This window comes from Microbispora sp. H10830 (genome assembly GCF_014161375.1).
Classification (GTDB): domain Bacteria; phylum Actinomycetota; class Actinomycetes; order Streptosporangiales; family Streptosporangiaceae; genus Microbispora; species Microbispora catharanthi.
In genome coordinates, this window is sequence record NZ_JABBWX010000001.1 from 399,310 (window position 1) to 455,658 (window position 56,349).

Annotated in this window: 53 protein-coding genes and 1 riboswitch (1 of these 54 only partly in view); of the genes, 23 read left to right on the forward strand and 30 right to left on the reverse strand. The window is 71.7% G+C overall.

Features of this window, described 5'->3' with window-relative positions; all coding sequences use genetic code 11:
• Positions 1-236 carry the 5' portion of a MacS family sensor histidine kinase gene (macS, locus tag HHX35_RS01840; RefSeq protein ID WP_182897276.1) on the reverse strand. Its footprint begins 1,015 nt before the window's first position, so 236 of the gene's 1,251 nt are visible here — the first part of the coding sequence; the start codon lies at positions 234-236; the stop codon falls past the left edge of the window.
• Positions 237-420: 184 nt separating this feature from the next.
• The gene (locus HHX35_RS01845) at positions 421-1,446 is read right to left on the reverse strand and encodes a 6-phosphofructokinase (RefSeq protein ID WP_139574511.1); all 1,026 of its coding nucleotides are present in this window, start codon (positions 1,444-1,446) and stop codon (positions 421-423) included.
• 263 nt (positions 1,447-1,709) lie between these two features.
• On the opposite strand from HHX35_RS01845, the gene HHX35_RS01850 reads away from it, so the two are divergent.
• Both HHX35_RS01850 and HHX35_RS01855 read left to right on the forward strand, forming a co-directional pair.
• Positions 1,710-2,618 (forward strand): helix-turn-helix domain-containing GNAT family N-acetyltransferase, encoded by a 909-nt coding sequence (locus HHX35_RS01850; RefSeq protein WP_182897277.1) that lies wholly within the window; start codon positions 1,710-1,712, stop codon positions 2,616-2,618.
• A 30-nt stretch (positions 2,619-2,648) separates the two neighbouring features.
• Positions 2,649-3,392, forward strand: coding sequence for a trypsin-like peptidase domain-containing protein (locus tag HHX35_RS01855; protein ID WP_182897278.1), 744 nt, complete (start codon positions 2,649-2,651; stop codon positions 3,390-3,392).
• Positions 3,393-3,709: 317 nt separating this feature from the next.
• On the opposite strand, the gene HHX35_RS01860 is transcribed toward HHX35_RS01855, so the two are convergent.
• From HHX35_RS01860 to HHX35_RS44450, 4 genes are all read right to left on the reverse strand, one after another.
• Positions 3,710-4,222 carry a GNAT family N-acetyltransferase gene (locus tag HHX35_RS01860; protein WP_310738845.1) on the reverse strand — a complete coding sequence of 171 codons (513 nt, stop codon included), beginning with the start codon at positions 4,220-4,222 and terminating at the stop codon, positions 3,710-3,712.
• Between the two features lie 131 nt (positions 4,223-4,353).
• Positions 4,354-5,451, reverse strand: a complete 1,098-nt coding sequence (locus HHX35_RS01865) for an alkaline phosphatase PhoX (protein WP_220504890.1) — start codon at positions 5,449-5,451, stop codon at positions 4,354-4,356.
• Between the two features lie 349 nt (positions 5,452-5,800).
• Positions 5,801-6,517: a transposase gene (locus HHX35_RS01870; protein ID WP_310738846.1), complete on the reverse strand. Its 717-nt coding sequence runs from the start codon at positions 6,515-6,517 to the stop codon at positions 5,801-5,803.
• Positions 6,456-6,986 (reverse strand): helix-turn-helix domain-containing protein, encoded by a 531-nt coding sequence (locus HHX35_RS44450; RefSeq protein WP_310738847.1) that lies wholly within the window; start codon positions 6,984-6,986, stop codon positions 6,456-6,458. Before HHX35_RS44450 ends, HHX35_RS01870 begins: the two co-directional genes overlap by 62 nt.
• Before the next feature lie 368 nt (positions 6,987-7,354).
• Here HHX35_RS44450 and HHX35_RS43075 point away from each other — a divergent pair, with 368 nt between their 5' ends.
• The 4 genes from HHX35_RS43075 to mmuM all read left to right on the forward strand — a co-directional run bounded on the left by HHX35_RS43075 (position 7,355) and on the right by mmuM (position 13,150).
• Positions 7,355-8,272 carry a helix-turn-helix domain-containing protein gene (locus tag HHX35_RS43075; protein ID WP_259404679.1) on the forward strand — a complete coding sequence of 306 codons (918 nt, stop codon included), beginning with the start codon at positions 7,355-7,357 and terminating at the stop codon, positions 8,270-8,272.
• Positions 8,273-8,276: 4 nt separating this feature from the next.
• Positions 8,277-10,910, forward strand: a complete 2,634-nt coding sequence (locus tag HHX35_RS01880) for a VIT domain-containing protein (RefSeq protein WP_182897281.1) — start codon at positions 8,277-8,279, stop codon at positions 10,908-10,910.
• A gap of 732 nt (positions 10,911-11,642) precedes the next feature.
• Entirely contained in the window at positions 11,643-12,110 is a 468-nt protein-coding gene (locus tag HHX35_RS01885) for a MerR family transcriptional regulator (RefSeq protein ID WP_182897282.1), read from the forward strand.
• Between the two features lie 185 nt (positions 12,111-12,295).
• Positions 12,296-13,150 (forward strand): homocysteine S-methyltransferase, encoded by an 855-nt coding sequence (gene mmuM, locus HHX35_RS01890; protein WP_182897283.1) that lies wholly within the window; start codon positions 12,296-12,298, stop codon positions 13,148-13,150.
• 75 nt (positions 13,151-13,225) lie between these two features.
• Here mmuM and HHX35_RS01895 read toward each other — a convergent pair whose 3' ends face one another.
• Together HHX35_RS01895 and HHX35_RS01900 are read right to left on the reverse strand one after the other, a co-directional pair.
• Positions 13,226-14,764, reverse strand: coding sequence for an MDR family MFS transporter (locus tag HHX35_RS01895; protein ID WP_259404680.1), 1,539 nt, complete (start codon positions 14,762-14,764; stop codon positions 13,226-13,228).
• A gap of 361 nt (positions 14,765-15,125) precedes the next feature.
• The gene (locus HHX35_RS01900; protein WP_182897285.1) at positions 15,126-15,824 is read right to left on the reverse strand and encodes a 1-acyl-sn-glycerol-3-phosphate acyltransferase; all 699 of its coding nucleotides are present in this window, start codon (positions 15,822-15,824) and stop codon (positions 15,126-15,128) included.
• A gap of 118 nt (positions 15,825-15,942) precedes the next feature.
• On the opposite strand from HHX35_RS01900, the gene HHX35_RS01905 reads away from it, so the two are divergent.
• Positions 15,943-16,707: a carboxylesterase gene (locus HHX35_RS01905; protein ID WP_182897286.1), complete on the forward strand. Its 765-nt coding sequence runs from the start codon at positions 15,943-15,945 to the stop codon at positions 16,705-16,707.
• Positions 16,708-16,719: 12 nt separating this feature from the next.
• Positions 16,720-17,193: a hypothetical protein gene (locus HHX35_RS01910; protein ID WP_182897287.1), complete on the forward strand. Its 474-nt coding sequence runs from the start codon at positions 16,720-16,722 to the stop codon at positions 17,191-17,193.
• 76 nt (positions 17,194-17,269) lie between these two features.
• Here the strand turns inward: HHX35_RS01910 and HHX35_RS01915 are convergent, their stop codons facing one another.
• The 7 genes from HHX35_RS01915 to HHX35_RS01945 all read right to left on the reverse strand — a co-directional run bounded on the left by HHX35_RS01915 (position 17,270) and on the right by HHX35_RS01945 (position 23,268).
• Positions 17,270-18,466, reverse strand: coding sequence for a hypothetical protein (locus tag HHX35_RS01915; protein WP_182897288.1), 1,197 nt, complete (start codon positions 18,464-18,466; stop codon positions 17,270-17,272).
• A gap of 151 nt (positions 18,467-18,617) precedes the next feature.
• Positions 18,618-19,358: an endonuclease/exonuclease/phosphatase family protein gene (locus HHX35_RS01920; protein WP_182897289.1), complete on the reverse strand. Its 741-nt coding sequence runs from the start codon at positions 19,356-19,358 to the stop codon at positions 18,618-18,620.
• A gap of 4 nt (positions 19,359-19,362) precedes the next feature.
• Positions 19,363-20,307, reverse strand: a complete 945-nt coding sequence (locus HHX35_RS01925) for an ROK family glucokinase (RefSeq protein WP_182897290.1) — start codon at positions 20,305-20,307, stop codon at positions 19,363-19,365.
• Positions 20,308-20,448: 141 nt separating this feature from the next.
• A complete protein-coding gene (locus HHX35_RS01930; RefSeq protein WP_182897291.1) occupies positions 20,449-20,895 on the reverse strand; it encodes a hypothetical protein in 447 nt (148 codons plus the stop codon).
• Positions 20,892-22,052: an ArsA family ATPase gene (locus HHX35_RS01935; RefSeq protein WP_182897292.1), complete on the reverse strand. Its 1,161-nt coding sequence runs from the start codon at positions 22,050-22,052 to the stop codon at positions 20,892-20,894. Before HHX35_RS01935 ends, HHX35_RS01930 begins: the two co-directional genes overlap by 4 nt.
• A complete protein-coding gene (locus HHX35_RS01940) occupies positions 22,049-22,486 on the reverse strand; it encodes an SRPBCC family protein (RefSeq protein ID WP_182897293.1) in 438 nt (145 codons plus the stop codon). The genes HHX35_RS01935 and HHX35_RS01940 overlap by 4 nt, the downstream gene beginning before the upstream one ends.
• A gap of 14 nt (positions 22,487-22,500) precedes the next feature.
• Positions 22,501-23,268 (reverse strand): metallophosphoesterase, encoded by a 768-nt coding sequence (locus tag HHX35_RS01945; RefSeq protein ID WP_182897294.1) that lies wholly within the window; start codon positions 23,266-23,268, stop codon positions 22,501-22,503.
• Between the two features lie 238 nt (positions 23,269-23,506).
• Between HHX35_RS01945 and HHX35_RS01950 the strand changes: the two genes are divergently transcribed.
• The 4 genes from HHX35_RS01950 to HHX35_RS01965 all read left to right on the forward strand — a co-directional run bounded on the left by HHX35_RS01950 (position 23,507) and on the right by HHX35_RS01965 (position 29,119).
• Positions 23,507-25,306 carry a long-chain fatty acid--CoA ligase gene (locus HHX35_RS01950; RefSeq protein WP_182897295.1) on the forward strand — a complete coding sequence of 600 codons (1,800 nt, stop codon included), beginning with the start codon at positions 23,507-23,509 and terminating at the stop codon, positions 25,304-25,306.
• A gap of 283 nt (positions 25,307-25,589) precedes the next feature.
• Positions 25,590-26,444 carry an SAM-dependent methyltransferase gene (locus tag HHX35_RS01955; protein ID WP_259404681.1) on the forward strand — a complete coding sequence of 285 codons (855 nt, stop codon included), beginning with the start codon at positions 25,590-25,592 and terminating at the stop codon, positions 26,442-26,444.
• Positions 26,445-26,708: 264 nt separating this feature from the next.
• Positions 26,709-27,608: a manganese catalase family protein gene (locus HHX35_RS01960; protein WP_182897296.1), complete on the forward strand. Its 900-nt coding sequence runs from the start codon at positions 26,709-26,711 to the stop codon at positions 27,606-27,608.
• A 254-nt stretch (positions 27,609-27,862) separates the two neighbouring features.
• Positions 27,863-29,119 carry an Nramp family divalent metal transporter gene (locus HHX35_RS01965; RefSeq protein ID WP_310738848.1) on the forward strand — a complete coding sequence of 419 codons (1,257 nt, stop codon included), beginning with the start codon at positions 27,863-27,865 and terminating at the stop codon, positions 29,117-29,119.
• A 12-nt stretch (positions 29,120-29,131) separates the two neighbouring features.
• Here HHX35_RS01965 and HHX35_RS01970 read toward each other — a convergent pair whose 3' ends face one another.
• From HHX35_RS01970 to HHX35_RS01990, 5 genes are all read right to left on the reverse strand, one after another.
• The gene (locus HHX35_RS01970) at positions 29,132-30,241 is read right to left on the reverse strand and encodes a glycosyltransferase family 4 protein (protein ID WP_182897297.1); all 1,110 of its coding nucleotides are present in this window, start codon (positions 30,239-30,241) and stop codon (positions 29,132-29,134) included.
• 103 nt (positions 30,242-30,344) lie between these two features.
• On the reverse strand, positions 30,345-31,259 hold the full coding sequence (locus HHX35_RS01975) for a hypothetical protein (RefSeq protein WP_182897298.1): 915 nt from the start codon (positions 31,257-31,259) through the stop codon (positions 30,345-30,347).
• A 103-nt stretch (positions 31,260-31,362) separates the two neighbouring features.
• Complete coding sequence (locus tag HHX35_RS01980; RefSeq protein WP_220504892.1) at positions 31,363-31,932, reverse strand: C40 family peptidase; 570 nt, start codon at positions 31,930-31,932, stop codon at positions 31,363-31,365.
• Positions 31,933-32,006: 74 nt separating this feature from the next.
• Positions 32,007-32,161, reverse strand: a riboswitch (cyclic di-AMP (ydaO/yuaA leader).
• 314 nt (positions 32,162-32,475) lie between these two features.
• Positions 32,476-33,438, reverse strand: coding sequence for a C40 family peptidase (locus HHX35_RS01985; RefSeq protein ID WP_139578212.1), 963 nt, complete (start codon positions 33,436-33,438; stop codon positions 32,476-32,478).
• A gap of 149 nt (positions 33,439-33,587) precedes the next feature.
• Complete coding sequence (locus HHX35_RS01990; RefSeq protein WP_182897299.1) at positions 33,588-34,904, reverse strand: NYN domain-containing protein; 1,317 nt, start codon at positions 34,902-34,904, stop codon at positions 33,588-33,590.
• A 324-nt stretch (positions 34,905-35,228) separates the two neighbouring features.
• Here HHX35_RS01990 and HHX35_RS01995 point away from each other — a divergent pair, with 324 nt between their 5' ends.
• The 3 genes from HHX35_RS01995 to HHX35_RS02005 all read left to right on the forward strand — a co-directional run bounded on the left by HHX35_RS01995 (position 35,229) and on the right by HHX35_RS02005 (position 37,953).
• Positions 35,229-35,810: a GNAT family N-acetyltransferase gene (locus HHX35_RS01995; protein WP_182897300.1), complete on the forward strand. Its 582-nt coding sequence runs from the start codon at positions 35,229-35,231 to the stop codon at positions 35,808-35,810.
• 60 nt (positions 35,811-35,870) lie between these two features.
• Positions 35,871-37,598 (forward strand): DEDD exonuclease domain-containing protein, encoded by a 1,728-nt coding sequence (locus HHX35_RS02000; protein ID WP_182897301.1) that lies wholly within the window; start codon positions 35,871-35,873, stop codon positions 37,596-37,598.
• A gap of 67 nt (positions 37,599-37,665) precedes the next feature.
• Positions 37,666-37,953, forward strand: coding sequence for an Lrp/AsnC family transcriptional regulator (locus HHX35_RS02005; protein WP_079313341.1), 288 nt, complete (start codon positions 37,666-37,668; stop codon positions 37,951-37,953).
• 117 nt (positions 37,954-38,070) lie between these two features.
• Here HHX35_RS02005 and HHX35_RS02010 read toward each other — a convergent pair whose 3' ends face one another.
• The 3 genes from HHX35_RS02010 to HHX35_RS02020 form a co-directional block, all read right to left on the reverse strand.
• Positions 38,071-38,874: a sensor histidine kinase gene (locus HHX35_RS02010; protein ID WP_182897302.1), complete on the reverse strand. Its 804-nt coding sequence runs from the start codon at positions 38,872-38,874 to the stop codon at positions 38,071-38,073.
• A 98-nt stretch (positions 38,875-38,972) separates the two neighbouring features.
• Positions 38,973-40,022 (reverse strand): anthranilate phosphoribosyltransferase, encoded by a 1,050-nt coding sequence (gene trpD / locus HHX35_RS02015; RefSeq protein ID WP_182897303.1) that lies wholly within the window; start codon positions 40,020-40,022, stop codon positions 38,973-38,975.
• 297 nt (positions 40,023-40,319) lie between these two features.
• Positions 40,320-40,715: a response regulator transcription factor gene (locus HHX35_RS02020; protein ID WP_182897304.1), complete on the reverse strand. Its 396-nt coding sequence runs from the start codon at positions 40,713-40,715 to the stop codon at positions 40,320-40,322.
• A gap of 162 nt (positions 40,716-40,877) precedes the next feature.
• Here HHX35_RS02020 and HHX35_RS02025 point away from each other — a divergent pair, with 162 nt between their 5' ends.
• Genes HHX35_RS02025 through HHX35_RS02040 form a run of 4 tightly spaced genes read left to right on the forward strand, consistent with a single transcriptional unit; the run spans position 40,878 to position 45,026 of the window.
• Positions 40,878-41,495, forward strand: a complete 618-nt coding sequence (locus tag HHX35_RS02025) for a heme-copper oxidase subunit III (protein WP_030508904.1) — start codon at positions 40,878-40,880, stop codon at positions 41,493-41,495.
• 17 nt (positions 41,496-41,512) lie between these two features.
• Complete coding sequence (locus tag HHX35_RS02030; RefSeq protein WP_139578206.1) at positions 41,513-42,322, forward strand: c-type cytochrome; 810 nt, start codon at positions 41,513-41,515, stop codon at positions 42,320-42,322.
• Positions 42,319-43,398, forward strand: coding sequence for a ubiquinol-cytochrome c reductase iron-sulfur subunit (locus tag HHX35_RS02035; RefSeq protein ID WP_182897305.1), 1,080 nt, complete (start codon positions 42,319-42,321; stop codon positions 43,396-43,398). Before HHX35_RS02030 ends, HHX35_RS02035 begins: the two co-directional genes overlap by 4 nt.
• Complete coding sequence (locus HHX35_RS02040; RefSeq protein ID WP_182897306.1) at positions 43,395-45,026, forward strand: ubiquinol-cytochrome c reductase cytochrome b subunit; 1,632 nt, start codon at positions 43,395-43,397, stop codon at positions 45,024-45,026. The genes HHX35_RS02035 and HHX35_RS02040 overlap by 4 nt, the downstream gene beginning before the upstream one ends.
• 102 nt (positions 45,027-45,128) lie before the next feature.
• On the opposite strand, the gene HHX35_RS02045 is transcribed toward HHX35_RS02040, so the two are convergent.
• On the reverse strand, positions 45,129-45,782 hold the full coding sequence (locus HHX35_RS02045; protein WP_182897307.1) for a response regulator transcription factor: 654 nt from the start codon (positions 45,780-45,782) through the stop codon (positions 45,129-45,131).
• Complete coding sequence (locus tag HHX35_RS02050) at positions 45,779-47,023, reverse strand: sensor histidine kinase (protein ID WP_182897308.1); 1,245 nt, start codon at positions 47,021-47,023, stop codon at positions 45,779-45,781. The genes HHX35_RS02045 and HHX35_RS02050 overlap by 4 nt, the downstream gene beginning before the upstream one ends.
• 134 nt (positions 47,024-47,157) lie before the next feature.
• Between HHX35_RS02050 and HHX35_RS02055 the strand changes: the two genes are divergently transcribed.
• Positions 47,158-48,228 (forward strand): alpha/beta hydrolase, encoded by a 1,071-nt coding sequence (locus tag HHX35_RS02055; protein WP_310738849.1) that lies wholly within the window; start codon positions 47,158-47,160, stop codon positions 48,226-48,228.
• On the forward strand, positions 48,218-49,384 hold the full coding sequence (locus tag HHX35_RS02060; protein ID WP_182897310.1) for an acyltransferase: 1,167 nt from the start codon (positions 48,218-48,220) through the stop codon (positions 49,382-49,384). The genes HHX35_RS02055 and HHX35_RS02060 overlap by 11 nt, the downstream gene beginning before the upstream one ends.
• Here the strand turns inward: HHX35_RS02060 and HHX35_RS02065 are convergent.
• The 4 genes from HHX35_RS02065 to coxB all read right to left on the reverse strand — a co-directional run bounded on the left by HHX35_RS02065 (position 49,341) and on the right by coxB (position 53,400).
• A complete protein-coding gene (locus tag HHX35_RS02065; RefSeq protein WP_310738850.1) occupies positions 49,341-50,510 on the reverse strand; it encodes an Ig-like domain-containing protein in 1,170 nt (389 codons plus the stop codon). The genes HHX35_RS02060 and HHX35_RS02065 overlap by 44 nt on opposite strands.
• A gap of 141 nt (positions 50,511-50,651) precedes the next feature.
• Positions 50,652-51,047, reverse strand: a complete 396-nt coding sequence (locus HHX35_RS02070) for a cytochrome c oxidase subunit 4 (protein ID WP_139578199.1) — start codon at positions 51,045-51,047, stop codon at positions 50,652-50,654.
• On the reverse strand, positions 51,044-52,708 hold the full coding sequence (gene ctaD / locus HHX35_RS02075) for a cytochrome c oxidase subunit I (protein WP_240809256.1): 1,665 nt from the start codon (positions 52,706-52,708) through the stop codon (positions 51,044-51,046). The genes HHX35_RS02070 and ctaD overlap by 4 nt, the downstream gene beginning before the upstream one ends.
• A complete protein-coding gene (gene coxB, locus HHX35_RS02080; protein WP_240809255.1) occupies positions 52,705-53,400 on the reverse strand; it encodes a cytochrome c oxidase subunit II in 696 nt (231 codons plus the stop codon). Before coxB ends, ctaD begins: the two co-directional genes overlap by 4 nt.
• A 322-nt stretch (positions 53,401-53,722) precedes the next feature.
• Between coxB and HHX35_RS02085 the strand changes: the two genes are divergently transcribed.
• Positions 53,723-54,856 (forward strand): cysteine desulfurase family protein, encoded by a 1,134-nt coding sequence (locus tag HHX35_RS02085; protein WP_182897311.1) that lies wholly within the window; start codon positions 53,723-53,725, stop codon positions 54,854-54,856.
• Between the two features lie 104 nt (positions 54,857-54,960).
• Positions 54,961-55,182 (forward strand): sulfurtransferase TusA family protein, encoded by a 222-nt coding sequence (locus tag HHX35_RS02090; RefSeq protein ID WP_225898452.1) that lies wholly within the window; start codon positions 54,961-54,963, stop codon positions 55,180-55,182.
• 10 nt (positions 55,183-55,192) lie between these two features.
• Here the strand turns inward: HHX35_RS02090 and HHX35_RS02095 are convergent, their stop codons facing one another.
• Positions 55,193-56,179, reverse strand: a complete 987-nt coding sequence (locus HHX35_RS02095) for a carbohydrate kinase family protein (protein ID WP_182897313.1) — start codon at positions 56,177-56,179, stop codon at positions 55,193-55,195.
• Positions 56,180-56,349 lie beyond the last annotated feature (170 nt).

Genomic DNA, 56,349 nt, shown 5'->3' on the forward strand with positions numbered 1-56,349 from the left:
GTGGCCAGCAGACATCCCGCCGTGACGACGAGGTCGGCGGCCAGCAGCGGCTCACGCCGCGCGGCGGGACGCGGGACGAGCGTGAGGACCGTCCAGACGGCCATCACGCCGACGACGGCCCAGGCCACGGCGGGACGGGCGTAGCCGCCGGCCCTGAGCACGAGCAACGCCGCGTACGCGAGCGACGCCACGCGGAAGACCGCGATCGCCCGCCAGAACGGTCCCTCGATGCCCATCGCGCGGCGCCCTCTCCTGATCGAGCCGGGAGGGCCGGGCCCTCCGCTCACATACTCGGGCAATCGCCGCGCCCCCGCGGTTCGTTCGGAGCCGTTCTTGGCCGCGCATGCGTACGGCTCCCGCGGGGCGACGCGGGAGCCGTACCGGATCGTGCGCGGGCCGCGGTGACGGGCCCGCGACCGATCAGCCGAAGAAGACCTCGGCCTCCTCGTAGCGGGAGGCCGGCACGGTCTTGAGCTCGGCGGTCGCCTCGGCGAGCGCGACGCGGACGATGTCGGTGCCGCGCAGCGCGATCATCTTGCCGTAGTCGCCCTCGTGCACCGCGTCGATCGCGCCGAGGCCGAAGCGGGTCGCGAGAACGCGGTCGTAGGCGGTCGGCGTGCCGCCGCGCTGGATGTGGCCGAGGACCGTGGTGCGGGCCTCCTTGCCGGTGCGCTTCTCGATCTCCTTGGCGAGGACCTCGCCGATGCCGCCGAGACGCACGTGGCCGAACGCGTCCAGCTCGCCCGCCTGCAGAGCCATCTGGCCCTCGAGCGGGTGGGCGCCCTCGGCGACGACGATGATCGGCGCGTAGCGGGTCTTGAACCGCGACTCGACGTAGGCGCAGACCTTCTCGATGTCGAACGGCTTCTCGGGGATGAGGATGACGTTGGCGCCGGCGGCCATGCCCGCGTGCAGCGCGATCCAGCCCGCGTGGCGGCCCATGACCTCGCAGATCAGCGCGCGGTGGTGCGACTCGGCGGTGGTGTGCAGCCGGTCGATGGCCTCCATCGCGATGTTGACCGCGGTGTCGAAGCCGAAGGTGTAGTCGGTGGCGTTGAGGTCGTTGTCGATCGTCTTGGGCACGCCGACGACCTTCACGTCGCGGTCGAACAGCTGCTTGGCCACGCCCAGCGTGTCCTCACCGCCGATGGCGATGAGCGCGTCGACGCCCTGCGCGGCGAGGTTCTCCTTGATCCGCTCGACGCCGCCCTCGATCTTGATCGGGTTCGTGCGGGAGGAGCCGAGGATCGTGCCGCCACGCGGCAGGATGCCCCGGACGGCCTGGATGTCGAGCGGCATGGTGTCGCCCTCCAGAGGGCCACGCCAGCCGTCCCGGAACCCGACGAACTCGTGCCCGTACACGCCGACGCCCTTGCGGACGACGCCGCGGATCACCGCGTTCAGCCCGGGGCAGTCGCCGCCTCCGGTCAGGACTCCAATACGCATGACGGGTTCTTCCTCCATCTGGGATTACGCGTGGAATGGCGCGGCCGGCCCGACGCAGACCCCGGCGCTCCACCGCACCGCATTCTGCCTGAGCCTATCTCAATGGTCTAGACCAAAAGGAGAGGCTACGCCACCCGGCCGACCAGACCAACCCAGTCTCGCACGGCGAGACCGCCCGCGTCGTGAGAGGCGTCTTCCCAACGGCCCTCAGCGGTTCTATGTTTGACTCCGTCAATCATTTCCTTGAGATAGGCAAGGGAAAAATGGACATCGTTTCGGAAGTCCGTGCGTTCAACCGCTTCTACACGTCCGTCATCGGCGTGCTCGGGGCGGGAATGCACGACACCTCCTACTCCCTGACCGAGGCGCGGGTGCTGTTCGAACTCGGCACCACGGAGGCGGCCGACGCCGCGGACATCAGGGCCATGCTCGGTCTCGACCCCGGATACCTGAGCCGGATCCTCGCCAGGTTCGAGAGCGACGGGCTCGTGTCCCGGGAGCGGTCGGCCGAGGACGCCCGCCGCCAGGTCGTACGGCTCACCCCCAAGGGCCGCGACACCTTCGCCGTGCTCGACCGCCGCTCGGCCGCCGAGATCGAGACCCTGCTGGCGAAGCTGACCGATCCCGAACGCCGGCGGCTCGTCTCCGCGATGGGCACCGTGCGGAGCCTGCTTCAGCCCGCCGAGCGGCGCGAGCCGTACGTGATCAGGCCGCCGCGGGCGGGCGACCTCGGCTGGGTGGTGCACCGGCACGGGGCCCTCTACAGCGAGGAGTACGGCTGGGGCGCCGCGTTCGAGGCCCTGGTCGCGCGGATCGTCGCCGAGTACGTCGAGGACAACGACCCCCGCCGGGAGGCGTGCTGGATCGCCGAGGTGCGCGGCGAGCCGGTGGGGTGCGTCTTCTGCGTGCGCAAGGACGACACGACGGCCCAGCTCCGCCTGCTGCTGGTCGAGCCGTCCGCGCGCGGCATGGGCATCGGCGGGCGGCTGGTCGAGGAGTGCCTGCGCTTCGCCGCGGCGGCCGGCTACCGGCGGATCATGCTCTGGACCCGCGACGTGCTCGCGAGCGCCCGCCGGATCTACCAGACAGCGGGGTTCGAGCTGGTGGAGCAACACCCGAGCGAGGAGACGGGCATCCCCGTCAACGATCAGATATGGGCCAGGGACCTGTGACCTTCCGGGTCGATCCCTACCATGATCCCCATGCTGGGATCGGTGGGGCGGGGCGCGGGAGCGGTGGCCCTCGCGGTGTGCGTGGCAGGGAACACGGCGGGGTGCGCGGCCACGGTCGCGCACTCACCACCCGCTCGCCGGCCGTCCGCCACCCACACGGCCGGGACCCAGACCCCGTTCACGCATAGCGTGGTACGGGTCCGGGGGTTCGCCTCCTCCTGCGACCAGCGGACGGAGGCCACCGGATTCGTCTACGCGCCCGAGAGGGTCCTGCTCAACGCCCACGTCGTGGCGGGGGTGGACCGCGACCTGGAGGTGGTCCTCGACGACGGGCGGCGGTTCGCCGCGCGGGTGGTGGCCTTCGACCCGGAGGTCGACGCCGCCGTCCTGCGGGCACCGGGGCTCACCGCCCAGCCGTTGCGGCTCACGAGGGCCGCGAGGACCGCCGCCGTGGTCGTCGGCTACCCCAAGGGCGCGCCCGTCCCAGCCGTGCTCCCCGCCACGGTGCGGCCGGACCAGCCCGCCGAGTCGTACGACATCTACAACCGCAAACGGGTGTCGCGGCAGGTCCACCGCTTCCAGGGCGCGGCCGTCACACCCGGCATGTCGGGCGCGCCGCTCGTCACCGGCGGAGACCGGGCGATGGGCATGGTCTTCGCGGTGGACATGGACAGGGCCGACGTCGGCTACGCGCTCACCGCGGCCCAGATCGAGGCGGTCGCGGCGGCGGGCGAGAACGCCACCACCGCCGTTCCGCACGACCCCTGCTCCTGAGAGCGCGTTACGCACGTTGATATCCCTTCCGTCGCTTGCGCTTCGGGATCGCGTGCTGGTCAAGGGCTCTGCGGGGCTACGGTCGAGGCTGAGGAACAATCCAGGCTCGTCCTCGACGAGGAGGCCGCGGCCGGCACGTCCTCGTCGCCGCGGGCACCAACCTTCTCCGGCTTGCCGATCACGACATTCAAAGTCGACCCCGACGGCCTACTTCGCTCTCTTCGACCGGCCGAACGCCTCATCCACGACCTGCCACCATCATGAAGATCATCAACAGCGTTCGGGGGAAGCGTCAGGGCCGGAATCGCGTAGCCCCATCACGTGGCCGGGGGCCGCAGGCCGAGCCACTGCTCGGCGTCCCATGCCTGGAACCGCTCGACCTCGGTGAACCCCAGCTTCGCCGCGAGGCGCATCGAGCCGACGTTGGCGCTCTGGGTGGTGAGCACCACCGGCTCGCCGGGAAGGGCGCCGTCGAGCCAGTCGAGTGCCGCCGCGCACGCCTCGGCGGCGTACCCGAATCCCCACGCTCGCGGCAGGAACAGGTATCCGAGATCGACCTTCCCCACGGCAGCCGGGCGACGGTGCTCCGTTGCTCTCCTGAGCAGGATCTGGCCGATCATCGCCCCGTCGAGCTCGACGACGAAACTCCCGGGCCATCGCTCGGGCACATCGGGCATCCCATGCTCAAGCTCGTCACGCGGGCGGGGACCACCGAGGTAGGTGTGCACCTCTGGCGAGGCGAGCAGCTCGATGAACGTCGTACGGTCCCGCGCCTCGGGCTCACGGAGCACGAGCCGCTCGGTCCGGATCAGCTCAGGCGGCCAAGCCACATGTCCTAGATCTGACATGCGCGCAAGCTAACAACCCTGTAGGACGACGTTCAACGTGGGCATCAGCCCGTGGCTCACCGGCCGAGCCATGGCTGCGGCCCGTCGGCTCGCGGAGTCGCGTGCGCACCGGTTCAGTGGCGGACGAGATCGCGGAACGGCCCGTGGACCTCGACGGTCACGGGGGCCGGGGCGGGCCGGACATCCTGCGATGGACGGCAGGAGAAGTAGAGCCTGTCGCCGGCCGGGGACATCGAGGAGCCCGCGACGGTCCAGCCGCCCGTGAGGCGCAGGAACGGCGCCGACCGATCCCCGGCGACGAGGGTGATCTCGCCGTCCGCGCCGCCGCCTGGCCCGCCGGCCGTTTCGTGCAGCACGGTCAGGCACTCGCGGGCGGCGTCGTACGCCCACACCCGGCCGTCGCCCTCGGTGACGAACCGCACCAGGCCGTCGGAACAGCGGCAGTCACCGCCACCCGCGAACCTCCTGGCACCTTTCACCTGCTCACGCAGGGGCACATGGTCACGGAGAGCCGGGATCGGCACCCGTTCCCAGGCCACGGACTCCTCGCCGGGGTCGCCGACCATCACCTCGAGGACGCCCGTCGTGAGGTCGCCCCAGTCGTCCGGGCGGAACCGGTACAGGCATCCGTCCGGCTCCCCTTCGGTGAGGTAGACGACGCCCCGGTCGGGATCGCAGGCCACGCCGCCGTGGGTGAACAGGCCCATCGCGAGCCGGGGCATGGGGGCGCGCAGGCCGTACGGGTCGCATTCGAAGACCCGGCCGTACGGCGTCCGCTCGCCCGACACCCAGGTGTGCCACGGTGTCGCGGCGCCGGCCCCGCTGCGGTCGGCGCCGGACAGGATGCGATATCCGCTGCGCAGGGTCCCGTCCGGGGCGAAACGCAGCGCCGTCACGCCGCCGAGCAGCGGCAGCGCGCAGTTGGACACGTATATCCAGCCGTCCCCGTCCGGAAAGCATCCGCCGCCGTCCGGGGCGGCGTGCCAGACGACGCCCCCGGCCCGCTCTCCCGACCGCGCCACGATCCGGCCGGCGAAGCCCGGCGGCAGGGCCCTCAGCACGTCCATCGGGAACGGGCCGTCCTGATCCCCCTGCCCGTGATCCCCCTGCCCGCGCGGCTCGCTCCCGCCGTCAGGCCGTGCGAACGTCGCGCGCCACAACGCGCCCGGCAGCGCCGAGAGCGCCGCCGATCGGACGGAAGTACCCTGCACCGCTGACCGCCTCCTCGACCTGCCCCTGGTCATGCCGGTCCGCCCCTGACGGGCCGTTCGTGTTCAGTCCCGCGCGGCCGTCGAGCCCGGACCGGAACGGGGCCGCCCCGCTCCCCTACCCACCCGGCGGGCACGCGACCGGGTGTTCCTGTCCCGCGTCTTTCTGCCCCGCGTCGTCCTGTCCCGCGTCGTCCTGCCCGGCGTTTTCGTGTCCCCCGGCGGCACGTCGCACACGTCGCGGCGCCCAGTCGACCCGTCTCGCGTGAACGGCGGGAGAAGCGGCGTCCCTCGCCGAGACGAACTCTTCGAAAACCGTGACTCCTCCGCTCCCGAAGGGAGCGGCTTCTCGCTAGGCCGCTTCCGCAGCGTCGCGAAGGGCAAGCCCTGCCCTGAGGATGTTGACCGCCGCATTCACGTCCGCGTGCGCGGAATGCCCGCACGCCTGGCATCGGAACCCGGCTTGGTTGAGGCGGTTCTCCTTCGCGCAGTGCCCGCACCGCGAGCAGGTGCGGGAGGTGTTGGCGGGGTTCACCGCGATCAGCTCTCGACCGGCGCTTTCAGCCTTGTGCGCGAGCACTCGCAGGAACACCCCCCAACCCGCGTCCAGGATGCTCCGGTTGAGGCCGGACTTCTGGGCGACGTTCCGGCCGGGGTTGTCGATTGTGCCGGACGCCGACCGGGTCATGTTCGCGATCCGCAGGTCCTCGTGCACGATCACGTCATACGCGCGGACCAGGGCCAGTGCGGCCTTGTGCGCGCCGTCGAGGCGCTGCCGCCGCACCCTGGCGTGCAGGGCGGCCACTCGCGCTACGGTCTTGCGGCGGCGCTTGGACCCGCGTTTCTTGCGGGCCAGGTCCCGCTGAGCAGAGGCCAGACGCCCGGCGGACGCTTCCAGGTGGCGCGGGTTGGCCAGAGGCTCCCCGTCGCTGGTCGTGACGAGCGAGGCCACGCCCATGTCGATCCCGGCCGCCGCGCCGGTCGCGGGCAGCAGCTCGGCGGGGACGTCATCGCACGACAGCACCACATACCAGCGGGAACCCTCCCGCTTGATACCGATCGTCTTCACCCGGCCCTGGACTGGGCGGTGCTGATGTACCCGCACGTGGCCGACGCCCCTGCAAGCGGACGTGGGTCGCACGTGGGTGCTCGGGCTGGGAATCCCACCGGCAGCCGTCGCCGTCCTTGGGCCACTCGACCGTGTCGAACCACCCGCGCCCCTTAAAACGCGGGAAGCCGGGCTTCGCGCCTGCCTTGACCCGGCGGAAGAACGCCGCGAACGCCTTGTCCAGCCGTCGCAGGGTGGCCTGCTGGGAGGAGAACGACCACCGGCCCTGCCCGTCCGGGTCATCGGCGCGGATGTGCTTCAGCTCCCCGGACTGGTCGCCGTAGCGAACCGTCACCCCGGCCTTGCGGTAGGCCGTACGGCGGTGCTCCAACGCCGCGTTGTACAACCGCCGGTGATCCTCCAGGCATGCGGCGAGCGCCGTCTCCTGGTGGCGGGTCGGACGCAGCAGGAACTTGAAGGACCTACGCACGGCCGCTCCCCTTCGGAGCGCGCTCGTACTGCGTCTCGGTGTAACGCTGCACCATCTCAGCCGACACCGCGCCGACCGTGGCCACGAAGTACGACAGAACCGGGCGGCGATACTTCGCACACCACGTGGTACCCGAGGTCATATGCCGCGCCGGATTGTGCGCCCCTGACGAGTCACCCGATCATCATCAGCACCGTCCATCTAACCGCGCAGGTTGAAAGGCATCCATGATGAGCCCAGGGAGAAAACCAGTCAGGGACGGCACTCCCCCGTCGCCCGAAGGCGACGGTCCCCTGTCGAGGTTCTGATGGTGACGCATGACGAATACGATGTTGACAGTGTCATTGTGACAGTGTCATCGTGGAGGCATGAGCGACACCTGGACGATCGGCGAACTGGCGGAGCGGGCGGCGGACCTGCTCGGCCAGGATCGGCACGTCCACGGTCAGGAGCCTCGCGACGACGGTCCGGAGTCACGCGTCAACGGCAGAATCCGCGAGGTGCCGAACGAACGTCTCATCCGCTGGTACACGACGATCGGGCTGCTCGACCCCCCGCTGGGCCGGCGCGGCCGGGTGGCCCTCTACGGCCGCCGTCACCTGCTCCAGCTCGTGGCCGTGAAGCGCCGTCAGGCGGACGGCCTGTCCATCGCCGCCATCCAGGCGGAGCTGGCGGGCGCGACCGACGCCATGCTCCAGCGCGCGGCTGGGCTCACCGGGCCGCCGTCCGGACCGGCGCCCCGGCCGCTCGTCCCGCCTCCTCCCCGCAGTCCGGCGGCCCCGGCCACGGCGAACGCCGCGAACCACCTTCCGGACGCGCCCGACACCGCGACACCGCCGTCGCCCGGTTGGTGCGGGACGAGGCCGGAAACCGGCACCGCACCCGCCATACCGGACGTCGCGCGGCCGGCGGCGCGCGACCGCTTCTGGGCACACCCGGCCTCATCCGCCGCCACGGCGGACTCCGGCCACTTCTCGACCGCGAACAGCGACACCACGCACGGCGACATCACCCGCAGGGGCACCATGCCCGCGGACGCCGCACCCGTGAACACCGTGCCTTCGGACGTCGTACACGGCGTACGGCTCGCACCCGGGGTGACGGTCCTGCTCGATCCGGCCCACCGGGTGCCCGACGGTCACGAGGTGGCCGCGCTGCGCCAGGCCGCGGCACCGCTCCTCACAGCCCTCGCCATGCTCGGTCTGGCCGGGCCGTTCGACGGCGCCCATGACACTCACGACGCCTCGGCACTCGATCCACATGCTTCCGACCCGCTGGAGGGATGACGCCATGACCGTTCCCATCACACCTCTGCGGCCGGAGGAGTGCCGGCCTGTGCCGGACGCCGGGCTCGGAGCCTTGGAGACCGAGAAGGGCAACCTTCCGCTGGAGAGCGTGGACGTCGCCGTCCACGTCACCGGACTGGTGGCAGGCGTCGAGGTCGTCCAGACCTTCCGCAATGCCTTCGACGTGTCGCTGGAGGCGACGTACGTCTTCCCGCTGCCGCCGCGGGCCGCGGTCACCGCCTTCCGGATGGAGGCGGACGATCGGGTGGTCGACGGCGTGCTCAAGGAGCGCGGGCAGGCACGGGCCGACTACGACCGGGCGCTCGCCGAGGGCAGGCGCGCGGCGATCGCGGAGGAGGACCGGCCCGATGTGTTCACGATCAGGGTCGGCAACATCGTCCCCGGGGAGCGGGTGCTCGTCCGCCTCACGCTGAGCCAGCCGCTCCCCTACGAGGACGGCGCGGCCGAGCTCCGCTTCCCGCTGGTCGTGGCGCCCCGCTACATCCCCGGGGCTCCGCTGCCCGGGCCTCCGGCCGGTGGCGGCGTGGCGCCCGACACCGACGCCGTGCCCGACGCCTCCCGGATCACGCCGCCCGTCCTGCTTCCCGGCTTCCCCTATCCCGTACGGCTGTCGCTCGCGGCGACGATCGACCCCGCCGGGCTGGGCCTGCGGGAGGTCCGCTCCAGCCTGCACGAGGTCGACCGGGAGGGCGACACGATCAGGCTGCGGCCCGGCGAACGGCTCGACCGTGACTTCATCCTGCGCCTGGCGTTCGACGCCTCCTCGTCGCTCGCGCTCGTCCCGGACGACGCCGCGGACGCCGGTTCACCCGGCGAAGGCACGGCCGACGGCAGCGGCAGCGGCCCTGCGGAGGGCGCGGCGGAGGGCACGGCGAAGGATGTGGCGGGCGCCGAGGGAACCTTCGTGCTGACCCTGCTGCCGCCGCAGGAGGACGCCACCCGGACAGCGTCCCGTGACGTCGTCCTGCTGCTCGACCGCTCGGGCAGCATGACGGGCTGGAAGATGGTGGCCGCACGGCGCGCCGCCGCCCGGATCGTCGACACGCTGACCCGGCATGACCGGTTCGCCGTGCTCTCGTTCGATTCGGTGGTGGAGCGGGCCTTCTCCGGCGGCCTGGTGGACGCGGGCGACCGCAACCGATACCGCGCCGTCGAGCACCTGTCCCGGCTCCACGCCCGCGGGGGGACGGAGATGCTCGCTCCCCTGCAGGAGGCCCTGCTACTGCTCGACGGCCACGACGCGCCCGCCCCGGGGGCGGCCACCGGCACGGACTCCGGCCGGTTGCATGAGGACGACCGGCCCGGCGCGTCCGGTCTGTCCCGCGAGCAGGCACGCGATCGAGTGCTCGTCCTGGTGACCGACGGCCAGGTGGGCAACGAGGACGAGATCCTCGAACGCATCGGCGCCCGGCTGCACGGCGTCCGGGTGCACACCGTGGGCATCGACAGAGCGGTGAACGCCGGCTTCCTCGGACGGCTGGCCCTGCTCGGCTCGGGCCGGTGCGAACTGGTCGAGTCGGAGGACCGGCTCGACGCGGCGATGGAGCACATTCACCGTCGTATCGGCTCGCCGCTGGTCACGGACGTCGCCCTGAAGGCGGAAGGCATGGACCTCGTGGCGGACACCGTCACGCATGCCGGTTCGCTCTACCCCGGCGTCCCTCTGGTCGTGAGCGGGCGTTACCGGGGGCGGCGCCCCGCCGGAGCCCTCACCGTGCAGGGCCGCACGGCCGACGGCCGCCCCTGGGAGGAGCGGATCGAGGGCCGTCCCGCCCACGGCCCGGCCGCCCGGGCCGTGTGGGCGCGCGCGCATCTGCGCGGTCTGGAAGACCGGTACGCCATGGGCGACCACTCCCTCGAACAGCGGATCGTCGACAGCTCGCTGCGTTTCGGCGTGCTGTGCCGGTTCACCGCCTTCGTGGCCGTCGACACTCGCGTGACGGGCGAGGGCGGCCCGGAGCATCGGGTGATCCAGCCGGTCGAGCCACCGAGCGGCTGGGAGATGCCGACCGCGATGCCGATGATGGCGGCGGGCGCTCCGATGATGGCGAAGATGGCCGCCTTCACCACGGCCGGACCGGAGACACCTTCCGGTTCCTCGGCGGACCGGCCCATCGCAGCGGCCCCTCCGCCCGGCGCACCCCCTGCCGTGCCTCCTGCTCCGCCTTACGCCGCCGCGCCCGCACCGGCTCCGAGACGGGCCTCCCGCGGGTTCTCCATCGGCCGCTTCCTTCCCCATCCCGGCGCGGGGACCGCACCGGTCACGGGCTTCGAGGGCATCCGGCCCCTGCTGGCCGAGGAGCTCACGAAGCTGGTCCAGGCGGAGTCGCTGCCCGAGCGGGAGCGACGGCGCTATCTGGCGGATCTCGCCAGTCGCCTGCGCGTCGTCGCCCAGATGGTGGGCGGTCACCCGGACCTCGCCGCGCTCGCGGCCGACCTGGAGAGGGCAGAGTGGGCCGAAGTCTCACTCGACGACCTCTGGCGGCGGGCGGCCGACCTGCTGACCGCCCTGACCGGCTCCTCCGGCTCCGCATCCGCGGGCTCCACGTCCCCGGGTTCCCCGGGCTCCGCGCCCGGTGCGGAGGAAGGCCGGCGTCCCTTCTGGAAGCGATCGTGAGCCGGCGAGCGAGAGGTCAGCACGCGGCGGGGCTGGAGCGGGGCTGAGGCCGGGCGGCGGGGTATCGGCGAGGAGAGCCGGCCCCGCCGGGCCGCACCGCCCGCGTCCACGAGCGCGAACCAGTCGACCGCCCACTCATCGGGCGGCGCCGGGCGAGGTGACAGTCTGCCGAGAGAGAACCAGTGCGGCCGGAACACCGGCGGGGATGCCGGGCCCGGCCGCATCGGTTCGGGTTCCGCTGTGGGCGAAGCCCCTACGAGGGTTCGGGTAGGCGAATGACATCGGACGGCGGGGTGGGTGCGGGACGCCGCGGCTCCCTCACCCCTCCCGTGTCGGGCCGATCGTCGCGTCCACCTGCGGGGACGGGAGACCGGCGGCGCAGCAACCGATTGATGAGCCCTTTCAGCCCCATGTGCCGCCAACGCATGGGACCGCCGATCGGTTCCTCGCCCGGGAAAGGCCGCAGCCTCTCCCCCGGGAGAGCCACGGTCTCGCCGCCGGGCCGAGGCCGTTCCCAGGGACGCTCCGGCGATCGCGACTCGAGGTGCTGCCGGTCCACCGGGCGGCGGAGGCCGGCGAGGCCGCCAAACCGGCCGTCGAGCGGACCATTCCGGTGACCGCCGTCTTGGTGATCGGCGGACTGCCGGTTCGGGAATGAGGTCCAATCCGCAGGCGCTGCCGGCGACCGGCAGTGCCGGCTTTGGCAGCGGCCACGAGACTAGGATTTCGAGCATGCTCGAAGTCGATTCGCGGGCAGTGCCCGAACCCGCTCCCCCGGACCCGCAGGAGGGCCTGAGCATCGCCGAGGCCGCCCGCCGCACCGGGGTGAGCGTGCACACGTTGCGCTACTACGAGCGCGCCGGCCTGGTCGTCACCCCTGTCGACCGCACCGCCGGCGGACGGCGGCGTTACCGCCTGCTCGACCTCAAATGGATCGTCATCTGCACGAAGATGCGAGCCACCGGCATGCCCATCAAGGCCATCCGGCGCTACGCCCAGCTCGTCGCCGCCGGGGCCGGCAACGAACAGGAACGGCTTGCTCTCCTCGAAGCCCACCGCGCCGAGGTGGCCGCCAAGCTCGCCGAAGTGCAGGAGAACCTCAGGCTCATCGACCACAAGATCGACGTTTATCGAGGCCGGCTCGCCGCCGGCGACGCCGACCGGCTGTGGGCGCCCAGCCGACCGGCGGGTGCCCACTAAGCGACGGACCCACTGAGCGACGGGCCCACTGAGTGACAGGTGCCCACTGAGCGGTTCCCCCGCAGATGGCGGCCCCCGCCTCCATCAGCTCGGCCGCGAGCCGGCCAGACGCGCCCGGGCGCTGATCTCGCCGACGAGGATGCCGCCACGCCCGCATTGCGCGTGAGCACGTAGTGTTGCCCGGTATGAACCCAATCGTCCTCGACGGCGGCCTCGCCACGCACCTGGAGACACTCGGCTGCGACCTGAGCGACGACCTGTGGTCGGCGCGGCTGCTCGCCGACGATCCCGGCGTCATCCGTCAGGCGCACCTCGACTACTTCAGGGCCGGGGCCGATGTCGCCACCACGGCGAGCTATCAGGCGAGCATCCCCGGGTTCGTACGGCACGGCCTCACCTCTCAGAAGGCCCGCGACCTCATCCGGCTGTCGGTGACGCTTGCCGTACAGGCGAGGGACGAGGCCGGGCACGGGCTCGTCGCCGCGAGCGTGGGGCCGTACGGCGCCTACCTGGCCAACGGCGCGGAGTACACCGGCGACTACGACCTCGACGAGGACGGCCTGACCGAGTGGCATCGGGAGCGGTTCGAGATCCTCGCCGACGCAGGGGCCGACCTGCTGGCGTGCGAGACGATCCCCTCGCAGGCCGAGGCGCGGGCGCTCGCGAGGCTCCTGCGCGAGACGCCGTCCGTACGGGCGTGGGTCACCTTCTCCTGCCGCGACGGCGAGCACGTCAGCGACGGGACACCGTTCGAGGAGTGCGCGGCGATCTTCTCGGACCTTCCCCAGGTGGTCGCCGTGGGCGTCAACTGCACCGCGCCGCGATTCATACCCGAGCTGATCAAGCACGGAGCCTCGATCGTCTACCCGAACTCGGGCGAGACCTGGGACGCCGCGAACCGGCGCTGGCTGGGTCTCGCCGATCCCGTCGAGTTCGGCAGGGCGGCGGCCGGATGGGCCTCGCTCGGCGCCCGTTACGTGGGCGGCTGCTGCCGCACCACCCCGGCCCACATCCGCGAGATCCGCTCCCACCTCGCCTGAGCCGCTTCGGGAGAGCGGCAAGGCCGCGCGGCGAACCGCCCGCCACGGGCCCTACGCCGCCGACCACGCGCGGGGTCAGCCCACGGCGGCCGGGCCCTCGGTGCTCCGCGCGGCGAGCGGGATCTCCTTGAGGAAGAAAGCCACGACCAGCGCGAGGGCGACGAAGGGCAGGCTGGCGAGGAACACGTCGTCGATCGCACTGGTGAACGCGACCAGCACGTGGTTCTTGACCGGCTGCGGCAGCTGCTGGATCGCCTGCACGTTGTTGGCGTCCACACGCCCCGGCGGCATCCTGCCGCCGAACTCGGCGGTCAGGTGGTGGGCGAGCCGGTTGGTGAGGACCGCGCCCATGATCGCCGTGCCGATGGCGGCGCCCATCATCCGGAAGAACGTCGCCGAGCTCGTCGCCACGCCCATGTCGCTGCGCTCCACCGCGTTCTGGATCGCCGTGACGATCGTCTGCATGGTGAACCCGAGCCCTGCGCCGAAGAGGTAGGCGTAGACCGCCACCTGCCAGTAGGGCGTGTCCACCTTGATCGTGGACAGCAGCCACATGGCCACCAGGAGGACCGCACCGCCCAGAATCGGGAAGATCTTGTATCGGCCGGTCCGGCTCATGATCTGGCCGGAGGTGATCGACGTGGAGAAGATGCCCAAGACCGCCGGCAGCAGCGCCAGGCCCGACACGGTCGGCGACATGCCCTGGACCGCCTGGAGGTAGACCGGCAGGAAGATCATGCCGCCGAACATCGCCAGGCCCGCGAGGAAGCTGAAGCCGTTGCCCACGCTGAAGATCTTGTTGCGGAACAACCGCATCGGCAGGATCGGCTCGGCCGCCCGCAGTTCGACGAACACGAACAGGGCCGCGAGCGCCACGAATCCGGTCAGCAGGGCCAGCGAGCCGGGAGCGGTCCAGCCGATGTCGCCGCCCGCCCAGTCGAGGTAGAGCAGGAAGCACGACACCCCGGCCACGATCAGCGCCGCGCCCAGGTAGTCGATGCGGTGACTACGGCGGGTGAAGGGAATCCGCAGCGCCATCGAGGTCACGACGAGCGAGATCAGCCCGATCGGCAGGTTGATCCAGAAGATCCACCGCCAGCCGGGCCCGTCGGTGAAGAAGCCGCCGAGCAGCGGCCCGGCGACGCTGGAGGTGCCCCAGACGGCGCCGAAGTATCCCTGGTATCGGCCGCGCTCGCGCGGCGGGATGACGTCGCCGATGATGCTGAACGCCAGCGCCATCAGGCCGCCCCCGCCCAGGCCCTGGATCGCCCTGAACCCGATGAGCTGGCCGATGTTCTGGCTCAGCCCGGCCAGCACCGAGCCGAGCAGGAAGATGCCGATGGCGGTCTGGAAGATCACCCGCCTGCCGTACAGGTCGGAGATCTTGCCCCACAGCGGGGTCGCCGCGGTCGAGGTGAGCAGGTAGGCGGTGACCACCCACGACAGCTTGTCGAGGCCGCCGAGTTCGCTGACGATGCGCGGCAGAGCCGTGCCGACGATGCTCTGGTCGAGGGCTGCCAGCAGCATTCCGGCCGCCACTCCGGAGAGCACGACCAGGATCTGGCGGTGCGGGAGATATCCGGTCTCGGCCTGCTGTTCCTCCCGGACGCTCATGCGGGGCATCCACGAGCGGCGTCTCGGGCAGCGCGCCCGCGAGCGGCGTCCCGGGATGCGGCTTCGCCGGCGGCGTACCGGGTCGTGTCCGCGGCTGTCTCCCCGGTTGCGCACCGGGTTGTGTCCCCGGCCCAATGCCGGGCCACGGCCCCGCCGGACGCGGCGGACGCGCCGGACCTGCTCGCCGGGGTCGTGGGCGGGCCGTCCGGTCCGTCGTCCGCTCCGTGCCTCGTGGCGCCGGGCTGGGCCCATGTGCGGTGCCTGCGTGCTGGCATGCTCCTACGCCTTCCGATCCGAACGTGTCTGAACGTCCCAACGTGCGCGGCGGACACCGCCACGTTACCCGTCCGGTCCGGAAGTATTAGGAATTCTCGCGAGCTGCCCTGGTCGTTTCCGTCTTGGCCGCCGCGGCGTACTTGTCGACGTACTCCTGACCCGACAGCTCCATCAGCGCGTACATGATCTCGTCGGTCACCGCGCGCAGCACGAGACGGTCGTTTTCCATGCCGTAATAGCGGGAGAAATCGAGCGGCTTGCCGTACCGGACGCCGGGACGGATGCCGAACTTGGGGAGCGGCCGGCCGGGGGGCATCATCTCGAACGTGTTGACCATGGCCCACGGGATCACCGGCGCCCGGGACTCCAGCGCGAGCCGGGCCACGCCCGTCTTGCCCTTGTAGAGGCGGCCGTCGGGCGAGCGGGTTCCCTCGGGGTAGATGCCGAGCACCTGACTCTCCCTGAGGATGCGCAGGCCGGTGCGGAGCGCCGCCTCGCTCGCCTTGCCGCCGGAACGGTCGATCGGGACGGTGCCGACGCCGGAGAAGAAAGCGCGGCTCACGACTCCTTTGAGCCCGCGGCCGGTGAAATACTCCGCCTTGCCCAGGGAAATCACCTTGCGCGGCAGGAATCCGGCCCCGAAGAAGTGGTCGGCGAACGACAGGTGGTTGCCGGCCAGGATGGCCGGGCCCTCCTTCGGCACGTTCTCCACCCCCTCGGCCCAGGGGCGGAACACGAAGCGGAGGATCGGCCAGAGGATGGCCTTCACCACCCAATAAAACACGCGGGCACCCCCTCGGCTCGGATGTGCAGTCATCTTCGCACGCCCAGCCCTCTCGCACTAACGCTGACCAACGTGCGAGTATCGGGCGGAACACGCCGCCGTTTCACGGAGGTCACCCATGCCAGTGCTGCCCGGCGCGGAGCCGTACCACCACGAGGGCGGCGACATCGGCGTCCTGCTCTGTCACGGTTTCACCGGCTCGCCGCAGTCCCTGCGGCCGTGGGGTGAACACCTGGCCGGGGCGGGGATGACGGTGTCCCTGCCGCGCCTGCCCGGACACGGAACGTCGTGGCAGGAGATGAGCCGCACCCGCTGGGAGGACTGGTACGCCGAGCTGGACAAGGCGTTCGCCGACCTGCGCGGACGGTGCGCGGAGGCGTTCGTGATGGGCCTGTCCCTCGGCGGCTGCATGGCGCTGCGCCTGGCCGAGGTCCACGGTGACGCCGTCGCGGGCGTCGTGGTGGTCAACCCGTCCGTGATCAACGACGTGCCGCTGCTGGCGCTGGCCCCGGCGCTCAAGTACGTCGTACGCTCGATCCCAGGGGTGGCGGGCGACATCAAGAAGGAGGGCGTGAGCGAGCTCGGCTATCCGCGCACACCCGTCCGGGCCGCCGCCACGCTGCCCCGGCTGTGGAGGCTCGTCCAGTCCGACATCGCCAAGGTGACCCAGCCGGTGCTGGTGTTCCACAGCAGGAACGACCATGTGGTAAAGCCGGGGAGCGTCGCGTTCCTGCAGGCGAGAATGGGAAACAATCTGGAGGTCAGAGAGCTGGCGGACAGCTACCACGTCGCCACCCTCGACAACGACGCGCCTGTGATCTTCGAAGGGAGTCTGGATTTCATCCGCTCCCACGCCTCGGTACCCTTGACGAAGGACTTGTGACCCGGGATCGACGTGACGCCGCAAAGTGACGAGGACGAGGTCTGGCGCCAGATCGTCGCCTCGTTCAACGAGACAGCCGAGGACGCCTCGGCCGAACAGCCATGGCCTGACCGGGAGAACGTCACCGAGGAGACCGACGCGGGCGACGGCGACGACGCCCCCGGCGACACGGCTCCCGGCGACACGGCCCGGGACGACGACCGCACCGGCGAGGAGCAGGCTCCCGCCCCGGCCGACGACGACCACTACATCCCACCGGCCCCTCCGCCGCTTCCGCACGGCGACGCCCTCAGCAGGCTCTCCTGGCTCGCGCTGTTCGGCGGCCCCGCCTACCTGCTCCTGGCCGCTCTGCTGCAATGGCCCATGGACGGCTGGATCGTGTTCGCCGCGGTGTCGGCGTTCATCGCGGGATTCGTGATCCTCGTCGTGCGTATGGGCGACGGTCCGCCCGCCGACTCCGGCTGGGACGACGGCGCGGTCGTCTGACTCCTGCTGGGACCACGGCGCGGTCGTCTGACTCCGGCGCGCGCCCCGGCCGGTCCGGGCCACACCGCGCCGGTGTTCATTCGGCTTCGGAGGCCGCCTTCACCGTGCCGTCGGCGGGAGGCGGGCCGAACCGCTCCACGAGGTCCGTGTAGCGGCCCTTGTCGTCCAGCGTGTGACCGACCGCCATGGTGAGGTCGCCTACGTGCGCGACCGCCTGGAGCCGCACCGTGCGCTCCTCGGCCGGCGCCGGGCCCCGCAGCGTGGACCAGCGCGATCCGTCGTACCGGAGCAGGAAGCCCTGGGCCTCGTGCCTCGGGTCGTACCCGGAGATCCAGAACACGCCGTCGCCGTCCCCCGTGACGCCGTACAGTTCGGCGCGCCGCTCCGGCGGCGTCACCCGCTTCCAGTGCCTGCCGTCCCAGTCGAGGACCAGCGGGGCGATGCCGCCGTCGCTCTGGTAGACGCCGCCGACGGCGACCGCGCGCTTGCGGCCGTCGGTGTACACGTCCCGCAGGAAGCCGCCCTTGATCTCCGGCAGGTCGGCCTGTTTCCACCCGCTGCCGGTCAGGCGCATGGCCAGGGGCCCGGAGCCGGAGTCGCCCACCGCCCAGCCGTCCGACCGGCCCGCGAGCGCCACGCCGTACAGCGCGCCCGCGGGGCCCTGACCGGTCTTCCAGGTCGTGCCCTTGGCGGAGCCGCCGCTGCTCAGCAGGAACGCCTTGCCGTCCCGGCTGCCGATCGCGACCACCCGCCCGGACGAGGCGGCGACCCCGCCGAGCCAGTCCCCGGAGCGCAGTTGCGGCACGCCGACGCGGTCGAACCCGTCGCGCGAGCCCTTCGCGACGTACGGCAGGCCGTCGTGGCCGTCGCCGACGGCCCAGATCTCGGTGGCGGAGGCGGCGGCGACCGACCGCAGGTGGCCGGCGCCGGTGGCGTCGCCCCGGATCGGCACCTCGCTCCAGGAGGAGCCGTTCCAGTGGGTGATGATCCCCTGGTTCCGCCAGAAGTCCCAGGCGTTCTGCTGGCCCACGGCCCAGATGTCCTTGGCCGACAGGCCGGCCACGTCGGACAGCGAGCCGTCGGGCTGGAGCCGTCCGGTGGAGGAGCCCGCGTCCTGGGCGACCTCGTCCCCCGACGGGCTACGCTCCGCCTGGGCGCGGACGATCCCTGTGTGCGCGTGCGCGACCGATGTGGCGCGCGGGAGGAGTCCGGTCAGCAGGCCGGCGGACAGCACACACAACGGCACCGCACGCCGTATGAGGCGGCGGGTCATGAAACGATCGTACGGGGGACCGGGCACTCCCCGTCACACAGGCCGCGAATCCGATTACCTAGAGACGCGGGGACGCGACCGTGCCTGCCGTCTCCGGCCGTCTCCGGCCGAGCTGTAATCCGCGGCCGTCCCCCGGCCCGTCAGCGGCGTGTCAGGCCTGGGCGGACGGCGTGAAGGCGATCTCGGCGACGACCGGCCGGTGGTCGCTCGCGGCGGGCAGGTCCTCGGCCGGGACGTCCGCGCCGCCGTACGACACGACGGTCAGGCCCGGGCCCGCGAAGATCGCGTCGATCCGCACCCGGGGATCGCGGGCCGGGAACGTCGCACCGGCCCGGCCGTCGTCCCCGTCCGCACCGATCCGCGGCGCGGGTCCCCGCACGGCGGTGAAGCAGTCCGTGTAGCGGCCCCCGAGAAGACGCCAGACCGGGGCCCCGGGAACCTCGTTGAGATCCCCGGCGAGCACCGGCGCGGCCCCGAACTCCCGGGCCGCGCGCTCCAGGAGCGGGACGATCTGGGCGGCGTGGCTCAGGCGCGCCCCCGCCAGAAGGTCGAGGTGGGCCGAGCACACGGCGTACCTCTCGCGGTCCTTCTCCACCACGGCGAGCGCGATGGAGCGCCATTCGAGCCCGGCGAACCACCGCAGGCGGTGCCCGCGCCCGCGCAGGAGCCGTACGTCCGGAGCAGTGAGCACGGCGGTCCCGCCGACGCGGCCTCCGGCGGCCACGGACAGACCGGCCGCGCGGGCCAGCGCCCGCCGCTTCCGCCGCCAGCCGGGCAGGCGGGGCGCCTCCTGCAGGCACAGCACGTCGGGCCGCAGGGCCCGGATCACCCGGACCAGTGCCCTGCGGTCGTCCTTCAGTCCCCGGACGTTGTAGGTCGCGACCCGCAGCACGCCGTCAGCGGAACCGGGCGAGGTCGCCGGCTCCCACCAGCCCCGCAGACGGGCCCATCTCGGCCACCCTGATCTCGGCGAGCGGGCGGTGTCCCCGGCCGGTCAGCCGCGCGGCGAACTCCTCGCGCACCCGGTCGACGAACAGGTCCGCCGCGCCGGAGACGCCGCCCCCGATGATGAAGCACCCGGGGTCGAGGACCGCAGCCATGTCGGCCAGCCCCTGGGCGAGCCATCGGGCGAGCGACTCGAAGGCGGCCAGCGCCGCCCGGTCGCCCTGGCGCGCCGCCTCGGTCACGTGCTCGCCCTGGATGCCCTCGGCCGAGCCGCCGCCGAGCCGCAGCAGGTGCGCGGCGCCCGCCGGGTCGGCCTGCGCGTTGTCCCTGGCCTCCATCAGCAGCGCGCTGCCGCTGGCGTACCGCTCCCAGCAGCCGCTGTTGCCGCAGCCGCAGGCACGGCCGCCCGGCACCGCCTGCATGTGCCCGAGCTCGGCGCCCATCCCCCACCGTCCGCGGTAGAGCTCGCCGCCGAGCACGATGCCGCCGCCGATGCCCGTGCCCACGGTCACGCACACGACGTGGCTCTCGCCCCGGCCCGCGCCGAAGCGGTACTCGCCCCAGGCCATGGCGTTGGCGTCGTTCTCGACCACGACCGGCAGCCCGACCAGCTCGCCCACCTTCTCGCGCAGCGGCTCCTCGCGCCAGGCCAGGTTGGGGGCGAAGCGGATGATCGAGCGGGTCTCGTCGACGAAGCCCGCCGCGCCGATGCCGACGGCCTCGACGGAGTGCCGTGCCGCGAGCTCGGTCACCGCATCGGCGATCGTGAGCGCCATCTTCTCGGGGCTGCCCGCCGGGCTGTGCCGCAGGCCGCGCTCGATGATGGCGCCGTGTTCGTCGACGACACCATACGCGATCTTGGTACCGCCCACGTCCACGCCGATGGTCAGCGCCATGCCGTCTTCCTTCCGCCCGATCCGCTTCCGCCCGATCCGCTCCACCCGGGCCGTCACCGCCCGAGGAATCACGCCGCGCCGATTGAAGCCGATCGAGCCGGGTTGTGGCAATCCCGCCGTCGCCCGCCCTTAACCGGCCCTTCAACCCAGGTCGATGTGCTCGACCTTCGGCTCGCCGGATCGGCGCTCTCCGGCCGATCGCGCCCTGCCGCTCGCCGGGGGGCGCTGCAGGGCGTCGACCGCCTCCTTGAACGCCGCGAACAGCTCTCCGCCCGCCGCGATCAGGTGGCCGGTGACGTCGCCGCCGGACTCGCGGCGTGCCGCGATGACCCGGCACACCGGGCAGGCCCGGCAGACGTACTCGTCGTGGTCCTCCGCGACGGCCTCGCTCCACACGTCGCCGCCCCGGCCGCTCGCGCCGGCGCCGCCGAAGGCGGATCCGAAGCCGCTCACGCCGCCCTTCACGAGCCCCTTGCCGAACTCCCGGCCCATCCGCCGCTGTACGGCGTCCAGCAGCTTCATCGCCTCCTCCGCCGCCGACCCGAGCGGGTCCTGGCTACGCGGAGTGGTGTCGTTGGAATCCGTCATTTCGCCCCTCCTGCCTCGAACCGTACCCGGAGCCGGCCGTCCCGGAGCGCGGCCGAGGAGATCTCACGCCGGGCGAGGGCGGCGGGCAGGGCGATGACGCGCCGGTAGGACCCCGCGGTGACGATGATGTCGTCCCCCTTGCGAGCGAGGTCGAGATCGTCGCGGTCCGCGAGCGGCAGGGACAGCGCCAGCTCGTCGGTGGTGAACCTCAGCGGCGGCTCGACGTCGGGGCGCGCGAAGGGATCCCGGTCTCCGTACATCCGCGCGGCGAGGCCCGAGAGGGCCGCGGTCCCGACCGGCTCCGCCGGAAGGTAGGGGACGGTGAGGACGGGCAGCGGCGCGAACGACTCGTGCACCATGGCGAGCTGCCTGGCCTGGGCCTCCACCCAGCCCAGCCGCCACTCGTCGGCGCCCTCCGCGGGGAAGACCCGGTTGGCGATCACCGCGTCGACGCGGTAGCCGTACAGGCTGAGCGAGGTGAGGGTGCGGCGGGCCTCGGCGACGACCACGGCCTCGGGGGTCAGCACGAGCCGCACGGACGCGTCGTCGCCGGTCAGCAGCGCGCGCACCTCCAGCAGGCCGCGGTGCAGCCGCTCCCCCGCCGAGACGACCTCGCCCTCGGGCACGCTCACCTTGGCGACGTGCCGGATGACCGGCGACAGGGCTCTGAGCATCCGCCTGCCGGTGGGAAGCAGGCGGTTGACGTGCCAGTCGAGCGCCTCCGGCAGGGCGAGCAGGCGCAGCGTCTCCGCGGTCGGCGCGCAGTCGACGACGATCACGTCCCAGCGGCCGGTGCGGGCCTGCTCGCGCAGTTCGAGCAGCGCGAGGATCTCCTCGGCGCCGGGCAGTATGGTGATCTCCTCGGCGGTGACCTCGTCGAGACCGAGCTCCGCAAGCACGTTGCCGGCGTAGTCGCGTAACTCGCCCCAGTGCCGCTCCAGCGACTTCTGGGTGTCCACCTGCTGCAGGTGCAGGCCGGGCGCGGCCTCGACCGGCTCGGACGAGGGCGGCACGCCGAGCGCGTCGGCGAGCGAGTGCGCGGTGTCGGTGGAGACGACCAGCGTCTTGTTGCCCCGCTCGGCGGCGAGCGTGGCGGTCGCGGCGGCCGCCGTGGTCTTGCCGACGCCGCCCTTCCCCGTGAAGAGGAGGATCCTCATCGGCTCTCGACGCGCCGCTTGAGCCCCTTCAGCGCGGTGTCGACGATGACCTTCTCGGCCTTGCGCTTGATCATGCCGATCATGGGGACCTTCAGGTCCACGGCGAGGTCGTAGGTGACCTCGGTGCCGCCGCCGTTCTCGATCAGGCGGTAGCTGCCGGTCAGGCCCGAGAGCATCTTCCCGGCCTCGACCATCCGCCAGCTCACGCCCGCGTCGTCGTCCCAGTCGTACCCGAGGACGTACTCGTCGCTGATCACGCCCGCGTCGAGGACGAAGCGGACCCGGGAGGCACGGCCGTCCGCGCCCGTCTCCAGGACCTCGGCCTTCTTCACCTGGCCGGCCCACTCCGGATAGGCGGGGAAGCCGGCGATGACGGCCATGATTGTCGACCGGCCGGCGCCGATCGTGATACTCGACGAAGTGCGATCAGCCATGCGCCAACCGTACTTCACCATTCCAGGGCGAAAGGCGTGCCACGGCCGCGGAAGTGGCCGACGTTGACGCATTCCGTGCGCCCGACGCGGGTGCGGCTGACCAGCGGCTGATGGACGTGGCCGAACAACGCGAAGCGCGGCTGCGTCCTCCTGATCGCCTCCAGCGTGGCCTCGCTCCCCCGTTCGAACCTCCGGGCCACCACGTCGTACAGCAGGTCGGGGATGGCGGGCGGGATGTGGCAGCACAACACGTCCACCTCGCCGATCGCCTCGACCTTGCGCGCGTACTCCTCGTCGTCGATCTCGTACGGCGTGCGGTACTTGGTGCGCAGGCCGCCGCCGACGAACCCGAAGGTCAGCCCGCCGATCTCGACCACATCGCCGTCCAGGACCCGCTGCCCGGGCCGCAGGTGGTCGGCCCACAGGCGTGGCATGTCCACGTTGCCGTACGTGAGGTAGGCCGGCGTCGGCATGGCGGAGAAGATCTGCTCGTACTGGCGGCGGACCGCCGCCTCCATGAGGTCGCGGGGGTCGCCGTCGAGGGAGGCCCACAGACCGGCCGACAGCTGCCGCGCCTCGTCGAAGCGGCCCGCCGCGCGCAGTTCCACGTACTCGCTCGCCTTCTCCGCGCCGAACAGGTCGGGGAAGATGCCCTGCGAGTGGTCGGCGTAGTCGATGAAAAGGAGCAGGTCTCCGAGGCAGATCAGGGCGTCGGCCCCGTCGCCCGCGCGGGCGAGCGCGTCGGCCCGGCCATGGACGTCGCTGACGACGTGGATGCGCATGGGGGACATGGTAACGGCCGCTTTACCTAGCATCCGCTTGGGTAACGGAAAGGTGTCGGGCTCGCCGCGCGGGGGACACTGATAGCGTCCATTTGTCCCTGGATAACGCCTGGGTGACGGACCTACCCATGCGTAACATCGCGCGGTAGCGTCCGGTAAGACACGAAGAGTTATGCCCGCAACGCGGTTCCCGCCCTGCGCTCCGGGGACCGCGAGGCCGTGCGCGAAGGAGTGACCCGTGCGCGAGTTCAGCGTTCCCGTGCTGGTGGACGTGCCCCCGTCCGCGAACTGCACCGACGTGGTGTTCCAGCGCGGCGTGGACGAGCCGGAGGCCGTCGTCGTCCGCCGCAAGGAGGGCGAGGACCCGGCCGCGCCGTGGACGCCGGTCACCGCCGCGCAGTTCAGGGACAGGGTGGCGGCCGTCGCCAAGGGACTGATCGCCGCCGGGATCGAACCCGGCGACCGGGTCGGGCTGATGTCGCGCACCCGCTATGAGTGGACCGTCGCCGACTACGCCATCTGGGCGGCGGGCGCGGTCGGGGTGCCGATCTACGAGACCTCCTCCGCCGACCAGGTGAAGTGGATCCTGACCGACAGCGGCGCCAAGGCCGCGTTCGTGGAGACGGCCGCGCACGAGGAGACCGTCCGCGAGGCCGTGCCCGAGCTGCCGCTGCTGTGGCGCGTCGACGACGGCGGGTTCGCCGAGCTGGAGCGCCTCGGCGCGGACGTGACCAACGACACGCTCGCCGAGCGCAGGGCGAGCCGGGGCGGGCGCGACCTCGCCACGATCATCTACACCTCCGGCACCACCGGCATGCCGAAGGGCTGCCGCCTGACCCACGACAACCTGCTGTTCACCGCGCGCAACGTCTCTCACGGGCCGCTGGAGACGCTGTTCGACGTGGAGGGCCGGGCCGCGCTGCTCTTCCTCCCTCTGGCGCACAGCTTCGCCCGGCTCATCCAGATCGTCCTGATCGAGACGGGCACGGTGCTCGCGCACAGCCCGAACATGAAGAACGTGGCCCCCGACCTGCGGGAGTTCAAGCCCACGTTCCTGCTGGGCGTGCCGCGGGTGTTCGAGAAGGTCTACAACGCCGCCGAGCAGAAGGCCAACGCGGAGGGCAAGGGCAAGATCTTCCACGCCGCCGTACGGGCCGCGATCGAGTGGAGCAAGGCCGAGAGCTCCGGCGGGGCCGGCCTCGGCGCCCGGCTCAAGCACGCGGCCTTCGACAAGCTCGTGTACGGCAAGCTGCGGGCGGCCACGGGCGGCGCGCTGACGGCGGCGGTCTCGGGCGGCTCGGCCCTCGGCGAGCGGCTCGGCCACTTCTTCCGCGGCGTGGGGATCGAGGTGTTCGAGGGCTGGGGACTGACCGAGACCAGCGCGCCCTCGACCGTCAACATCCCGGGCGCCAACAAGATCGGCACGGTCGGCAAGCCGTTCCCCGGCGTGAGCATCCGCATCGCCGACGACGGCGAGATCCTGGTGAAGGGCCGCCACGTCTTCGACGGCTACTGGAACAACGAGCGCGCCACCAAGGAGGCGATCGACCCGGAGGGCTGGTTCCACACCGGAGACGTCGGCCGCCTCGACGAACACGGCTACCTGAGCATCACCGGCCGCAAGAAGGAGATCCTCGTCACCGCCGGCGGCAAGAACGTCGCGCCCGCGCCGCTCGAGGACGCCATCCGGGCTCATCGCCTGATCAGTCAGGTCATGGTCGTCGGCGACGGCAAACCGTTCATCGGGGCGATCGTCACTCTCGACCACGAGGCGATGGAGCAGTGGAAGCAGGCCAACGGCCGCTCCGGCGCCTCCATGGCCGAGCTCTGCTCCGACCCGGGCGTCGTCGCCGAGGTGCAGCAGGCCGTGGACGACGCCAACCGGATGGTCTCCAAGGCCGAGCAGATCAAGAAGTTCAGCATCCTCGACATCGAGCTGAGCGAGGAGACCGGCCACGTCACGCCGAAGCAGTCGATCAAGCGGCACGTCGTGGCCCGCGACTTCGCCAAGCAGATCGACGAGCTGTACGGCGACTGACCGAGCGGGTGCGCCGAAACATGTCGGACGTTTTTGATAAATTTCGGCCGTTTCGGCGCACCGTCCCAGCGGAGCGGGACACGAACAGGAAGACCCGCCGTACAGCCTGGGACGTGGGGTGATTAGGGCGACCGGATCGCACCGATTGGTGTGGATCTTCCGTGTCGCCGGCCGAAGACGACCTGCGGCGATGCCTGATCGACCTCGTGAGCTGCCGAAAATATCGCTGCGGGCCCGCAATATTGCGCTCTGCTTGGTTATGCTCCAGACGCATCCATGATCGATGACTGGAGAAGGGCGGGCGATGGGCGACGGGGCCGGCAGCTGGAACTGGACGCACCGCGATCCCGACTACCTCCCGTCGGAGATCGACACGACCAGGCCCAGCATCGCGCGGGTGTACGACGCGTTCCTGGGCGGCAAGGACAACTTCGCGGTGGACCGCGCGGTCGCCATGGAGGGCATGCGGCACTTCCCCGACCGCGGCGACGGCGCCCGCAACAACCGGGCCATGCTGTTCCGCGGCGTGAAGTACATGGCCGAGCAGGGCATCGACCAGTTCCTCGACATCGGCTCCGGCCTGCCCACGATGGACAACACCCACTCGGTGGCGCAGCGGATCAACCCCGCCGCGAAGGTCGTCTACGTGGACAACGACCCCATCGTGCTGGCGCACGCGCGGGCGATCCTGCAGACCGACGAGCGCACCCGCGTGATCACCGCGGACATGCGCGAGCCCGAGGTGATCCTCAACCACCCCGAGGTCGAGGGCTTCCTCGACTTCTCCCGTCCCGTCGGCCTGCTGCTGGTGGCCGTGGTCCACCACCTCGCAGACGCGGAGGACCCGAACGGCCTCGTGGACGCCTACAAGGCGCGCCTGGCTCCGGGCAGTTACCTGCAGCTCACCCACTTCTGCTCCTGCGCGCCGGAGATGCGCGAACTGGAGGCGGTGCTGCTGCAGATGCTCGGCACCGGCCGGGCCCGGGACATGCCCGAGATCGTGCGGTTCTTCGACGGCCTCGACCTGGTCGAGCCCGGGGTGGTGCACGTGCCCGAGTGGCGTCCCGAGGAACCCGTGCGCCACCCCCTCGACCTCGGCGGCGTCTGCGTCGCCGGCGGCGTCGGCCGCAAACCCTGACCGACCGGCCTCCGCTCCTTTCCCGGCCCCCTCGCGCACGCCGATGTGTCGCATATGCGCGAACAGCTGGCTCTTCGCGCTAATCACGGCGTAGGGCGGCACCTGTCCATCCATTGGATCCTTCGTTAGGTGTCGCTCCTGTCGTCCCGTTGCGCCACGTGTTGGGATTTATGCGTGACCCCCCACCGACATGCACCAGCGGGGTCGCGCCCTTGGCCCGCGTAAGGCCTGCGGCTCCCTGTGGTTTCCTACGCGAGGAGTCGTATGTTCCGGCACAACCGTCGCCTGCAGTTCGAGGCCAAGCCAGAAAAGCCCGACCCGGTGTACGCGCGCAAACTCCAGGAGCTCATCGGCGGCGCCTTCGGCGAGATGACGGTCACCATGCAGTACCTGTTCCAGGGCTGGAACTGCCGCATGCCCGGCAAGTACAAAGACCTGATCATGGACATCGCGACCGAGGAGATCGGGCACGTCGAGATGCTCGCCACGATGGTCGCCCGACTCCTCGAAGGCGCGCCCGCGACGGCGGTCACGAAGATGGCCACCGCCGACCCGGTGGTCGGCGCGGTGCTGGGCGGGATGGACCCGCAGCAGGCGATCGTGGCCGGCGGCGGGCCACTGCCCGCCGACAGCAACGGATACCCCTGGAACGGCCGCTACATCGTGGCGAGCGGCAACCTGCTGGCCGACTTCCGGGCCAACGTCGCGGCCGAGGCGCACGGCCGGCTGCAGACCGCCCGGCTCTACCACATGACCGACGACCCCGGCGTCAAGGACATGCTGAAGTTCAACCTCGCCCGCGACACCCTGCACCAGAACCTGTGGCTGAAGGCCATCGAGGAACTCCAGTCGGACGGCCTGGAGGACGTCGTCGTGCCCGACGACCTGTTCGACGAGGAGCACGCCGAGCACGCGGAGACGATCTGGGACCTCTCCGACGGCATCGAGGCGCAGGCGGGCGGCTGGGCGAGCGGGCCGCAGCCCGACGGCCGCCACCAGTTCGCCTATCTCCTCAACCCGGAGCCGCTCGGGGACCTCGCCATGGCGCCGCCGCCCGACCCGAAGCTGTACGACACCTACGACGGCAGCATGGGCGAGCCCAAGAGCCCTGCCCTCGGCACCGAGGCGGGCCCCGTGGGCAAGCTCAAGGACAAGCTCACCTGACCGAGCGAGCCCTGTCCAGCCCCGCCGAGCCGGCAGGCGCACGCGGAGGCCGGCCGGACACCGGCCTCCGCTCATTCCACCGCGTCACGCTCGACCCACGGCGTCTGTGCCGTTCCGCGGGTGCCGTACCGCGACCGCGGGGCTGCCGCCTCCGGCCGCCGGAGAACGCGCCCAGGCCGGCGTGGTGGGGCACCCGCCGTGCCGCACGCCAGATTTCCCGCCTGTGAGGCTTTCGTGTTTCCTGTGAGGCTTTCGTGCTCGACTCCCGCCGTCCCCTGAACGGGCCCGCGCCCGCCGTACCCGCCGAGGGGCGGGCGGCGCCGGGCCGCCTGGCGCGGCTGGCCGGCCTGTGCGGTCCCGCCTTCGTCGTCTCCGTGGCGTACATCGATCCGGGCAACTTCGCGACCAACATGGCGGGCGGCGCCCAGTACGGGACGATGCTGCTGTGGGTGATCGCCCTCGCGAACGTGCTGGCCATGTTCGTGCAGGCGCTCTCCGCCAAGCTCGGCATCGCCACCGGCCGCAACCTGCCCGAGCTGTGCCGCGACCACCTGCCGCGCCGGATGAGCCTGCCGCTGTGGGTGCAGGCCGAGCTGGTCGCCGCCGCCACCGACCTGGCCGAGTTCATCGGCGGGGCGATCGCCCTGAACCTGCTGTTCGGCGTGCCGCTGCTGCCGGCCGCCGCCGTCACGGCCGTCGTCTCCTCGCTGCTGCTCATGCTCGCGCCGCGCGGACGCCGCCGGTTCGAGGCGGCCGTCGCCGCGATGCTCGGTGTGGTCCTGGCCGGTTTCGCCTACCAGGTGCTGCTGTCGGGGTCCCTCGCGGGTGTGGCGGGCGGCTTCGTGCCCCGCCTGGCCGGGACCGACAGCTTGCTGCTGGCCACCGGGATCGTCGGGGCGACCGTCATGCCCCACGTCGTCTACCTGCACTCGGCCCTCACCCAGCACCAGAGCGCGGACGGCGGTCGCCGGGAGGCCGTGCGCGCCAGCAGGATGGACATCGCCGTCGCCCTCGGCACCGCCGGGCTGGTGAACATGGCGATGCTGACCGTGGCCGCCGCCACGTTCGGCGGCGGCGATCCCGGCAGCCTGCAGGCCATCCACGCCGGTCTCGGGCAGGTCCTCGGCCCCGGGGCGGCCGTCGCGTTCGCGCTCGCCCTGCTCGCCTCAGGCCTGGCCTCCTCCAGCGTGGGGACCTACGCCGGGCAGGTGATCATGGCGGGGTTCCTGCGCCGCCGCGTACCGCTCCTGGCGCGACGGCTGGTCACGATCATCCCGGCCATCGCGGTCCTGGCCGCCGGAGTGGACCCCACGCGGGCGCTCGTGCTGAGCCAGGTCGCGCTGTCCTTCGGCATCCCGTTCGCCCTGGTGCCGCTCGTGGCGTTCACCGGCAGCAGGAAGCTGATGGGCGATCTCGTCAACCGCCGCCTCACCACCGTCGCCGGCGTCGTCGTCGCCGGCGTGATCTGCGCGCTGAACGGCCTCCTCCTCGTGGAGGTGTTCACCGGCTGAGGCGGCCTTCCGTCACAAAAGTGCGGCGAACCGGGCCGCGACGAGGTCCCAGCGCCACTCCTCCTCGATCCAGGCCCGGCCCCGCTCGCCCATCTCACGGGCGCGGGCCGGGTCGCCCAGCAGGTCGCACAGCGCGCCGGCCACCGCCGTGTGCGACGTGCCGTCGACCACCAGGCCCGTCTCGCCGTGCCGTACGGCGTCGGGGGCGCCTCCGGAGGAGCCCGCGACCACCGGCAGCCCGGTGGCCGACGCCTCCAGGTAGACGATGCCGAGGCCCTCGACGTCGAGCCCCCCGAACCTGCTGCGGCACGGCATGGCGAACACGTCGCCCGCGTCGTAGTAGGCCGGGAGGGACGCCCAGGGGACGGATCCGGTGACGACCACCGAGCCGCGCAGGCCGGCCCGGGCGGCCGTCCGCTCCAGCGACCGCCGTAAGGGGCCACCGCCGACCAGGAGCAGGACCGCGCCGGGAATCCGCCGCAGGACGAGCGGCCAGGCCCGCAGCAGCGCATCCTGGCCCTTGCGCGGCACCAGCCGGGAGACGCACACGACCACCGGCCGGTCGCCCAGGCCGAGGGACGCGCGGACCCGGTCGCCGCCGGCCCCCGGGTGGAAGGCGGCGGTGTCCACGCCGGGCGCGAGCCGTACGAGCCTGGAGGCCGGGACGACCCGGGCGATCCGGCGGCGGGTGTACTCGCCGAGGTAGGTCACGACGTCGGCCCCCGCGCCGATCCGGCGCAGCAGGGCGCGCGCGCCCGGCAGGCGGGCCCACGACGCCTCGTGCCCGTGGGTGAGCATGACGATCCGGCCCGCGCCCGCGGCGCGCAGGACGGGAGCGAGCAGCCCCAGCGGCGCCGCCGCCCCGAAGACGACGGTGGCGCCGTCCTCGACCAGCGCCGCCGCCCTCCTCGCCACCGAGCGCGTCGGCAGCATCAGCGAGGAGGGATGACGGACCACCTCGTACGGCTGGCGGGCGTCGAACTCCTCACACCCCTTCCAGCGCGGGGCGTACACGACCACGGAGCCGGGCGGCCTGCGCGAGGCGAGGCCGTGCACGAACGCCTGGATGCCGCCCGGTCTGGGCGGGAAGTCGTTCGTGACGATCAGCGTCCGCTTCGTCATCCTCACCCCCGCTGCCCGCGCGGTCCGCCCGCGCCGCCCGAGAACGCATTGTCGCAGCCGCGATCGCACCCGCACCTCATGGAGATCGGGCGCCCTGTGGAGATCAGGACCGGGCGAGCCGCTCGCGCGCGTACGACCGCCATTCGCGGGTCAGGCCGTCGGCGGACAGCCCGAGAACCTCCCGCAGCGCGGCGCCGATCCCCTCGCGCAGCGCGGCGCGGTAGAGGGCGACCAGCCTCCGCTCGCCGAACCGGGCCGCGACGTAGCGACAGGCGAGCCACGCCTCCTCGTACGCCTGGGCGGGCCTGGCGGCGAAGTCGGCGGGCCCGGGCAGGCCGTTCAGCGCCGGCCTCCCGGCGGCCACGTCGGCGGCCAGTTCGGCGGCGACCGTACGGACCGGCAGTCCGCTGTCCAGGTAGCCCATGTAGTCGGCGAAGCCTTCCATGAGCCACATCGGCACCGCGCGGGGACCGGCGGTCGCGACGTGCGTCAGCTCGTGGGTCACGACGACCAGGCGGCCGGTCGCGGACAGACGGGCGAACGCCGCCGGCTGCACGATCACGCGGCCGCCGGTGGCGACGGCCGCCAGGCCGTCCACCTTCGCCGGCTCCGCCAGCACGGCGGCCTGCTCCTCGGTGCGCGGCACGAGCACCACCGCGCCGCCGTACCCGCCCCAGATCCTCGTGACCGTGCGGCCCGCGCGATCGGCCAGCGCGGCGATCTCGGCGACCAGCGGCCGGGGCGACCCGACGACGACGGCACGCCCGCCGCGGGCGACGGAGGCACCGATCCACATGCCCGGGTGCTCCCGCACGGCGGCCCGGGCGTCCAGTCGCAGGGGAAGCAGCGGGTCGGGCGGGGCCGCGCCGGCGGGCCCGGCGAGCAGCGCGGCCAGCGCGGCGGCCACGGCCGCGATCCGGCGGGGACGGACCCCGTGGGGCGGAACCTCGGGCCGGCGCCGATCGGCCTCGGCGCGCGCGCCCGGCACGCCCCCGGGCGCGGCGCTCGTGACAGTCACGCCGTGCATGGTAACCAGCACGTGCCACGGCCCCGTCCACCTCGGCGAGGTGGACGGGGCCGTGAGGACGGCGCCGGTCGAGGGGGCTGGTGACCGGTGCCCGTCAGACGCCGGGACGGACGGCACCCACGAAGGTGCTCCTCCGGTAGGCGTCCAGCTTGTCGATCCGGACCCGCGTGCCGGTGTGCGGAGCGTGGATCATCCTGCCGTGCCCGACGTACATGCCGACGTGGCCGCCGCCGCTGGTGAAGATCAGGTCACCCGGCTCGAAGTGACCCCAGGACACCTTCTTCCTGACCGCGCCGCGGATGGACCACGTCGTGCGCGGCAGCCGTACGCCCGCCTTGCGCCAGGCGTACTGGACCAGGCCCGAGCAGTCGAACGCGCCCGGTCCCGTGGCCCCGTAGCGGTAGGGGTCGCCGATCTGCTTCTCCGCGGCCTTCACCGCGCGCTGGGCCTTGACCCGCTGGAGCGAGGCCCTGCTGATCTTCCGCTTGGCGGCGTGCTTCTTGGTCTGCTTCTTCGCGGCGGCCTTGCGGGCGGCGGTTTTCGCGCTCGTCGCGGTGCCCGTCTTCGTGGCCGTCTTCGTCGCTGTGGCCGTCTTGACGACCGTGACCGTCACCGTGTCGGCCGCCGCCGGATGTGCTCCGGCGACCCCTACGGATGCCGTCAAAGCGGCACTACCAAGGGCAATTCGGGCAAGACGGGACAGGCTAGCGGGGGTGGTAGACAGGATCTCTCCTCGGGTCTTCCGCTCACGCCTACCGGGTTAGCTGACGGGTTCGGGCGGGGAAGTCGCCCTACGGCGCGCGATGCGCCGATTCACCCCGGACCTTCGCGTGAAGGTCGATGGTTCCCCGGCTCCGTGCCTCCTGACTGCACGGACTCGGCAGGCCACCGGCGTCGGGGGATCCCGCGAAGGGGAGGGTGATGGAGGACGCCGATGACGGTGGATGACTGCGCGCCCCGGCCGGCCGACCGGGTGCGCCGCGGCGAGGTGTGCTCGCCGCGGCCCAGAAGCTACCGAGGTCCCGCCGCGTTCGGCAAAGCCCCACCGCCGGATAAAGATCGGATAACGAAGGCCGCCGAGAAGAAAGCGCAGCTTACCCGCACCGCAAACGGCTAAGTGTGACTCTGCTCACAATCTCGGCAACAACGACCAAATCGGGTCACAGAAGCCACAAAAGGCACAGAGATCACGAACATGGCCGGGCCCTCAGGGGCGCACAGCTCCGATCGCGTGATACTCGGCGAGTGTGACAATCTTCACAACGTCGCCGGTCTGGGGGGCATGGACGACCTTGCCGTCGCCGGCGTAGATGCCGACGTGCCCGTACCCGGCGTGCCAGAGCAGGTCACCCGGCTGGAGCTCGTCCAGCGAGACCCTGCGGCTCGCGCCCCAGGCCCACTGTTCGTAGCTGGTCCGGGGCAGCGTCACGCCCGCCGCCGCCCACGCGGCCTGCACGAGCCCCGAGCAGTCCCAGGAGTCCGGTCCGGTGCCCCCGTAACGGTAGGGCTTGCCGACCTGCTTGTAGGCGAACTGGAGGGCCGACAGCGCGTTGCCGGACGCCGGCCCGGCGTAGACGACTCCCGCGCTGTTGGGGTTGCCGGGGTTGTACGTCCCGAGCGAGCGCAGCAGCTTCATCTGCTCACGGACGAGCTTGTCGACCTTGTCCTTCTCGTCGGCGAGCTCGCCCCTGACGTCGGTGGCCTCCTTGTACACCACCTTGCTCTGGTCGCGGCGGTCCTTGAGGTCCTTGATGGCGCCCTCGTACTCCCGGAGCCGCCCGGCCCGCTCGGCCGACATGTGGTTGAGCGTGGCGAGGCCGCTGAGCATCGCATCGGGGTTGGAGCTGTAGAAGACGCCGCCCCACGACCCCATCTCGCCGACCTGGTAGCTGCTGACGGCCATCGAGACCAGCCCGGAGCGCAGCGCCTCGACCCGGACGTTCTGCTTCTTGTAGTCGCCGTTGATCGCGAGGTACTTCTCCCTCGCCTTCTTCCACTTCTCGTTGGCCGCGTTGTAGCGGTCCACGAGCTTGTCGGCCTGCTCGTTGAGCTTGCTCAGCTTCGCCTTGGCCTGCGCGACTGTGGGCTTCGGATCCGCCTGCGCGCCCGCCATCGGCGTCAGCAGGACCACGGCGGCCAGACCGGCGGCCACCGGCACACGCCCTCGCACTGAGCCCCCTTGAGGATCAACCTCTTAGATCAACGAAACCTGCGGCGCGACTCTATCTAGGCGATCTTGATGCTTCAACCTATTCGCAGGTATTCGCGGCAGTCATCACTCACCGTGACGACGCCGGTCCGGAGCGCGCGTACGGCGCTTCAGCTCCGGCCGAGACGGCGCAGCAACAGGAGCGAGGGCACCGGCCGGGCACCCATGCGGCGCACCGACTCGGCCACCTCCCGGTCGGAGGAGACCACGGCGATGGCCCGGCCCGGCGGCTCCGCCCGCACCAGCGTGCGGATGAGGTCGTCGGCGATCTCCCCGGGCGCGCTGAACATCACCCGCACCCCGCGCGGCGCGGACACCTGGACGGGCCCGTTCAGCTCGGCGCCGTCGAACACGCACGTCACCTCCGCCCGCGTCTGCACGGCGAGCCCGCCGAGCCCGGTCAGCAACCGGGCCCGCTGGTCGGCGAGGGTCAGCGACGGGTAACCGGTCTTGGTCACGTTGTAGCCGTCGACGATCAGATGCAGATGAGGGATGGCCAGGAGCTGGTCGAGGAGCTGCGGATCGTCGTTGGCCAGCGCCCGCGCGGGCACGGCCGTCACGCCCGGCTCGCCCGGCAGCACCGCGTTCACGTAGTCGGCCGGCCTGCTGATCGTCGTGGGCAGGCCGAGCTCCTTGCGCAGCCCGGCGGCGGCGTCCTGGAGCGCGTCCAGCAGCACCCGCACCCGGGCGTCCTCGATGCTGCGGCCCTCGCGGGCGGCCCTGCGGCTGGCCTCCAGCTGGCGCTCGGCGTCCGCCAGGCGCTCCCTGAGCCGGCGCAGCTCGGTCTCGGCCGCGCCGTTGGCGCTCGCGGCCCTGGCCCGCGCCTCGGCCGTCTCCGCCTCCAGCTCGGCCGCCCTGGCCTCGGCGGCCCTGACCCGCTCGCGGGCGTCGTGCAGCTTGCGCCGCAGGTCGGAGTTCTCCGCCCGGGCCGCCTTGAGCTGCTCGCGCACCCGGTCGATCTCCTCCTTGGCGGAGGCACGCTGCGCCGCGAGCTGCTCGCGCAGCCGCGTCTCCGCCTGTTCCCGCTGGGTGCCCGCGGCGGCGGCCTGCTCCAGGTCGGTCCGCGCCTGCTCGACCAGGTCCGGCCAGCCGGGCGGGCGGGTCAGGTACGCCGCCGCCGCGACCAGCACCGGCTCGGCCGCGGGGGGCACGGTGCCCTCGGCCAGGCTCGCCACCAGCTCGGGCCAGGCGGTCTCCACTGTCTCGGCCACCCGCTCGCGGAACTCCTTGTCGTTCTCCAGCTGGGCCGCGATCGGCGCGCTGCCCAGGCGGGCGCGCTTGCGCGGGTCGAATCTGGCGATGTTGCGCAACGGCGGCGGCACGGCCGCGGCGGGCATCGAGCCCAGCACCTGCGCCGCGACCTCCACCACGTGTAAACGGACCTGCTCGGGCAACGGACGAGACAGGCCTTCTCCGGCTGAACTCATCTCGTCGCTCCTCGGTCGTGTCCTACAGATCTTCTGCCCACTGCGGTCGCCCCGGCGGCGCCTCGCGGTGCTGTCGCCCCCGAGTGCGAGAACGTCCCCGATGCCCGCCGTCCGCGAGGCCCTGGCCTCGCGGCGCGCCCACCGGACCGCCCTCACACGGCAAGATCTGCGAGACACTCCCTTGTTCTTGTCTTCTTTCAAGGGTACGGCCGTCGCACCGTGTCCATGTCGCGTTCAAGATCTGTCACCGTGCCTCGCACCGGCCGGGGCGGGGAGGCACAACCCGTTGGCGCGCGTCCGGTCCCTGTCCTTACGCTTGGCGGCGTGTTCACCCCGCCGTACCCGATCACGACCCCCCGGCTGGTCCTGCGCCCCTTCACCGAGGCCGACCTCGACGACCTGCACGCCTTCCACTCCCTGCCGGAGGTCACCAGATACCTCTACTGGGACGCCCGTACGCGGGAGGAGACGAAGGCCGCGCTCGACCGGAAGATCGCCTGCGCGTCGCTCGGGGAGGATGGCGACGTGCTCAGCGTGGCCGCCGCGCCGGCCGGCGGTGGGCCCGTGATCGGCGACCTCACGCTGTTCCTGCGCAGCCGCGAGCACCGCCAGGGCGAGATCGGCTTCGTCTTCAACCCGGCCTATCAGGGCCGCGGCCTGGCCACCGAGGCGGCCCGCGAGATCCTGCGCATCGGGTTCGAGGGTCTCGGGCTCCACCGGATCCACGGCAACTGCGACGCGCGCAACACCTCCTCCGCCCGCCTCATGGAGCGGCTCGGCATGCGCCTGGAGGCCCGCCTGGTGGAGAACGAGTTCTTCGCCGGCGCGTGGAGCGACGAGTTGGTCTTCGCGATGCTGGCTCGCGAGTGGCGCGCCGGAGCGGCCTCCGTGCAGCCGCCCGCCTGACCGTCGCTTTACCTCCGCCTGGGGCGGGGGCGGCAATTGTCGGTCGGGACTTCTATGGTCATGGGCGTGGATGCGGTACAGGGCACGCTGGACGAGCTCGGCACTCTCCTGCGGGAGGTGACGTTCGTCGTCTTCGACCTGGAGACCACCGGCGGGTCGTCCGCGGAGCACGCCATCACGGAGATCGGCGCGGTGAAGGTGCGCGGCGGCGAAGTGATCGGCGAGTTCGCCACGCTGGTCGACCCCGGCGGCCCGATCCCGCCGTTCATCTCCGTGCTCACAGGCATCACCGACGCGATGGTCGTGGCCGCGCCGAAGTTCTCCGAGGTGCTGCCGAGCTTCCTGGAGTTCATCGCCGGGGCGGCGCTCGTGGCGCACAACGCGCCGTTCGACATGTCGTTCCTGAAGGCGGCGTGCCAGGTCAACGGCTACCCGCCCCCGGCCAACCCGGTGGTGGACACGGCCGACCTCGCGCGCCGCGTGCTGACCCGCGACGAGACCCCCAACTGCAAGCTGGCCACCCTCGCCCGGGTCTTCCGCAGTTCCACCGAGCCCTGCCACCGGGCGCTGGCCGACGCGAAGGCCACGGTCGACGTGCTGCACGGCCTCATCGCGCGGGTCGGGTCGCTCGGCGTGCACACGCTGGAAGACCTGCGCGGCTTCGTGCGCGCCCCCACTCCGGAGCAGCAGCGCAAACGCCACCTCGCCGACGGGGTGCCCGGCGCGCCCGGCGTCTACATCTTCGAGGACGCCAAGGGCGAGGCGCTCTACATCGGGAAGAGCTCCAATCTGCGCAACCGCGTGCGCAGCTACTTCACCGCGAGCGAGACCCGCTCGCGCATCCGCGAGATGGTCGGCATCGCCGAGCGGGTCAGGACGATCGTCTGCGCCACCGCGCTGGAGGCGGAGATCCGCGAACTGCGGATGATCGGGGCCACCAAGCCGCGCTACAACAGACGGTCCCGCTTCCCCGAGCGGGTGGTCTGGCTCAAGCTGACCGACGAGGCGTTCCCCCGGCTCAGCGTCGTGCGCGAGGTGAAGGACGACGGCGCGGCCTACCTCGGCCCGTTCGGCAGCAGCCGCACCGCCGACGACGCGCGGACCGCCATGCACGAGGCGCTGCCGCTGCGGCAGTGCACCGAACGGCTGTCGGCCCGCGTGCGGCGCCCCGCCTGCGCGCTCGCGGAGATCGGCCGCTGCGGCGCGCCCTGCGAGGGCCGCGAGAGCGAGGAGAGCTACGCCCGCCACGTCCGCCACGCCCGGCACGCGATGGAACTCGACGCGGAGGCGGTCTTCTCGGCGATGGAGGCGCGGATGAGCCGCCTGTCGGCCGAGCAGCGATACGAGGAGGCGGCCGTCGACCGGGACCGGCTCGCGGCCTACGTCAGGACCGCCGCGCGCATGCAGCGCCTGCGTTCGCTGACCGGCATCCCGCAGATGGTCGCGGCCAGCCCGGCCTTCGACGGGGGCTGGGACATCCACGTCATCCGGCACGGCAGGCTCGCCGCGGCCGGCGTTATGCCCCGGGGCGCCCACCCCACGCCGTACGTGGACGCGCTGGTCGCCACGGCGGAGACGGTCGTCCCGGGTCCCGGCCCCACCCCGGCCGCCAGCGCCGAGGAGACCGAGTGCGTGCTGCGCTGGCTCGACTCCCCCGGCGTGCGCCTCGTCCAGGTCGACGGCACCTGGAGCCTTCCCGCGTACGGCGCGGGGCGGCTGGTCGAGCGCATCGAGCGCGCCTACCGGCACCAGCGCGGCGACCGCCGTGAGGGACGGCCCCTGCGGTGACGCGGCGGGAGTGGCACTAAGGTCGGGGGCGACAGACCCGAGTCGCGAGACAGCAGGAGAGACGCGAATGGTCACCGCGATCGTCCACATCAAGGCGGACGTCGACAGGATCCCCGAGGTCGCCGAGGCCATCGCCGAGATCGAGGGCGTCAGCGAGGTGTACTCGATCACCGGCGAGTTCGACCTGCTGGCCATGGTCAGGGTCGGCCGTTACGACGAGGTGGCCGAGGTCGTGCCCGGCCGCGTCAACAAGGTGCCCGGCGTGCGCCATACCGAGACGCACATCGCCTTCCGCACCTACTCCCGCCACGACCTGGAGGCGGCCTTCTCCATCGGCCTCGCCGACGCGGACTGACCCCGCCCGGCCAGGCGCACCGGCCGGCCGTGCAGGCGCGGCCGGGCAGGCAGAGCGCGGTTGAGCAGGTAAAACTCGGCCGGGCAGGACGGAGCAGGCCAGGCAGAGCGCGGCGGGTCAGGCCGGACGTAGCAGCCGCACGCGGACCTCGAACCCGCCGGGAAGCGGGTGCGCGGCGACCGAGCCGCCGAACAGCGCCGCGCGCTCCCAGGTGCTGACGAGCCGGTCGCGGGGCAGCCCGTCGTCGTGGACGACGACCTCGACGACGGTGGGCAGCCACCGCAGCGTGACCGTCGCCGCGCGGGCCATGCCGTACCACAGGGCGTTGCCCAGCGCCTCCTCCACGATGCGGTATGCCGACAGCTCCAGCGTGGGGCCGCTCCCCCGGGGGCCGACCTCGGTGAACGAGACGGCGAGCCCGCTCGCGCGGAAGTCGTCGATCAGCCCGGGCAGGTCTCCCAGGCCCGGCTGGGGGCCGCGGCGCTGCCCGTCCATGCGCAGCAGACCCATCATCCGGCGCAGGTCGGACAGCACCCGGCGGCCCGACTCCTCGGCCTCGCGGAAGGTCTGCCGTGCTCGTTCCGGGTCCTTGTCCATGATCACCCGGCCCGCGCCCACGCCCAGTGTCATCACGCTCAGGTCGTGGGCCACCAGGTCGTGCAGTTCCGAGGCGATCCGCAGGCGTTCCCAGACGGCGTCGTCCTCGGCGTCGGGGTGAGCGGGACGCCCGGGCCGCGCGCCGTCCCCGCCCTCCGCCCGGACCTGCCGGCCGCCCCTGCCGCGGTCCCGTCCCGGCAAGACCGCGCCGGGGCGAGAACCGGCCGAGGGCACGCCGCGCAGACCGGCGGTGAGCATGGCCATCCCGCCGCGGGCCAACGCGGCCCATCGGTGGATGACGCGAAGGGCGAACAGGCGCATCATGGCGGGAACGGTACGGCTAAGGCCGAACCCGGCACGTCCCCATCAAGGCGGACGCCTGATCCCTCCAGCGGTGGAGGCGATCGGGATCAGGAGCGCGATCAGGCCTTACCGCCGAGCGTCCGGCTGATCTCGACCCAGCGCTCCAGGGTCTGCGCGGCCCTGCCCGAGTCGACCGCCTCGGCCGCGCGGGCGTACGCCGTGCGCAGGTCGCCCGTCAGGTCGTCGCCCGGGCCGTAGTAGGCGACCAGGCCGGCCGCCGCGTTCAGCAGCACCGCGTCGCGCACCGGCCCCGTCTCGCCGCGCAGCAGGTCGCGCACCGCCGCCGCGTTGAACTCGACGTCGCCGCCGCGCAGGTCGCCTGGCTGGGAGCGGGGAATGCCGAGGTCGGCCGGGTCGATCGTCGCCTGGGTCGCGGTGCCGTCCCTGACGACGAAGACCGTCGACGGGGCCGCGGTGGACAGTTCGTCCAGGCCGTCGTCGCCCCGGAAGACCAGCGCCGACACGCCGCGCTCGGCGAAGACCCCGGCCATTACCGGCAGCATGCGCGCGTCGAACACGCCGATGGCCTGGGCGGCGGGGCGTGCCGGGTTGGCCAGCGGCCCGAGGAAGTTGAACACCGTCGGCACGCCGATCTCCTTGCGCGGCGGGCCGGTGAAGCGCAGCGCGGGGTGATAGACGGGCGCGAAGCAGAAGGCGATGCCCGCCTCCACCGCGACCCTGGCGGTGGTCTCCGGCGACAGGTCGAGGGCGACGCCCAGGTGTTCGAGCACGTCGGCCGCGCCGCATAGCGAGGAGGCGGCCCGGTTGCCGTGCTTGACGACCCGGGCCCCGGCCGCCGCCGCGACGATCGCGGCCATCGTCGAGACGTTGACGGTGTGCGCCCGGTCACCGCCGGTGCCGACGATGTCGACCACCGGCCCCTCGACCGTGAGCGGGGTGGCGCGCTCGAACATGGTGCGCACGAGGCCCGTCACCTCGGCGATGGTCTCGCCCTTGGCCCGCAGGGCGACGGCGAAGGCGGCGATCTGCGCCGGGGTGGCCGACCCCGACATGATCTCCCCCATCACCCAGGCCGTCTCGTCGGCCGTCAGGTTCTCACCCGCCAGCAGGGCGTTCAGCGTGGAGGGCCAGGTGGTGCGCGTGTCCATGGTGGGCTCCGCGGGATTCGATGTGGGGTCGGGTCGGCGGTTCGGTGCGACTGGGCGGCGTCGGCGTGCCCGGGTGAAGCGACGGCCCGGCGACGCCCGGGCCCGGGTGAGTCAGGTGACGCGTGTGCCCCCGCCTCGGCCGGGCGGGCCGGTGCGGTGACGCGTGGGCCCCGGACCGGGCGCCACGGCGCCCGGCGTCGGTACGCCCGGCGTCAGTGCGCGTCCGGTGCCGGCGCCCGAATCTCCAGGGCCCGGAGCTGATGCGCCCGGATCAGTGCCCGGATCAGTGCGCCCGTATCAGTGCGCCTGGGTGAGGCTGAGGCGGCGCCGCATGAGGTCGGCCACGGCCTCGGCGAGGACGACGGGGTCGATGGGCTGCGCGACGACGGCGTCGGCGCGGGACCAGTTGGCCAGCCACCGGTCGTCCCTGCGGGCGATGAGCAGCAGGATCGGCGGGCAGTTGTGCACCTCGTCCTTGGCCTGCCGGCTGACCCCCATGCCGCCGGCCGGCTGCGCCTCGCCGTCGAGGACGGCCACGTCGATGTCGCCGGAGTCGAGGTGCTTGATCACGGCCGGCTGGGTCGCGCACTCGACGATCTCGACGAGGGGCACGTCCGCGGCGGGGCGCCGCCCGATGGCCAGGCGCACCTTCTCCCGGGTGCTTGCGTCGTCGCTGTAGACGAGAACCCTCATTTCACGCTCACTGTCGAATCGCGGGGTATGGTCATCGTGATGCTACCGGCGCGGCTGCAGGGCTCGCAGCCCCGGGGCGATTGCCATGACATGCCTGTTTCGTAGGCGCGTATGGACCCTAGCGGGGGGTCGTGGGGCGACCCGACCTGGGGAGCCGCAATAATGCTGGGCGTGGCGACAGCATCCGCAATTACTACGACGACGAGACCGCACGGGTCCAGCCGGCCGAACCTGGTTCAGGTCGGGACCATCGTGTGGTTGTCCTCTGAGCTCATGTTCTTCGCGGCGCTGTTCGCGATGTACTTCACCATCCGGTCGGTCAGCCTGGGGCAGGGCACGCACTGGCCCGAGGCGGACCTCAACGTCCCGTTCGCGACCTTCAACACGACCGTCCTGGTCCTTTCGAGCGTCACGTGCCAGCTGGGCGTGTGGGCCGTCGAGAAAGGCCAGGTCAAGAAGCTGCGATTCTGGTATGTCGTAAGCTTCCTGATGGGTGCGTTCTTCGTGGGCGGACAGCTCTGGGAGTACGGGCACCTGGCGGAGGAGGGTCACATCCTCTCGCACTCTCCGTACGACTCGGTGTTCTACCTGACCACGGGCTTCCATGGCTTGCACGTGACGGGTGGTCTGATCGCGTTCCTGTTCATCCTGGGACGTACGTACGCCGCGAAGCGCTTGACGTATGAGCAGCAGACCAGCGCGATCGTCGTGTCCTACTACTGGCACTTCGTCGACGTGGTCTGGATCGGCCTTTTCGCGACCATCTACATCATCAAATGATCGGAACGGGGATTTCGGTGAACTCCATCACCGCCCGACGGCGCCATCCCCTCGCGCGAGTCGCCGTCCTGGCGCTCGCGCTGGGCCTGCTCGGCGGCGGCTACGCGCTCGCGGCGCCGAACGGCAGCACCGCGGACGCCGCGATCGCGTCCGGCAAGGCCGACGACGTGGCGCAGGGCAAGAGCCTCTTCGTGGCGCACTGCGCGAGCTGCCACGGCATGAACGCCGAGGGCACCAAGAAGGCTCCGACGCTCATCGGCGTCGGAGCCGCCGCCGTGAACTTCCAGGTGAGCAGCGGCCGCATGCCCGCCGCCGACGCGGGTCCCCAGGCCCCGCGCAAGCCGCGCGCGGAGTGGGCGACCGACCAGGCCGTCGACCAGCTCGCGGCGTACGTCCAGTCGCTGGGCGGCGGCCCGACGGTGCCCAGCGCCGAGCAGGTCGACCCCGCCAAGGGTGACCCGGCCAAGGGTGGCGAGCTCTTCCGCGCCAACTGCATCCAGTGCCACAACTTCGTGGGCGCCGGCGGCGCGCTGACCTACGGCAAGTACGCGCCGCCGCTGAACCCGGCGACGCCGACGCAGATCTACGAGGCGATGGCCACCGGCCCGCAGGCGATGCCGGTGTTCAACGACTCGACGATCACGCCGGAGCAGAAGCGCGACATGATCGCGTACATCACCCACGTGCGGTCGCAGGTCGACCCGGGCGGTTCGGGTCTGGGCCGAATCGGTCCCGTCACCGAGGGCCTTGTAGCGTGGGTCGTGGGTCTCAGCCTCCTGATCCTGGCCTCCATCTGGATCACAGCGAAGAAGCGACGGGCGGCATGACAGAGCAGAACGAGTACCCCGAGAGCGGGCGCGTGCGGACGCGTGTCCTCGGCACGCCGCCCGCAGACGCGCCGATCGTCGACAGCGACCCGATCCACGCGCCCGAAGGCGTTCCCGGCGTGATCCCGCAGGACCCCGTCAAGGCCCGCAAGGCCGAGCGCCTCGTCGCGCTGCTGTTCCTGATCACCTTCCTGGCCGGGGCGGGCTTCATCGCCTCGTACGTGATCTTCCAGGTCGGTTCGATCAGCAAGACGGCCACGTCGAACCTCGCACTCGGCGGCACCCTGGCCCTGGCCCTGCTCGCGCTGGCCGCGGGCCTCACGGTCTGGGTGCGGCAGATCATGCCGAAGTACAACCTCGTCCAGGAGCGCCACGAGATGCGCTCCGACGACGACACGCGCGAATACGTCCAGGAGACCTTCCTCCAGGGCGCCGACGAGAGCGGGTTCGTCAAGCACAAGCTGCTGCGCCGCACGCTGCTGCTGGCCGCCGCTCCGCTGGGCCTGGCCCCGCTGGTGCTGCTGAAGGACCTCGGCCCGCTGCCCGGGACCTCGCTCAGGCACACCGTCTGGGGCGAGCCCACCAAGGACGGCAAGCCGCGCCGCCTCGTGGTCGAGGGCTCCGGCCAGCCGATCCGCGCGGCCGACTTCAACTCTCCCGGCGGCATCCTCTCCGTGGTCCCCGAGGGCTACGAGGAGGACCTGAACGCGCTGGCCAAGGCGACGCTGATCCTGCTGAAGTTCCGTCCGGAGGAGCTCAAGTCCGGCACGAACCTCAACTGGACGCACGACGGCATCGTCGCCTACTCCAAGATCTGCACCCACGTGGGCTGCCCGGCGGCTCTCTACGAGCAGACGACGCACCACATCCTCTGCCCGTGCCACCAGTCGACCTTCGACGCGGCGGACGGAGCGAGGGTCGTCTTCGGCCCCGCCGCCCGGCCGCTGCCGCAGCTCCCCATCGGAATCGACGGGGAGGGCTACCTCGTCGCGAAGTCGGACTTCAAGGTCCCCGTCGGTCCCAGCTTCTGGGAGCGCGGCGACGCCGAAGCCGAAGCTAGGGAGAACGCGTCATGAATGCTCCCCCGAAGGCCATCGCAGGCCCGTCGACGTTCCTCGACGACCGCATCGGCGCGGGGAACTTCCTCAAGCGCAACCTGAGGAAGATCTTCCCCGACCACTGGTCGTTCCTCCTGGGGGAGATCGCGCTCTACTCGTTCATCATCCTGCTGCTGACCGGTACGTTCCTGACGTTCTGGTTCAAGCCGGGTATGGGCGAGGTCACGTACACGGGCAACTACGCCCCGCTGTACGGCGTGAGGATGTCGGAGGCCTACGCCTCGGCGCTGCACATCAGCTTCGACGTCCGTGGCGGTCTGCTGATGCGGCAGATCCACCACTGGTCGGCGCTGCTGTTCGTGGGCGGCATGACGGTGCACATGCTCCGGATCTTCTTCACCGGGGCGTACCGCAAGCCGCGCGAGCTCAACTGGATCATCGGCATCCTCCTGCTCTCGCTGGCGCTTCTCGAGGGCCTCACCGGCTACTCCCTCCCCGACGACCTGCTCTCCGGCGCGGGTCTGCGGATCACCCAGGGCGTCGCCCAGTCGATCCCGATCGTGGGCACCTACGTCTCGTTCTTCCTGTTCGGCGGCGAGTACCCGGGCCACGACGTCATCTCGCGGTTCTACTCGATCCACATCCTGCTGATCCCGGGCATCCTGCTCGCGCTCGTCTCGGCGCACATGATCCTCATGTGGGTGCAGAAGCACACGCAGATGCCCGGCAAGAACAGGACCGACAAGAACGTGGTGGGCGCGCCGTTCTACCCGGCCTTCATGATCAAGTCGGGTGCGTTCTTCCTGTTCACGTTCGGCGTCATCGCGCTGCTCGGCACGTTCGCCCAGATCAACCCGATCTGGTTGTTCGGGCCGTACACACCGGCGGACATCTCGGCCGGCTCCCAGCCCGACTGGTACATGGGCTTCCTGGAGGGCGCGCTCCGCCTCATGCCGTCGTGGGAGATCAATTTCCTCGGCCACACGGTGACGCTGAGCGTGCTGATCCCGGCGCTGGTGCCACTGGGCCTCGTCATGACGGGCCTGGCGCTGTATCCGTTCCTGGAGCAGTGGATCACGGGCGACCGCCGCGAGCACCACGTCGCCGACCGGCCGCGCAACAACCCGCACCGCACCGCGATCGGCATCTCGGGCATGACGTTCTACGGCATCCTGTGGCTGCTGGGTGCCAACGACGAACTCTCGGCGAACTTCCACCTCGACCTGTACACGACGACCTGGTTCGGGCGGATCGCCATCTTCGTCGGCCCGGCCATCGCGTACTGGGTCACCTACCGGATGTGCATCGGCCTCCAGCGCAAGGACGCCGAGGTGCTGTCCCACGGCGTGGAGTCCGGCGTCATCAAGCGGCTGCCGAACGGCCAGTACATCGAGGTCCACACGCCGCCGGCGGAGGACATCGCCGAGCACATCCGCGGCAAGAAGGAGATCCCGGTTCTCGAGAGCGCCGCGGACGGCGAGGGCATCCCGCCCAAGGGCGCCCGCAGCGCGATCGGCCGGCTCCGCACCAAGATGAGCCAGGCGTACGGGACCGACCGGGTCCCGCTGACCGACGGCCACCACGAGGAAGAGCACGCAGAGGAGCACGCGGGCGTCGGCGCCGGCGACCGCAAGGAGCTCCACTGACGGGCACCTGACCGACCGGCACGAAGCGGCCCGGCTGGGGGGACCACTCCCCCGCCGGGCCGCTGTGTTTCCCGCTTCGCTCATCGGGGCGCTTTCCCGGGCTCAGCCGGTCGGTGACACGAGGCCCGTCTCGTAGGCGATGATGACCAGCCGCACGCGGTCGCGGGCGCCGAGCTTGGCGAGCAGCCGTGTCACATACGTCTTGACCGTGGCGGCGCTGATGAACAGCTCGGCGGCGATCTCCGCGTTGGACAGGCCGCGCCCGACGAGGGTCAGCACCTCGGCCTCCCGCTCGGTGAGCCCTGTGGCCCGCCGAGGCCGCGGGCCGGGCGCGGGACGGCCCGCGAACTCCTCGATCAGCCGGCGGGTCACGCGCGGGGCGATCAGGGCCTCACCGGCGGCGACCACCCGGATGGCCGCGAGGATGTCGTCCAGGGCCATGTCCTTGACGAGGAACCCGGACGCCCCGGCGCGCAGCGCGCCGTAGACGTACTCGTCGTCGTCGAAGGTCGTCAGGACGAGGACCTGGGCGCCGCAGCCCGCGGTGATCAGCCGGGTGGCCTCGATGCCGTCCATGCCGGGCATGCGGATGTCCATCACCACGACGTCGGGCTCGGCGTCCTCCGCCATCCGCACCGCCTCCGCGCCGCTGCCCGCCTCCCCGGTCACGTCGAGGTCGGGGGCGTCGGCGATCACCATCTGCAGGGCGGCGCGGACCAGAGGCTGGTCGTCGGCGAGCAGCACGCGGACGGTCATCGCACTCCCGCGGGCACGGGCAGCCGGGCCTCGACCCGGAAGCCCCCCTCGGGACGCGGCCCTGCGGCGAAGGTCCCGTGCAGGACGGAGACCCGCTCGCGCATCCCGATCAGACCGTAGCCTCCTTCCGTGTCACCGCCGCGCCCGTCGTCGAGAACCTCGATGCGCACCTCGTCGTCCCGGTAGTCGATCGACACCCGGCACGACGTCGTGCCGGCGTGACGCACCACATTGGTGACGGCCTCCTGGACGATGCGGTAGGCCGACACGTCGATCTCCGGCGGCAGTGCACGAGACTCCCCCGACCGGCGTACGTCGACCGGTACGCCCGCCTGCGTGATCGTGGCGGCCAGCCGGTCGACGTCGGCGAGGCCGAGCCCCGATTCCCGGTGCCCCCATTCCCGATGCCCCGGTTCCCTGTGCGCCTGCTCCAGCGGCACGGGCGGCGCCGGACGCCCCTGCTCGGGGCTGCGCAGCCCGCCGAGCATCCGGCGCAGCCCGGACAGCGTCTGCCGGCCGGCCGTCTCGATCTCCCCGAGGGCGTCACGTGCCCGCTCCGGCTGGGTGTCGATGACCCGCCGCGCCGCGCCGGCCTGGAGCGCGATGACCCCGATGCTGTGGGCGACCATGTCGTGCAGCTCACGGGCGATTCTGAGCCGCTCGTCGGTGACCGCCTGGGTCGCCGCGCGGGCGCGCAGCTCCTCGGCATGCTCACGGGACTCACGCAGCGAGTTGCCGAGCAGCCAGGCGATCACGGTCGTCAGGGCCACGGCCGTCTCGGACGACGCCGTGATCGGCCATCCGCATATCAGCCGCACCGCCAGATAGCCGCCCAGCACGGCGAGCGCCAGGAGAACGGCGACGACGCCGGTCGCGCGCGGCCGCCCGGCGGCGATGAAGAACACCGCGACCCCGGCCGCGAGAAACTGAGGCAGCGGGATCTCCGCCACGCCCAAGGGCAACGTCCCGAAAACCGACGCGGCGAGCAGCAGAACCAGAGCCGGCAGCGGGCGGCGACGCAGCAGGGCGCCCCCGGCCAGCGCGAGTGCGGTGGCCACCGCCATGTCGACCTGACCATCCCACCGGAAGAACTGCGCCGCCGGGCGCTCGGCGGGGTACCACTCGCCGGGCAGTCGCAGCCGCATCAGGAACGTGAACGCCATGCCGCCACACCAGGCGAGGACCACCCAGGCACCGGGCGGCAGCCGCTTCAGAAGGGAACTCGGGGGTGCGACCTGCATCGTCAGAGCGTATCCGGGCGTCCCTTCTGCGGGCATCCGACCAGGGGTTTACATCCGCGGTCTGACCGGTGTAGCGGCGAATGTCCCTGGTGGCCCGATGCGGTGGAGACACGCCACACGGCACCGTGAACCGGGTGATCGACACCGCACAGCCAACGGGCGCCGACGACCGCCCACCGGCGCCGCTCCCCCTCCCCCGCGGCGGCACGGGCGCACGCCGCGGCCCGCTCGCCCCGCCCCGCCCCGGCCCGGCCGGTGGCCGCCTGCGCCGGAGACTGGTCGCCGCACTCTTCGCCGCCGCACTCGCCGTCCCGGTGACCGGCGCGGCACGTCCCGAGGCGGTCCCCGCGCCCGCCCCGCCGCCCCTGCCCCCGCTGCGCGCCGTGACCGCCGCGAGCCTGGCCGAGCGGTACGCCGCGACCCGCGGCGCGATCGAGGCGGCGATGCGGACCGCCACGGCCGCCGGTCACCCATGGCGGGCCGCGATGCTGCGGGCGATGGCCGACCCCGCCCGGCACTTCCTGTCCTTCGACGGCCGCGACGGCGGCCGGGCCGCCGAAGTGTTCGGCGACCTGGCCACCGCCGACCGGATCGCGGTGGTCGTCCCCGGCTCCGGCACCGGCCTCGACACGTACGGGCTCCTGCGGGCCGGCTCGATGCGGCTGCAGCGGGCGACGGGCGGCCGGGGGGCCGTCGTCGCCTGGCTCGGATACCGGACCCCGAGCACCGTGAGCCTCCAGGCGCTGACTCCCGGCCGCGCGGACGAGGCCGTCCCCGCTCTGCGCGCCTTCGTCCGCGACCTGGCCCGGCTCAAGCCCGCCGCCCGCATCAGCCTGCTGTGTCACTCGTACGGCGGCGTGCTGTGCGGCCGGGCCGCGCCCGGGCTGAACGTCGCGGACATCGTCCTGTACGGCAGCCCAGGCGCGGGCGTGGACGACGTGGCGGCGATGCGCACCCGGGCGGCCGTGTGGGCCGCCCGCGGCACCGGGGACTGGGTCGCCGATCTGCCGCACGCGGCGGTGCGCCTGCCCTTCGCCACCATCGGGCTCGGGGGGGATCCCATGGATCCCCGGTTCGGCGCCCGGATCTTCGCCGCGGGCGACGGCGGTCACAGCGACTATCTGAAAGACGGATCGCCCGCGCTGGCGAACATCGCCCGGATCGTGTCGGGGCATGCTCCCGCCGAGGTGAGCCATGTTTCGTGACCTCGTCCGGCGTGTCGAGGAGGCGACACCGGCCCGGCGCGACCGCGCCGTCGACGCGCTGCGTGCCCTCGCCATCGCCGGTGTGGTGCTCGGCCACTGGCTGGTGACCGCCCCGGTCGCCGACAGCGGCGTCCTCCGCGTGACCAGCCCGCTGAAGTACATGCCGCAGCTCGCGCCCGTCTCCTGGCTGTTCCAGACCATGGCCGTGTTCTTCTTCGTGGGCGGGCGGGTGGCCGTCGAGAGCCATGGCCGCGCGCGGGGCCGGGGCGTGGGCCACGGGCGGTGGGCCGCCGCCCGGATGGCCCGCCTGTTCCGCCCCGTCGTGCCCGTGCTTGGGGTGTGGAGCGCGGCGGCGGTCGCGATGCTCGCCTGGGGAGCCGACCCCGGAACCGTGTACGCGCTGGTCAAGCTGGTGTGGTCGCCGATGTGGTTCCTGCTGGTCTTCGCGGCGCTGACGGCGGCGACCCCGCTCGCCGCCCGGCTGCACCCGGTGTGGCCGCTCGCCGCCGTCGCGGTGGCCGACCTCGTCAGGTTCGGCCTGGGCGGGCCGTCCTGGGTCGGCTGGATCAACGTGGGCACCGGCTGGCTGGTGCCGTACTGCCTGGGCGCCCTCTGGGCGCGCGGGCGGCTGGACGGCCGGGTGACCGGATGGGCGCTGCTGCTCGGCGGGGCCGCCGCCACCGCCGGTCTCGTCCTGTGGGCCGGCTATCCGGCGTCCATGGTCGGGGTGCCGGGCGCGCCGGTCTCCAACCAGTCCCCGCCCACGCTGGCGGCCGTCGCGTTCGGGCTGGCCCAGTGCGGGGCGGCCCTGGTGCTGTCCGGGCCGCTGCGGCGGGTGCTGCGCCGTCCCGCCGCCTGGGCGCTCGTGGCGGGGGCCAACCTCTCCGCGATGACGATCTTCCTGTGGCACCAGACCGCGATGATCGCGGTCACGGCGGCGGCCCTGCGGCTCGCGGGCGGGGCGCTGCCCGGCCTGCACACCGTCCCCGGCGATTTCGGCTGGGTGGCCGCCCGTCTGGCGTGGCTGCCGGCGTTCGCGGCGGCCCTGGCGGTGTGCTGGGCGGCCTTCCGCCGCCACGAGACCCGCGACCCACGCGGTGGCGGAAAGCCGCTCAGAGGGCCTCGGCGGGAGCGGCGCGCAGGCGGCTCCGCTTGAGCCAGGCCGGCCAGGAGTCCTGCCAGTAGCTCCAGCCGTTGGTCGCCTCCAGCCTGCGCGGCGTCCCGGTCACGATGATCGGGTCGCCGATCAGGGTGTTGTTCTTGAACCACTTGGCGTTCTCCGGGCTGACGTTCACGCAGCCGTGGCTGACGTTGGAGTTGCCCTGGTCGCCGACGGACCACGGAGCGCCGTGGACGTATTCTCCGGTGTTGGAGATGCGGACGCTGTTGTACACCGTCGTCTCGTAGTAGCCGGCCTGCCCCGGCGAGGCGTCCGGCGAGGTCATGACCGTGACGTCCTCCCTGGACATCGCCACGTGGATCCCGCTGGTGGTGTGGTGACGGAGCACGTCGCCCATGCCCGCGCTGATCGGCATGTTCTTGATCTGCTTGCCGTCCCGCTCGATCTTCATGTAGTGGGTCTGGGTGTTGGCGACGCTGATCTGCGAACGGCCGACCTCGAAGTCCCTGACGTAGTCCTGCTTGCCGTACATGCCCTCGCCGCCCCTGATGCCGGCCAGGCGCGCGGTGACACGGACCTTCGTGTACGTCGGCCAGTACTTCTCTGGGCGGAAGACCACGTTCTTGTCGTCGAGCCAGTGCCAGGCGCCGTCGATGGGCTTGGACGCCTGCACGATCAGGTTGCGCTCGACGGACACGCGGTCGGTGACCGGCTTGTCGAAGGTGATGATGATCGGCATGCCGACGCCGACCGTCAGGCCGGTGTCCTGCTTGTTGGGCAGCAGGGTGGAGATGCCGAAGGTCTTGGCGGCCTGTTTCGTGGCGAAGCGGACGGTCCTGGTGGCCGAGCCTCCGGGGCCCGCGGCCGTCGCCTCGACGCTGTAGGCCGTCCCCGGGGCCATGGGACGCTCGCTGCGCCACTGGGTGCGGTCGGGGCTGAAGACGCCCGCGACGGGCCGTCCCGCGGCCTGTACGGCCACGTGGGTGAGCTTGCCGCCCGCCGCGCCGATCAGGATCGGAAGCTCGGGCGGCAGGTCGGCGGCGCCGTCGAGCGGGCTGATGCTGATCGCCGTCCCGGAGCCTCGATCCTCGTCCCGCCCGCCCGACGTGGAACACCCGGCAACCATCACGAGAAGGGCCAGCACCCCCGCACCAGCACGCACGTCCGTCCCCCTAGCGTCGCTTTCCGGGGGTTATTCCCTGGTGACGTACCGTTCGGGCAGTCCAGGAACCGCGTGCCGGCAAAGAACGCGAACGGCCGGTCGGCGAGATCGCCGACCGGCCGCCCAGCGGGGTTCACGCACTCAGTGCGAGAAGTTGCCCCGGTAGTACTGGAACACGAACCCGATCATGCTCATGACCGTGCAGAACAGGCCGATGAAGAACAGCCACCAGCCGACCGCGAAGCCGAAGAACGTGAGCGCGGCCGACAGGCACACGAACAGCGGCCACCAGCTGTGCGGGCTGTAGAAGCCGATCTCGCCCGCGCCGTCGCTGATCTCGGCTTCCTTGTTGTCCTCCGGCTGGTCGCCGATGCGGCGCGCGGTGAACAGCAGGTAGTAGCCGATCATGAGGGCCAGGCCGACAGAGATCGCCATGGCGGTGGTGCCGGTCGGCTCCTTCGACCAGAACCAGTAGACCACGTCCGCGGCGGCGAAGAAGATGCCGCAGAGCAGGAACATCCATCCCTGGATCTTCATCGGGACTCCTCCACCAGCTCCGGCTTGGCGGTGATGTGCGGGTACTTGAGGTCGAACGCCGGGCGCTCGGACCGGATCCGCGGCAGCGACAGGAAGTTGTGCCGCGGCGGCGGGCAGGAGGTCGCCCACTCGAGCGAGCCGCCGAAGCCCCACGGGTCGTCCACGGTGACCTTGGGAGCCTTACGCCACGTCACCCAGACGTTGTAGAAGAACGGCAGGGTGGACAGGCCCAGCAGGAGCGCGCCGGCCGAGGAGACCATGTTCAGGTCGGTGAAGCCGTCGGACGCCGAGTAGTCGGCGTAGCGGCGGGGGAAGCCGATGACGCCCAGCCAGTGCTGCACCAGGAAGGTCAGGTGGAAGCCGAAGAACAGCAGCCAGAAGTGGAGCTTGCCGATCTTGTCGTTCAGCATCTTGCCGGTGAACTTGGGCCACCAGAAGTAGAACCCGGCGAACATCGCGAACACCACGGTGCCGAAGACCACGTAGTGGAAGTGGGCCACGACGAAGTAGGTGTCGCTGATGTGGAAGTCCAGCGGGGGCGACGCCAGGATGACACCGGTCAGACCACCGAACAGGAAGGTCACCAGGAAGCCGACCGCGAACAGCATCGGCGCCTCGAACGACAGGTGTCCCCGCCACATCGTGCCGATCCAGTTGAAGAACTTCACACCGGTCGGTACGGCGATGAGGAACGTCATGAACGAGAAGAACGGCAGCAGCACCTGTCCGGTGACGAACATGTGGTGCGCCCACACGGTGACCGACAGGCCCGCGATGGCGATGGTCGCGCCGACCAGGCCGATGTACCCGAAGATCGGCTTACGGCTGAAGACCGGAAGGATCTCGGTGATGATGCCGAAGAACGGCAGCGCGATGATGTAGACCTCGGGGTGCCCGAAGAACCAGAACAGGTGCTGCCACAGCATCGCCCCGCCCGTGGGCGAGTCGAAGATGTGCGCGCCCAGCTTGCGGTCGGCCTCCAGGGCGAGCAGCGCGGCGGCCAGCACCGGGAAGGCCAGCAGCACCAGGATGCTGGTCAGCAGGATGTTCCAGGTGAAGATCGGCATCCGGAACATCGTCATGCCGGGGGCGCGCATGGTGAGGATCGTGGTGATGAAGTTCACCGCGCCGAGGATGGTGCCGAGACCGGACATCGCCAGGCCCAGGACCCAGAAGTCGCTGCCGAGGCCGGGCGAGGTCACCGCGTTCGACAGCGGCGCGTACGCGGTCCAGCCGAACGACGCGGACCCGTTCGGGGTGAAGAAGCCCAGCACGGCGATCGTGCTGCCGAACAGGTAGAGCCAGTAGCTCACCATGTTCAGCCGGGGGAAGGCCACGTCAGGGGCGCCGATCTGCAGCGGCATCAGCTCGTTGGCGAAGCCGGCGAACAGCGGCGTCGCGAACATGAGCAGCATGATCGTGCCGTGCATCGTGAACAGCTGGTTGAACTGCTCGTTCGACACGACCTGCAGCCCCGGCTGCGCGAGCTCGGCCCGCATCACCAGCGCCATGAGGCCGCCGATGAGGAAGAACACGAACGACGTGATCAGGTAGAGGTGCCCGATCACCTTGTGGTCGGTCGAGGACAGCCACTTGGCGATGACCGTGCCCTTGGTGTACGGCCGGGCGACGATGCCGGCCGGTTCCTGGATGGCGGTCACTGCGCACTCCCCGCCTGGCTCTTGATGTACTGGTCGAATTCGGCCTGCGGCACGAGCTTCACGGAGAACAGCATCTTGCTGTGGTCGGTGCCGCAGAGCTCGGCGCATCGGCCGACGAAGACGCCCGTCTTGTTGAGCGTCGTGATCTGGAAGTGGTTGTGCACGTTGCCCGGGAAGACGTCCTGCTTGAACAGGAACGCCGGCACCCAGAACGAGTGGATGACGTCGGGCGAGTGCAGGTCGAACTGCACCTGGGTGTTGACCGGCAGCACGAGCTGCGGACCCTGCGGGTTTTCCGCGCTCTGCTTGCTGAGGTCCACCGGCACGCCCGCGACCACGGCCTTCTGACCCTGGTACTCGGTCGTGAAGCGCCAGCTCCACTGGTAGCCCTCGACGGCGACCTTGACCGGGGCGGCCTTGGTGATCCGCGTGATCTCGGTCTCGTCACGGGCCGTGAAGTAGAAGAAGACCGCGACCATGATGACCGGGACCACCGTGTAGAGGATCTCGATCGGCAGGTTGTAGCGCACCTGCGGAGGCAGCTGATCGGGGCTGTTCTTCTTCTTGCGATGGAAGATGCACGCCCACAGGATCAGTCCCCAGACGACCACGCCGGTGGCGAGAGCCGCGATCCAGCTCCCGTTCCAGAGCGTCTGGACGATGTCGGCCTGCTTGGTGACACCTTCCGGCATGCCCCCACGGGACCACTGATCGATCGCCTGGTTGCTACACGCCGTCCCGGACGCCACCAGCAGCGCCAGGGCGGCGGCTCCGGGCAACCGGCGGCGTGCCCACGGTCGCCGTGTCGTACGGCGGGTCGGACTCACGGATCGCCTACCCCACAGATGAAGCCCAAGAGTTCCTCTCCTGGGCGGTTTTTCCAATTGACCCTTGGGTGAGACCGGCACCAGCCTTGTGGCCGGTCTGCCCTTTACTTGGTTGAGTTCACGCTGGGGGACACATTAGCGCGGACCGGCGCCGCCCCTCTGAGCAGCCCCCGTTAATGTCCTAACTGTGGCCTACCTGGACGCGGCTTCGACCGAACCTCTCCATCCCGCGGCCCGTGACGCCTTGCTGGCGGCGATCGACGCCGGCTGGGCCGATCCCGCCCGCCTGTACGGCACGGCGCGACGCGCCCAGATGTTACTGGAGCGCGCGAGGGCAGAGGTAGCCGAACTGATCGGCGCCCGGCCCGACGAGGTGTCGTTCACCTCGTCGGGGACGCAGGCCGTCCACCTGGGAGTGCTCGGCACGCTGGCCGGCCGCCGCAGGGCCGGCACCCGCCTGGTGGCGGGCGCCGTCGAGCACTCGAGCGTCCTGCACGCGGGCGAGGTCCACGAGCGCGCCGGCGGCGAGGTGGAGATCGTGGGCGTGAGCCGTACGGGCCGGGTGGACGCGGGCGCGTTCGCCGAGGCCGTCGGGCGGCCCGGCACGGCTATGGCGTGCCTGCAGACGGCCAACCACGAGGTGGGGACCCTTCAGCCGGTGGAGGAGGCGGCGCGGGCCTGCCGGGAGGCGGGCGTGCCGCTCCTGGTCGACGCCGCGCAGTCGGCGGGCCGCCTGCCGGTCCCCGAGGGCTGGTCGGTTCTCACCGCGAGCGCGCACAAGTGGGGCGGCCCGGCAGGGGTGGGCGTGCTGGCGGTGCGCAAGGGCGTGCGCTGGCGCTCGCCGCTGCCCGAGGACGAGCGGGAGCGGCGGCGTGTGCCGGGGTTCGAGAACGTGCCCGCGATCGTGGCCGCCGCCGCGGCGCTGCGCGCCCGGGCCGAGGAGGCGGAGGCCGAGGGGCGGCGGCTGTCCGCCCTGGTCGACCGGATCCGCGCCGAGGTGCCCCGCCTGGTGCCCGACGTGGAGGTCGTCGGCGACCCGGTCCTGCGGCTGCCGCATCTCGTGACGTTCTCCTGCCTGTACGTCGAGGGCGAGGCGCTGCTGACCGAGCTCGACAAGGCCGGTTTCGCCGTCTCGTCCGGCAGCTCCTGCACGGCGAGTACGCTTCGTCCATCGCATGTTCTGGAGGCAATGGGCGTGCTTACGCATGGGAATGTGCGGGTATCGCTGCCCCGTGGCGCGTCCGAGGACGACATCGATCGTTTCCTCGCGGTGCTCCCGGACATCGTGCGGCGGATCCGGTCGAGCTTGGGGGTGCACTGATGTGGCGCAGACGGACGGGCGGCGCCCGGCGGACTCCCGAGGCGGCCCAAGAGGTGACGCAGGCCGAGCCCGCCGAGCCGGTCCGGCCGGCGGAGCCGCCCGCGCTGACGATCGACGCGCTGGGCCGCAAGTGCCCGATCCCGATCATCATGCTGGCCGAGCGGATCAACCAGGTGGCGACGGGCGGCGTGGTCGCCGTGCTGGCCGACGACCCCGCCGCGTTCACCGACGTCCCGGCCTGGTGCCGGTTGAAGTCACACGAGCACGTGGGGAGCTACGAGCTGCCGCAGGGCGGCTGGTCCATCCACGTGCGCCGCAACTACTGAGAGCCTGTTCTCAGGCGTAGTGGCAGCGGGCGTGCGCGCCCACCTCGTCGGCCGCCTCGGAGCCGTACGCCGCGGCGAAGCGCTCCAGGAAGACGCGCTGGCCCAGCACGTACTCCTGGCAGCCGACCTGCTCGAGCACGTGGGTGGCGGTGAGGTTGCCGATCTGGCCGCAGCGCTCCAGCGGCAGTCCCCAGGCGACGCCCGCGAGGAACCCGGCGCGGAAGGCGTCGCCGACGCCGGTCGGGTCGGCCTTGCCCAGCTCAGGAGCCGGCGAGATGTGCAGCGACGGCTCGCCCTTCCGGTCGATCCTGGCGCCCTTGGGCCCGAGGGTGGTCACCCGGACCCCGACCCGGTCGAGGATCTCCTCGCCGGACCAGCCGGTCTTCTGCTCGATCAGCCCGAGCTCGTAGTCGTTGCTGAACAGGTACGCCGCGCCCTCCACGAGCTGGCGGATCTCCTCCCCCGGCATGCGGGCGAGCTGCTGCGACGGGTCGGCGGCGAACGGGATGCCCCGACGGCGCGCCTCGTCGGTGTGCCGCAGCATCGCCGCCGGGTCGTTGGGGCTGATCAGCACGAGGTCGAGCCCGCCGAGACGCTCGGCGATCGGGCCCAGCTCGATCTCCCTCGCCTCGGCCATCGCACCGGTGTAGAACGACGCGATCTGGTTGTGGTCCTCGTCCGTGGTGCACAGGAAGCGCGCCGTGTGGTGCAGCTCGGAGATGTGCACCGAGGCGCAGTCGACGCCGTGGCGCTCCAGCCAGGAGCGGTAGTCGGCGAAGTCGGTGCCGACGGCGCCGACGAGGACCGGGGTGAGCCCCAGGCAGCCCATGCCGAACGCGATGTTGGCCGCGCATCCGCCACGGCGGATCTGCAGATCGTCGACGAGGAACGACAACGACACCCGGTCGAGCTGCTCGGCGATGAGCTGGTCGCCGAAGCGGCCGGGGAACGTCATCAGGTGGTCGGTGGCGATGGAGCCGGTGACGGCGATGCGCACGGGGTCATTCTCCTCGTTGTCAGCATCAGAGAGACAGGGCGGGGACGTTGATCCCGCCGAACCTACTGAGCGTACCGTCTCGTGACATGACGACGCCCCGCACGGAACGATCCGTACGGGGCGCTCGACCCACGCTCTAGCGCGGCACGAGCCCGGCGCCGCCGGGCGCG

Bases quoted from the DNA above. Each gene is read 5' to 3' on its own strand.
- HHX35_RS01855 (WP_182897278.1), top strand. From the start codon at position 2,649: ATGCTGGGATCGGTGGGGCGGGGCGCGGGAGCGGTGGCCCTCGCGGTG.
- HHX35_RS01930 (WP_182897291.1), bottom strand. From the start codon at position 20,895: ATGACGGATTCCAACGACACCACTCCGCGTAGCCAGGACCCGCTCGGG.
- HHX35_RS01880 (WP_182897281.1), top strand. From the start codon at position 8,277: ATGACCGTTCCCATCACACCTCTGCGGCCGGAGGAGTGCCGGCCTGTG.
- HHX35_RS02040 (WP_182897306.1), top strand. From the start codon at position 43,395: ATGAATGCTCCCCCGAAGGCCATCGCAGGCCCGTCGACGTTCCTCGAC.
- HHX35_RS01925 (WP_182897290.1), bottom strand. From the start codon at position 20,307: ATGGCGCTGACCATCGGCGTGGACGTGGGCGGTACCAAGATCGCGTAT.
- HHX35_RS01970 (WP_182897297.1), bottom strand. From the start codon at position 30,241: ATGACGAAGCGGACGCTGATCGTCACGAACGACTTCCCGCCCAGACCG.
- HHX35_RS02000 (WP_182897301.1), top strand. From the start codon at position 35,871: ATGGGCGTGGATGCGGTACAGGGCACGCTGGACGAGCTCGGCACTCTC.
- HHX35_RS02005 (WP_079313341.1), top strand. From the start codon at position 37,666: ATGGTCACCGCGATCGTCCACATCAAGGCGGACGTCGACAGGATCCCC.
- HHX35_RS02045 (WP_182897307.1), bottom strand. From the start codon at position 45,782: ATGACCGTCCGCGTGCTGCTCGCCGACGACCAGCCTCTGGTCCGCGCC.
- HHX35_RS01915 (WP_182897288.1), bottom strand. From the start codon at position 18,466: ATGACCCGCCGCCTCATACGGCGTGCGGTGCCGTTGTGTGTGCTGTCC.
- HHX35_RS02050 (WP_182897308.1), bottom strand. From the start codon at position 47,023: ATGCAGGTCGCACCCCCGAGTTCCCTTCTGAAGCGGCTGCCGCCCGGT.
- HHX35_RS01935 (WP_182897292.1), bottom strand. From the start codon at position 22,052: ATGAGGATCCTCCTCTTCACGGGGAAGGGCGGCGTCGGCAAGACCACG.
- HHX35_RS02025 (WP_030508904.1), top strand. From the start codon at position 40,878: ATGCTGGGCGTGGCGACAGCATCCGCAATTACTACGACGACGAGACCG.
- HHX35_RS02010 (WP_182897302.1), bottom strand. From the start codon at position 38,874: ATGATGCGCCTGTTCGCCCTTCGCGTCATCCACCGATGGGCCGCGTTG.
- HHX35_RS02070 (WP_139578199.1), bottom strand. From the start codon at position 51,047: ATGAAGATCCAGGGATGGATGTTCCTGCTCTGCGGCATCTTCTTCGCC.
- HHX35_RS01990 (WP_182897299.1), bottom strand. From the start codon at position 34,904: ATGAGTTCAGCCGGAGAAGGCCTGTCTCGTCCGTTGCCCGAGCAGGTC.
- HHX35_RS43075 (WP_259404679.1), top strand. From the start codon at position 7,355: ATGAGCGACACCTGGACGATCGGCGAACTGGCGGAGCGGGCGGCGGAC.
- HHX35_RS01895 (WP_259404680.1), bottom strand. From the start codon at position 14,764: ATGAGCGTCCGGGAGGAACAGCAGGCCGAGACCGGATATCTCCCGCAC.
- HHX35_RS01945 (WP_182897294.1), bottom strand. From the start codon at position 23,268: ATGCGCATCCACGTCGTCAGCGACGTCCATGGCCGGGCCGACGCGCTC.
- trpD (WP_182897303.1), bottom strand. From the start codon at position 40,022: ATGGACACGCGCACCACCTGGCCCTCCACGCTGAACGCCCTGCTGGCG.
- HHX35_RS01960 (WP_182897296.1), top strand. From the start codon at position 26,709: ATGTTCCGGCACAACCGTCGCCTGCAGTTCGAGGCCAAGCCAGAAAAG.
- coxB (WP_240809255.1), bottom strand. From the start codon at position 53,400: ATGCCGGAAGGTGTCACCAAGCAGGCCGACATCGTCCAGACGCTCTGG.
- HHX35_RS01940 (WP_182897293.1), bottom strand. From the start codon at position 22,486: ATGGCTGATCGCACTTCGTCGAGTATCACGATCGGCGCCGGCCGGTCG.
- HHX35_RS02020 (WP_182897304.1), bottom strand. From the start codon at position 40,715: ATGAGGGTTCTCGTCTACAGCGACGACGCAAGCACCCGGGAGAAGGTG.
- mmuM (WP_182897283.1), top strand. From the start codon at position 12,296: ATGAACCCAATCGTCCTCGACGGCGGCCTCGCCACGCACCTGGAGACA.
- HHX35_RS01850 (WP_182897277.1), top strand. From the start codon at position 1,710: ATGGACATCGTTTCGGAAGTCCGTGCGTTCAACCGCTTCTACACGTCC.
- HHX35_RS01905 (WP_182897286.1), top strand. From the start codon at position 15,943: ATGCCAGTGCTGCCCGGCGCGGAGCCGTACCACCACGAGGGCGGCGAC.
- HHX35_RS02060 (WP_182897310.1), top strand. From the start codon at position 48,218: ATGTTTCGTGACCTCGTCCGGCGTGTCGAGGAGGCGACACCGGCCCGG.
- HHX35_RS02035 (WP_182897305.1), top strand. From the start codon at position 42,319: ATGACAGAGCAGAACGAGTACCCCGAGAGCGGGCGCGTGCGGACGCGT.
- HHX35_RS01885 (WP_182897282.1), top strand. From the start codon at position 11,643: ATGCTCGAAGTCGATTCGCGGGCAGTGCCCGAACCCGCTCCCCCGGAC.
- HHX35_RS01845 (WP_139574511.1), bottom strand. From the start codon at position 1,446: ATGCGTATTGGAGTCCTGACCGGAGGCGGCGACTGCCCCGGGCTGAAC.
- HHX35_RS01955 (WP_259404681.1), top strand. From the start codon at position 25,590: ATGACTGGAGAAGGGCGGGCGATGGGCGACGGGGCCGGCAGCTGGAAC.